46 protein-coding genes and 2 pseudogenes (2 of these 48 running past the window's edge) are annotated in these 57,170 nt (G+C 72.9%); 19 read left to right on the forward strand and 29 right to left on the reverse strand.

The window, feature by feature from the left end; genetic code table 11:
- Nucleotides 1-1,254, forward strand: the 3' portion of a protein-coding gene (locus AV521_RS02195; RefSeq protein WP_076082568.1) for an RICIN domain-containing protein. Its footprint begins 459 nt before the window's first position; 1,254 of the gene's 1,713 nt are visible here — the last part of the coding sequence; the start codon falls outside the window, past its left edge; it ends in the stop codon at nucleotides 1,252-1,254.
- Nucleotides 1,255-1,941: 687 nt separating this feature from the next.
- On the forward strand, nucleotides 1,942-2,376 hold the full coding sequence (locus tag AV521_RS02200; protein ID WP_076082570.1) for a subtilase-type protease inhibitor: 435 nt from the start codon (nucleotides 1,942-1,944) through the stop codon (nucleotides 2,374-2,376).
- Nucleotides 2,377-2,730: 354 nt separating this feature from the next.
- Here AV521_RS02200 and AV521_RS02205 read toward each other — a convergent pair whose 3' ends face one another.
- Together AV521_RS02205 and AV521_RS02210 are read right to left on the reverse strand one after the other, a co-directional pair.
- Nucleotides 2,731-3,228, reverse strand: a complete 498-nt coding sequence (locus tag AV521_RS02205; RefSeq protein WP_076082571.1) for an isoprenylcysteine carboxylmethyltransferase family protein — start codon at nucleotides 3,226-3,228, stop codon at nucleotides 2,731-2,733.
- 73 nt (nucleotides 3,229-3,301) lie between these two features.
- On the reverse strand, nucleotides 3,302-4,807 hold the full coding sequence (locus AV521_RS02210) for an MFS transporter (protein WP_076082572.1): 1,506 nt from the start codon (nucleotides 4,805-4,807) through the stop codon (nucleotides 3,302-3,304).
- A gap of 242 nt (nucleotides 4,808-5,049) precedes the next feature.
- Between AV521_RS02210 and AV521_RS02215 the strand changes: the two genes are divergently transcribed.
- Together AV521_RS02215 and AV521_RS02220 are read left to right on the forward strand one after the other, a co-directional pair.
- Nucleotides 5,050-5,394, forward strand: coding sequence for a helix-turn-helix transcriptional regulator (locus AV521_RS02215; protein ID WP_076082573.1), 345 nt, complete (start codon nucleotides 5,050-5,052; stop codon nucleotides 5,392-5,394).
- Nucleotides 5,395-5,400: 6 nt separating this feature from the next.
- Nucleotides 5,401-5,928 carry an SRPBCC family protein gene (locus tag AV521_RS02220; protein WP_076082574.1) on the forward strand — a complete coding sequence of 176 codons (528 nt, stop codon included), beginning with the start codon at nucleotides 5,401-5,403 and terminating at the stop codon, nucleotides 5,926-5,928.
- 645 nt (nucleotides 5,929-6,573) lie between these two features.
- On the opposite strand, the gene AV521_RS50365 is transcribed toward AV521_RS02220, so the two are convergent.
- Nucleotides 6,574-7,146, reverse strand: coding sequence for an FAD-dependent monooxygenase (locus AV521_RS50365; RefSeq protein ID WP_305965130.1), 573 nt, complete (start codon nucleotides 7,144-7,146; stop codon nucleotides 6,574-6,576).
- On the opposite strand from AV521_RS50365, the gene AV521_RS02230 reads away from it, so the two are divergent.
- Both AV521_RS02230 and AV521_RS02235 read left to right on the forward strand, forming a co-directional pair.
- Complete coding sequence (locus AV521_RS02230) at nucleotides 7,145-7,996, forward strand: SDR family oxidoreductase (protein WP_076082576.1); 852 nt, start codon at nucleotides 7,145-7,147, stop codon at nucleotides 7,994-7,996. The genes AV521_RS50365 and AV521_RS02230 overlap by 2 nt on opposite strands.
- Nucleotides 7,997-8,003: 7 nt before the next feature.
- The gene (locus AV521_RS02235; protein WP_076082577.1) at nucleotides 8,004-8,930 is read left to right on the forward strand and encodes a DMT family transporter; all 927 of its coding nucleotides are present in this window, start codon (nucleotides 8,004-8,006) and stop codon (nucleotides 8,928-8,930) included.
- Nucleotides 8,931-9,135: 205 nt separating this feature from the next.
- Here the strand turns inward: AV521_RS02235 and AV521_RS52515 are convergent.
- Nucleotides 9,136-9,612: pseudogene (locus AV521_RS52515) on the reverse strand (hypothetical protein); the annotation flags it as partial.
- Nucleotides 9,613-9,638: 26 nt separating this feature from the next.
- Nucleotides 9,639-10,676, reverse strand: coding sequence for a galactosyldiacylglycerol synthase (locus tag AV521_RS02245; RefSeq protein WP_179022818.1), 1,038 nt, complete (start codon nucleotides 10,674-10,676; stop codon nucleotides 9,639-9,641).
- A gap of 214 nt (nucleotides 10,677-10,890) precedes the next feature.
- Here AV521_RS02245 and AV521_RS02250 point away from each other — a divergent pair, with 214 nt between their 5' ends.
- Nucleotides 10,891-11,739: a ribonuclease BN gene (locus AV521_RS02250; RefSeq protein WP_371916990.1), complete on the forward strand. Its 849-nt coding sequence runs from the start codon at nucleotides 10,891-10,893 to the stop codon at nucleotides 11,737-11,739.
- 16 nt (nucleotides 11,740-11,755) lie between these two features.
- Here the strand turns inward: AV521_RS02250 and AV521_RS02255 are convergent, their stop codons facing one another.
- The 5 genes from AV521_RS02255 to AV521_RS02275 all read right to left on the reverse strand — a co-directional run bounded on the left by AV521_RS02255 (nucleotide 11,756) and on the right by AV521_RS02275 (nucleotide 18,783).
- Nucleotides 11,756-14,572: an NHLP bacteriocin export ABC transporter permease/ATPase subunit gene (locus AV521_RS02255; protein WP_076082584.1), complete on the reverse strand. Its 2,817-nt coding sequence runs from the start codon at nucleotides 14,570-14,572 to the stop codon at nucleotides 11,756-11,758.
- Between the two features lies 1 nt (nucleotide 14,573).
- Complete coding sequence (locus AV521_RS02260) at nucleotides 14,574-16,793, reverse strand: NHLP family bacteriocin export ABC transporter peptidase/permease/ATPase subunit (protein WP_076082586.1); 2,220 nt, start codon at nucleotides 16,791-16,793, stop codon at nucleotides 14,574-14,576.
- Complete coding sequence (locus tag AV521_RS02265) at nucleotides 16,790-17,596, reverse strand: HlyD family efflux transporter periplasmic adaptor subunit (protein WP_076082588.1); 807 nt, start codon at nucleotides 17,594-17,596, stop codon at nucleotides 16,790-16,792. Before AV521_RS02265 ends, AV521_RS02260 begins: the two co-directional genes overlap by 4 nt.
- A 102-nt stretch (nucleotides 17,597-17,698) precedes the next feature.
- On the reverse strand, nucleotides 17,699-17,914 hold the full coding sequence (locus AV521_RS02270) for a hypothetical protein (RefSeq protein WP_076082590.1): 216 nt from the start codon (nucleotides 17,912-17,914) through the stop codon (nucleotides 17,699-17,701).
- Between the two features lie 455 nt (nucleotides 17,915-18,369).
- Complete coding sequence (locus tag AV521_RS02275) at nucleotides 18,370-18,783, reverse strand: PaaI family thioesterase (RefSeq protein ID WP_076082591.1); 414 nt, start codon at nucleotides 18,781-18,783, stop codon at nucleotides 18,370-18,372.
- Nucleotides 18,784-18,981: 198 nt separating this feature from the next.
- Between AV521_RS02275 and AV521_RS02280 the strand changes: the two genes are divergently transcribed.
- Nucleotides 18,982-20,439 (forward strand): S1 family peptidase, encoded by a 1,458-nt coding sequence (locus AV521_RS02280; RefSeq protein ID WP_076082593.1) that lies wholly within the window; start codon nucleotides 18,982-18,984, stop codon nucleotides 20,437-20,439.
- Between the two features lie 161 nt (nucleotides 20,440-20,600).
- On the opposite strand, the gene AV521_RS02285 is transcribed toward AV521_RS02280, so the two are convergent.
- Nucleotides 20,601-22,748, reverse strand: a complete 2,148-nt coding sequence (locus tag AV521_RS02285; protein WP_371916994.1) for a SpoIIE family protein phosphatase — start codon at nucleotides 22,746-22,748, stop codon at nucleotides 20,601-20,603.
- A 371-nt stretch (nucleotides 22,749-23,119) separates the two neighbouring features.
- On the opposite strand from AV521_RS02285, the gene AV521_RS02290 reads away from it, so the two are divergent.
- Complete coding sequence (locus AV521_RS02290; protein WP_076082595.1) at nucleotides 23,120-23,728, forward strand: response regulator transcription factor; 609 nt, start codon at nucleotides 23,120-23,122, stop codon at nucleotides 23,726-23,728.
- A gap of 24 nt (nucleotides 23,729-23,752) precedes the next feature.
- Here AV521_RS02290 and AV521_RS02295 read toward each other — a convergent pair.
- The 4 genes and pseudogenes from AV521_RS02295 to lanKC form a co-directional block, all read right to left on the reverse strand.
- Nucleotides 23,753-25,501: pseudogene (locus AV521_RS02295) on the reverse strand (ATP-binding cassette domain-containing protein); the annotation flags it as partial.
- A 5-nt stretch (nucleotides 25,502-25,506) separates the two neighbouring features.
- Complete coding sequence (locus AV521_RS02300) at nucleotides 25,507-27,342, reverse strand: ABC transporter ATP-binding protein (protein WP_079249077.1); 1,836 nt, start codon at nucleotides 27,340-27,342, stop codon at nucleotides 25,507-25,509.
- 167 nt (nucleotides 27,343-27,509) lie between these two features.
- On the reverse strand, nucleotides 27,510-27,623 hold the full coding sequence (locus AV521_RS02305) for a SapB/AmfS family lanthipeptide (protein ID WP_076082597.1): 114 nt from the start codon (nucleotides 27,621-27,623) through the stop codon (nucleotides 27,510-27,512).
- A 50-nt stretch (nucleotides 27,624-27,673) separates the two neighbouring features.
- On the reverse strand, nucleotides 27,674-30,349 hold the full coding sequence (lanKC, locus tag AV521_RS02310; protein WP_076082598.1) for a class III lanthionine synthetase LanKC: 2,676 nt from the start codon (nucleotides 30,347-30,349) through the stop codon (nucleotides 27,674-27,676).
- A gap of 196 nt (nucleotides 30,350-30,545) precedes the next feature.
- Between lanKC and AV521_RS02315 the strand changes: the two genes are divergently transcribed.
- The 3 genes from AV521_RS02315 to AV521_RS02325 all read left to right on the forward strand — a co-directional run bounded on the left by AV521_RS02315 (nucleotide 30,546) and on the right by AV521_RS02325 (nucleotide 34,855).
- Nucleotides 30,546-33,008, forward strand: a complete 2,463-nt coding sequence (locus tag AV521_RS02315) for a SpoIIE family protein phosphatase (RefSeq protein WP_076082599.1) — start codon at nucleotides 30,546-30,548, stop codon at nucleotides 33,006-33,008.
- Nucleotides 33,009-33,089: 81 nt separating this feature from the next.
- On the forward strand, nucleotides 33,090-33,365 hold the full coding sequence (locus AV521_RS02320) for a hypothetical protein (protein ID WP_076082600.1): 276 nt from the start codon (nucleotides 33,090-33,092) through the stop codon (nucleotides 33,363-33,365).
- Nucleotides 33,362-34,855, forward strand: coding sequence for a cytochrome bc complex cytochrome b subunit (locus tag AV521_RS02325; RefSeq protein ID WP_079249078.1), 1,494 nt, complete (start codon nucleotides 33,362-33,364; stop codon nucleotides 34,853-34,855). The genes AV521_RS02320 and AV521_RS02325 overlap by 4 nt, the downstream gene beginning before the upstream one ends.
- Here AV521_RS02325 and AV521_RS02330 read toward each other — a convergent pair.
- The 6 genes from AV521_RS02330 to AV521_RS02355 form a co-directional block, all read right to left on the reverse strand.
- Nucleotides 34,791-35,174 (reverse strand): cytochrome c oxidase subunit 4, encoded by a 384-nt coding sequence (locus AV521_RS02330; RefSeq protein WP_076082601.1) that lies wholly within the window; start codon nucleotides 35,172-35,174, stop codon nucleotides 34,791-34,793. The genes AV521_RS02325 and AV521_RS02330 overlap by 65 nt on opposite strands.
- Nucleotides 35,171-36,853, reverse strand: a complete 1,683-nt coding sequence (ctaD, locus tag AV521_RS02335) for a cytochrome c oxidase subunit I (RefSeq protein WP_079249079.1) — start codon at nucleotides 36,851-36,853, stop codon at nucleotides 35,171-35,173. The genes AV521_RS02330 and ctaD overlap by 4 nt, the downstream gene beginning before the upstream one ends.
- Nucleotides 36,854-36,994: 141 nt before the next feature.
- Nucleotides 36,995-37,498, reverse strand: coding sequence for a hypothetical protein (locus tag AV521_RS52520; protein WP_076082602.1), 504 nt, complete (start codon nucleotides 37,496-37,498; stop codon nucleotides 36,995-36,997).
- 72 nt (nucleotides 37,499-37,570) lie between these two features.
- Nucleotides 37,571-38,161, reverse strand: a complete 591-nt coding sequence (locus AV521_RS02345) for an isochorismatase family protein (RefSeq protein WP_076082603.1) — start codon at nucleotides 38,159-38,161, stop codon at nucleotides 37,571-37,573.
- 7 nt (nucleotides 38,162-38,168) lie between these two features.
- Nucleotides 38,169-39,575: an MFS transporter gene (locus AV521_RS02350; RefSeq protein ID WP_076082604.1), complete on the reverse strand. Its 1,407-nt coding sequence runs from the start codon at nucleotides 39,573-39,575 to the stop codon at nucleotides 38,169-38,171.
- Nucleotides 39,572-40,009, reverse strand: coding sequence for a MarR family winged helix-turn-helix transcriptional regulator (locus tag AV521_RS02355; protein ID WP_076082605.1), 438 nt, complete (start codon nucleotides 40,007-40,009; stop codon nucleotides 39,572-39,574). Before AV521_RS02355 ends, AV521_RS02350 begins: the two co-directional genes overlap by 4 nt.
- A 115-nt stretch (nucleotides 40,010-40,124) precedes the next feature.
- On the opposite strand from AV521_RS02355, the gene AV521_RS02360 reads away from it, so the two are divergent.
- Genes AV521_RS02360 through AV521_RS02370 form a run of 3 tightly spaced genes read left to right on the forward strand, consistent with a single transcriptional unit; the run spans nucleotide 40,125 to nucleotide 41,396 of the window.
- Nucleotides 40,125-40,661 carry a metallophosphoesterase gene (locus AV521_RS02360; RefSeq protein ID WP_076083468.1) on the forward strand — a complete coding sequence of 179 codons (537 nt, stop codon included), beginning with the start codon at nucleotides 40,125-40,127 and terminating at the stop codon, nucleotides 40,659-40,661.
- A 46-nt stretch (nucleotides 40,662-40,707) separates the two neighbouring features.
- Entirely contained in the window at nucleotides 40,708-40,929 is a 222-nt protein-coding gene (locus tag AV521_RS02365; RefSeq protein WP_076082606.1) for a hypothetical protein, read from the forward strand.
- Nucleotides 40,878-41,396, forward strand: coding sequence for a hypothetical protein (locus AV521_RS02370; RefSeq protein WP_076082607.1), 519 nt, complete (start codon nucleotides 40,878-40,880; stop codon nucleotides 41,394-41,396). The genes AV521_RS02365 and AV521_RS02370 overlap by 52 nt, the downstream gene beginning before the upstream one ends.
- Nucleotides 41,397-41,472: 76 nt before the next feature.
- Here the strand turns inward: AV521_RS02370 and AV521_RS02375 are convergent, their stop codons facing one another.
- The 7 genes from AV521_RS02375 to AV521_RS02405 all read right to left on the reverse strand — a co-directional run bounded on the left by AV521_RS02375 (nucleotide 41,473) and on the right by AV521_RS02405 (nucleotide 49,681).
- Nucleotides 41,473-42,114: an SRPBCC family protein gene (locus tag AV521_RS02375; protein WP_076082608.1), complete on the reverse strand. Its 642-nt coding sequence runs from the start codon at nucleotides 42,112-42,114 to the stop codon at nucleotides 41,473-41,475.
- Between the two features lie 21 nt (nucleotides 42,115-42,135).
- Nucleotides 42,136-43,239: an XdhC family protein gene (locus tag AV521_RS02380; protein WP_076082610.1), complete on the reverse strand. Its 1,104-nt coding sequence runs from the start codon at nucleotides 43,237-43,239 to the stop codon at nucleotides 42,136-42,138.
- A complete protein-coding gene (locus AV521_RS02385) occupies nucleotides 43,232-44,395 on the reverse strand; it encodes a VWA domain-containing protein (RefSeq protein ID WP_079249080.1) in 1,164 nt (387 codons plus the stop codon). The genes AV521_RS02380 and AV521_RS02385 overlap by 8 nt, the downstream gene beginning before the upstream one ends.
- 674 nt (nucleotides 44,396-45,069) lie before the next feature.
- A complete protein-coding gene (locus AV521_RS02390; protein WP_076082612.1) occupies nucleotides 45,070-45,954 on the reverse strand; it encodes a MoxR family ATPase in 885 nt (294 codons plus the stop codon).
- 15 nt (nucleotides 45,955-45,969) lie between these two features.
- A complete protein-coding gene (locus AV521_RS02395; protein WP_076082614.1) occupies nucleotides 45,970-46,824 on the reverse strand; it encodes a xanthine dehydrogenase family protein subunit M in 855 nt (284 codons plus the stop codon).
- Entirely contained in the window at nucleotides 46,821-49,184 is a 2,364-nt protein-coding gene (locus AV521_RS02400; RefSeq protein ID WP_076082616.1) for a xanthine dehydrogenase family protein molybdopterin-binding subunit, read from the reverse strand. The genes AV521_RS02395 and AV521_RS02400 overlap by 4 nt, the downstream gene beginning before the upstream one ends.
- Entirely contained in the window at nucleotides 49,181-49,681 is a 501-nt protein-coding gene (locus tag AV521_RS02405; RefSeq protein WP_076082618.1) for a (2Fe-2S)-binding protein, read from the reverse strand. Before AV521_RS02405 ends, AV521_RS02400 begins: the two co-directional genes overlap by 4 nt.
- Nucleotides 49,682-49,951: 270 nt before the next feature.
- Between AV521_RS02405 and AV521_RS02410 the strand changes: the two genes are divergently transcribed.
- Together AV521_RS02410 and AV521_RS02415 are read left to right on the forward strand one after the other, a co-directional pair.
- Nucleotides 49,952-52,000, forward strand: a complete 2,049-nt coding sequence (locus tag AV521_RS02410) for a translation factor GTPase family protein (protein WP_076082619.1) — start codon at nucleotides 49,952-49,954, stop codon at nucleotides 51,998-52,000.
- Between the two features lie 74 nt (nucleotides 52,001-52,074).
- Nucleotides 52,075-53,940, forward strand: a complete 1,866-nt coding sequence (locus AV521_RS02415) for a cellulase family glycosylhydrolase (protein WP_076083471.1) — start codon at nucleotides 52,075-52,077, stop codon at nucleotides 53,938-53,940.
- A gap of 56 nt (nucleotides 53,941-53,996) precedes the next feature.
- Here AV521_RS02415 and AV521_RS02420 read toward each other — a convergent pair whose 3' ends face one another.
- Nucleotides 53,997-55,250, reverse strand: a complete 1,254-nt coding sequence (locus tag AV521_RS02420; RefSeq protein ID WP_076082621.1) for a YncE family protein — start codon at nucleotides 55,248-55,250, stop codon at nucleotides 53,997-53,999.
- 140 nt (nucleotides 55,251-55,390) lie between these two features.
- Here AV521_RS02420 and AV521_RS02425 point away from each other — a divergent pair, with 140 nt between their 5' ends.
- Nucleotides 55,391-56,053: a TetR/AcrR family transcriptional regulator gene (locus AV521_RS02425; protein ID WP_076082623.1), complete on the forward strand. Its 663-nt coding sequence runs from the start codon at nucleotides 55,391-55,393 to the stop codon at nucleotides 56,051-56,053.
- A 153-nt stretch (nucleotides 56,054-56,206) separates the two neighbouring features.
- Nucleotides 56,207-57,170: the 5' portion of an alcohol dehydrogenase gene (locus AV521_RS02430; protein ID WP_076082625.1), read on the forward strand. Its footprint extends 62 nt past the window's final position; only the first 964 of its 1,026 coding nucleotides appear in the window; it begins with the start codon at nucleotides 56,207-56,209; its stop codon lies beyond the right edge, outside the window.

Here is a 57,170-nt window from a genome sequence, read left to right on the forward strand (position 1 = left end):
CAGGCGCTGTTGTGGCACATCGAGGTCGAGGCCGAACCGATAACCGTTCCCGCCGGGCTGCTCGGCCTCGACGTCGACAGTGCGGCGACCGCGCTGGAACAGGCCCGCGAGAAATTCCGGGAGGGCCTGGTGCGCGCCCACCGGGAACTCGCGCCCGGCAAGGAATGCCGCTACTACAACCGCCTGCTCGACGTTCCGATCCGCCGCGGCGGCGCCCTGCTGCCCGATGTCCAGGAGCATCTCTCCGCCTGCTCGTACTGCCGGCACGCAGCGGAGCAACTGGGCCACGCGGAAGCCGCGTCGGGTGTGCTGCTCACCGAGGCCGTGCTCGGCTGGGGCGCCCGCCGTTACCTCGAATCCCGTCCCGGCCGCCGCCCCGGCCCTGCCCGCGGCGGCTCCCGGCGCTCCGGCGGACGCAGACGTGGCGGCGGCGACAAGCCCGGACTGTTCGCCCGCGCCGCCCTGGCCGGCGTGCGTCGACGCGGCGACGGCCGGTCCCCGGCACCGGCGTCGCGCGGCCGGCGGCACGGCGGAGGCGAACCCGGACCGCTCGCCCGGATCTCCGGCACCGGCTGGTCCTCCCGGACGCTGCTCACCGGAGTCGGCGTGGCCTCGGCCGGACTGCTCGCGACCGTCCTCGCGATCAGCCTGTGGCCGGAGAGCGGCGAAGGCGCCGACCCGGTCGCCTCCACCGGCGCCTTCCCCGGCACCACCGCCCACCGGTCCCCGCCCCCCTCCGCCGGGGCCTCCGGCACCGCGGGACGGCCCACCGCCGGCCGCCCCAGCCGGCTGCGCAACGCCGCCGCCGACCTGTGCCTGGACATCGAGGGCACCCCGAAGGCCGGGGCGGGCGCGGTGCTCGCCGTCTGCTCCGCGGCGCTCACCCAGCAGTGGACGTACGACGCCGACGGGCTGCTGCGCAGTGCGGCCGACTCAGGGCTGTGCCTGGACTCGCACGCCGACGCGGGCGTGGTGATCCTGGGCAGCTGCGCCGACGCCGGCTCGAAGCGGGGCGACGACGTGCGCTACGACCTCACCCAGCGGGGCGAGTTGCTGCCCCGCTGGGACCCCTCCCTCGCCCTCACCACCGCGGCCGACAGAGTGGGCGCCGACCTCGTCGTCAAGGTCCGGGACGGCTCCGCCGGGCAGCGCTGGGTCACCGACGCGCCCTCGGCGAGCCCCGGTTCCCTGTCCACCGCGGGCACGGACGGCCCCTCCACCCGGCCCGCCCGGCCCCCGGCGAAGGACGCCTGAGCCGCTCGGCCGGCGCCACTGTCCCGGTGTTCCCACGGGAGCACTGGGACAGCTCAGGCGCGCGGCCCAACGGCCGCTTGAGGACGACCGGTTCGAAGAAGGTCGCGCCGGGGCGCGGAGTTCCTTCGGCGACGATCCGCTCGATCCGTGCGGCCGCCTGCCCGACCGGGACGCCCGGACGACTGCGTCCTGACGGCGCACATCCCGGCGGCCACCTCGCCCCACGCCCACGCCCCTCCACGGCCTGGTGCAGGTGATGATCACCCGGCTGCTACGGCGGGCGCGGCCGTGCGACCCGGAGGACGGTTCATCCAGCTTTCGCGCCGCCGATGGAGTAATCGACCACCCGCCGGAGCTCCGAACCGTCCCACCATGGTGATCACTTCATGAACACAAGGAGTCATGAAGGGGCTTGAGGGGGTCGGAGTCGGAATGTTTCAGGACGATTAACGAAGCGCTGATTTTCGGCCATCGGGCCGGGCTCAACGGGCGGAACCCGCGTAGTTGCTGGGTCACGGTGTGTGGATTCCGTGACATCACGCCACTGCTTCAACACGAAAGGTTACCGAAATCCATGTGCCCGATGTGTGTTTCCCCGGCGGACTCGGCAGAGTGGCGCTCGCCGCTCCGGTGCCCGACCGGGCTCGGGCCGGCGCCACGTCTGTATCAAGCGGAAGGATGCACACAATGCGGAACACCGCGCGCTGGGCAGCGGCCCTCGGCCTTGCTGCCGTCGCCGTCTGCGGACCCCTGACCGGGGCCGCCGTCGCTGCACCCAGTGTCGCCCCGTCGTCGCTCTACGCCCCCTCGGCGCTGGTCCTCACCACGGGCCACGGCAGCGACGCGGCCACGGCCACTCCGGAGCGCGCCGCCACCTTGAGCTGCGCTCCTACGGCCTCCGGCACCCACCCGGCCGCGGCCCAGGCCTGCGCCGAACTGAGCGGCATCGGCGGCGACTTCGCCGCCCTGAAGGCCGACCCGGGTGTGTGGTGCACCCAGCTGTACAACCCGGTCGTCGTCACCGTGCAGGGTGTCTGGCAGGGCAAGCGCGTCGCGTACGAGCGAACTTTCGGCAACTCGTGCATGCGGGACGCCACGGGTGAGGGCGTCTTCGCCTTCTAAAGACCGGGATCGCACGGACCCCGCATACGCCGGAAACAGGTCCGCAACCGGGGAGTGCGGCCCCTGGAGCGGGGTACCTGCGATCTCGCACCGGGGCCGACGGGCGGAGTGGGGCCGCCCGCCGGCTCCCGGGCACACAGCCGCTCCCCGGGCGGGCCCGTGGGGGGCCTTCCTGGGGAGCGGCGAGAAACAACCGGTTTCATCCGGTGTCCGCGGCCTTGGGCCGGTGACTCGTGTCGCATCAGGTGGAGCGGCGACGCGACGGACGGGCACGGAGAGCGACACGCACACGGTTCGCGAGGCCCTGACGCCACCCTCCACGATCCACCACGGACACCCGCCGGAGCCGCCAACTCACGTGCCCCGCCAGGGAGTCCACCGCGGCCACCAGCGCGGCACCGCCCGCCGGTAGCGCTCGTAGTCGGCCCCGAAACGGTGCACCAGCCCCGGCTCCTCGTACCAGTGGACGAAGGCCCAGATCACCGCCCAGGCACCGGCGGCATAGACGAACAGCACCGGCCGGGCGAGCAGCAGGCCCTGCCCGGCGAGTACGGCGACGACCGCGACGTAGATCGGATTGCGCACGTACCGGTACGGGCCGCTCACCACCAGCCGCGCGGGCGGCGCGACCGGCGCCGGTGTGCCGAGCCCCTCCAGGGCGAACCGGGCGTAGGCCTCCAGGATCACGGCCGTACCGGCCGTCAGGGGGAGCAGGCCGAGCAGCCGCAGCGGAAGCCACCAGTGGCCGGTCCGCCAGCCGCCGGTCAGCCACCACGGCACCAGCACCGCCGCGCAACCCGCCGCCAGGACCAGGAACAGGGTGCTGCCGAGCACCGCCGTCGCCCTGCGCACACCTCCACCATGACAGGCCGAGGGGCCGCCGTCTCCCTGCTGACGGCGGCCCCTCGGGCTCGGAATCCGGCTGTCACATGTGGACGACCGGAGCGGCCTCCGCGTCCTGCTGCGGCACTCCACGCCGGTAGAGCACGAGGGCGATCAGAGTGCCGGCGGCGAAGAAGCCCGCGGACCACCAGAACGCGGTCGTGTAGCTCTCGATCGTCGCCTGCGCCCGCACCAGCTTGCTGGTGGCGTCGCGGCCGGACAGATAGCCGGTGGCGGCGCTCGCCGCGAGCGTGTTCAGCAGCGCCGTACCGATCGAACCGCCCACCTGCTGCATGGCGTTGACCGTCGCGGACGCCACGCCCGCGTCCTCCGCCGCGACCCCGCCGGTGGCCAGCTGCATGGCCGGCGGCATCACCATGCCGAGGCCCACACCGATCACGATCAGCTGCGGCAGCACCGCGCTCAGGTAGTGCGAGCCGAGGCCGATGCCGGTCAGCCAGGCCATACCGGCCGTGGCGATCGCGAAGCCCAGCGGGATGACCGTCTTCGGGCCGAGCCGGGGCAGCAGCACCGTGGTGCCCACCTGCGCGGTCACCATCAGCGCGCCGACCATCGGCAGGAACGCCACACCCGTCTTCGTCGGGCTGAAGCCGAGGTTGAGCTGGAGGTAGTAGGTCAGGAAGAGGAACACGCCGAACATGCCCGCGCCGGTGATCAGCACCGCGAGGTAGGAGGCCGCGCGGTTGCGGTCGAGCAGGATGCGCAGCGGCAGCAGCGGGTGCGCGGCCCGGGTCTGCCACCAGGCGAAGGCCGCCAGGAGTGCACCGCCCGCGATCAGGAAGCCCCAGGTCAGCGGTGAACCCCAGTCGTGGGTCTCGGCGTTGGAGAAGCCGTAGACCAGGGTGAACAGCCCGGCCGCGACGAGCACCGTGCCCGGCACGTCCAGCTTGGCGTTCGCCGCGTCACGATGGTTGCCGAGCAGGACCCAGCCGCCCGCGAAGGCGACGACCGCGATGGCCACGTTCACGTACAGGGTCCAGCGCCAGTCGAGCGCGTCGGTCAGTACGCCGCCGAGCAGCAGACCCACGGCACCGCCGGCACCGGCGATCGCGCCGTACACGCTGAAGGCGCGCGCCCGTTCCCGGGCGTCCGTGAACGTGGTGTTGAGCAGCGACAGCGCGGCCGGTGCGAGGAGCGCGCCGAAGGCACCCTGCAGAGCACGCGCGACGACCAGCATGGTGAAGCCGTTCGCGGCGCCGCCGAGCGCGGAGGCCGCGGCGAAGCCGACGACACCGACGAGGAAGGCGGGCTTGCGCCCGAAGAGGTCGGCTATGCGTCCGCCGAGCAGCAGCAGGGAGGCGAAGGCCAGGGCGTACGCCGTCACGATCCACTGCCGGTTGCCGTCGGAGAAGCCGAGGTCGGTCTGGGCGGACGGCAGGGCGATGTTCACGATCGTGGCGTCGAGAACGACCATCAGCTGGGCGAGGGCGATGACCGCGAGGATCCACCACCGCTTCGGCGACGCCGCCTTGTGCTCGATCGCCGCGGCCCCCGCTCGGGAGCCTTCGGCAAGGGTCTTCTGGGGCATGGGGAACCACTCCAGGGAAAGTCGTTCGGATGCAGGGAATGTGCCGCTTCATGCCGAAACGGGCGGACAAGAAGAGCCCTTAAACGAAACCGTTTCGTACACATGGAGCGTAGAACACTCTCAGCGAAACGGCAACGTTTCGTTTCGGTGGGCGAGTGTGGGCCGGTGTGGGCGAGTGTGATCAGGTGCGATCGGGCTTGAATTCCTTGACGGGCATATAACTGGCAAGGCATATTCGCTCCATGTCCGACGCAGCGCTGTGGTCCGCCCTCGCCGATCCCCGCCGGCGGGCGATCGTCGCGCTCCTGCGGGAACGCCCGCGGTCCGTCGGGGAGATCGTCGAGGCCTGCGGACTGAGCCAGCCGAGCACGTCCAAGCATCTGAAGGTGCTCCGGGAAGCGGGCCTGGTCCGGGTCCGACAGGACGCGCAGCGCCGTGTCTACGCCCTCGACCCGGCGCCGATCGCCACGCTGGACGCCTGGCTGGAGCCCTATCGCCGGCTGTGGAACAGCAGCCTGGACGCCCTGGGCCGGCGCCTCGATCAGACGCCGGACGACACCGGACACCCCCCACCACCGAAGGACTGAAGCACCATGCCCGTCGACCTCACCGGCACCTATCTGACCCTGGACGACGGCCGTCCCGCCGTCCGGTTCAGCCGCACCTACGACCACCCGGTGGACCGCGTCTGGCGGTTCGTCACCGATCCCGACGAACTGGAGCAGTGGTTCCCCTTCCGCGCCGAGATGGAGCTGCGTCCTGGCGGTACGATCCGCTTCAGCGGCGACCCGGGCATGCCCGACTTCACGGGCCGGATGCTCGCCATCGACCCGCCCCGGCACCTGTCCTTCGAGTGGGGCGGCGACGAACTCCGCTTCGACCTGGAAGCCGTCGGCGAACAGCGCACCCGGTTCACGCTCACCAACGTCCTCGCCGCGCCGAACACCGCCGCCCGCAACGGCGCCGGCTGGGAGGTATGCCTCACCGCCCTCGACGCCAAGGCCCACGGCGAACACTTCGAGGGGCCCCATACCGGGCTGAGCGCGCCCTGGAAGCGGTTCTACGACGCATACACCGACGCCGGAGTGCCCTCGGGCGCTCCTGTTCCGGGCCTGGACTGAGCGGGACGTGGGGTGGCCGTCGGCGTGGAGCGGGAGGCCGAGGGGCCGGTCGCGAGCTGACCGGCTGCGGCCCCGCCGGTCGGCTCGCGAACACCCGGGTCAAAGGCGTGGACAGGGCCGACGGGTACGACGCGCAGGCGGTCAGGTGGCCGTCCGGGCGGATCAGCAACGCGGTGCCGGCCTCGGCCGCGTAGCGGGCGCGGAGCTCGCTGCGGGTGTCTCCGAGGACCGGCAATGACAGACAGCCGGGGTCGATGTCGTCCGGAACACACAGTGGCTGATCAGTCGGCCGTGGGACTGACGAGCCGCCTCCTCCGCGAGTTCCGCGAAGCCCCCGTGTGCCGTCGGCCGAGTCGGCGTGGAGCACGAGGACGTGGCCACGTTCGCGCAGTACCTCGTGCAGGCGGACGGGGAACGCCGCGATCGGGTCGGGCAGGCATCCGCAGTGAGGGGCGCGGTCGCCTGCGGCCGTGGCCGGCCGGGTGCCACGATCGGGCTGTCCGGGTGCGCGATCTACAGCTGGGCCTCGTGCGACATGATCGTCTCGGAGTCGTCGTGGTCGGCCTGCGGACCGTGTGTCGCGTGCCGGAGGGTGCGGCCCACCAACTCCTCGCCGACCGGCCGGTGTTCCGCGTCGTAACTCTCCTACGGCCCGGGCGCCGCGCGCCCCACCACTGTGAGGGCCGGCTTCCGGGCGAGATTGCAGGCGTCCCGGATCCCGGTGTTCATGCCCCTGGCGCGCGTCGGTGGATGGATGTGCGTGGCGTCGCCGGCGACATGAAACACCCGGACCTCGCCACAGCGGTCCACCAGACGGTGGCCCGAGGCTGGACGCCGACGGCCTCGGCGAGCGGCAACCGGGCCGGGAGCAGGTCGGCCGGCGCGCAGTCCACATCCCGTCGGCACAGTTCGAGTGCGGCCGTAGGACCGACCGGGCCCGCACCCGCGACCAGTACCCCGGTGTGCCGCGTGCGCTTCTCCACCCAGGTGTCCCGGCGTACGGTCGGTCGTAAGGCGCCTCCCTCGGTCCCTCGATCTCCATCGTCGTCCCGGATGCACCATGCGGTGACTCGGGCCCCACCGCGCACGTCTCGCGGGCGTTCGGCGGGTTTCCGCCGTGCGCGGTGTTCCAGTGTGTGGCGCCCTGGATACAGCGCGAAGGTTCGGCCCCGGAGCCCGCGAACCCGTGTCACCACGTCGCAGTGAGGTCGTCACCATGTCCCACGCCCCGCCCCCCGCAGGACCGTCGAACCGTAGCGGGCCGGTCGCGACCTCTGCCCCGGCGGGCTCCGTCCGGCCCTCCGCCCAGGGCCCGGCGAGCCGTGGCGGCACCGCCCTCGTGACGGGCGCCTCCTCGGGCATCGGCGCCGCCGTCGCCCGCCGGCTGGCCGCCGAGGAAGGCTGGCGGCTGGTGCTGAACGGACGTGACGTCACACGCCTGGAGCAGGTGGCCGCCCCGCTCGACGCCCTGGCCCTGCCGGCCGACCTGACCCGGCCGGACGCCGGCCGTCTGCTCACCGATCTGGTCCTGGACCGCGCGGGCCGGCTCGACCTGCTGGTGGCCAGCGCCGGCGTGGGCTGGGCCGGTGACTTCACCGGCATGCCACGCGCCCGCATCGACGAGATCGTCGGCGTCGACCTGCTGGCCACCCTGCACCTGGTGCGCGCCCTGCTGCCCCACATGGTCGCGGCCGGGTCGGGCCGCATCGTGCTCATCGGATCCGTCGCGGGCAGCGTCGCCGTGCGCGGTGAGGCCGTGTACTCCGCCGCGAAGGCCGGCCTGGCCGCCTTCGCCGACGCCCTGCGCTACGAGCTGCGCGGTACCGGGGTGGGCGTCAGCCATGTGATCCCCGGCGCCGTCGACACGCCCTTCTTCGCCCGCCGGGGTGCCCCCTACACCCGGGCATGGCCGCGGCCGGTGCCGCCGGAACGGGTGGCGGACGCCGTCTGGACCGCCGTCCGGCAGAGCCAGGACGAGGTGTACGTCCCCGGTTGGCTGCGGTTTCCCGCCCGCGTGCGCGGCGTCGCACCCGGGCTGTACCGGCGGCTCGCCGCACGCTTCGGATGAGCCGGCCATGATCGCCGTCACGGTGCTGCTCGCGCTGCTCGCCGCTCTCACCAACGCGTCCGCGTCCGTGCTCCAGCGCCGGGCCGCCGTACAGGAGCCGTACGAGGAGAGCGTGGCCGGTGGGGCCGGGGCCGCCGTGCGCCGGCTCGGGAGGCTGCTGCGGCGCCCGTACTGGCTGGCGGGGGCCGCGCTGCTGGCGGTCTCCGGGCTGCTGCAGGCCGGGGCACTGGCCGTGGGCAGCCTTTCCCTGGTCCAGCCGCTGCTCGCCACCGAGCTGCTGTTCACCCTGGTCGTGGGCGGTGTGGTCTTCCGGCGCCGCCCGGGCCTGCGCACCTGGCTGGCCTTCGCCGCCCTCGCCGCCGGGCTGGCCGTCTTCCTCCTGGCGGCCGCCCCGGTCGCGGGCCGGCCGACCGCGCCGCCCCGGGCCTGGCTGCTGGGCGGTGGCGGGGCGCTCGGCGCGGTCGTGCTGCTCGTAGCCGCCGCTCGGCCGACGAGGGGTGCGCCCCGCGCCGCGCTGCTCGGTCTGGCCTCCGCCGTGTGCTTCGCCACCACCGCCGCGCTGCTCAAGGAGGCCGTGGGGCGGCTCGGGCAGGGGCCCGCGGCGATGTTCACGCACTGGTCGCCGTACGCCACCGTCGGCGCCGGAACCGTCGCCTTCCTGCTGATGCAGAGCGCGTTCGGTGCCGGTTCGCTCACCGCCTCCCAGCCCGCCCTCACCCTCGGCGACGCGCTCACCAGCGTCGTCCTCGGCTGGGTGCTGTTCGCCGAGACCGTCCATCTGGGGCTGCGGATGCTGCCGGAGGCGGTCGGCGTCGCGCTGATCGGGGCGGGCAGCGTCGGGCTGGCCCGGACACCGGCCGTCGGACTGGAGTGGGACGCGTCCGCGCGGGGTGGCGACGGCAGGGGGAGACGCCTGCACCGGACACACCGGTGAGAAGGCGTGCGGGACAGCAGGTCAGAGACGTCCCCGAGGTCCAGCTGTCCCTGGCGGACGTCGGCCGTCCTGGTACCGGCCGTCGCCGCCGAGCACATCGGACCGGCGGCCATCTGGCCCCCGGGCGTACGGCTGCTGCTGTCCCCCCGAGTGCGTGTCCGCGCCGGGTGGTCTCCCGGACCAGCGCGGGATGGCGCGCCACGTGCTCGCCGAGCGCGAAGAAGGTGGCGCGTACGCCGAGTTCGTCCAGCGCGTCGAGGAAGCGGGGTGTGGACGGTGCCCGGCTGAACCCACGACCGTCCGCGCTGTGCACGGCATCTCGGGCCATCGGCCGCAGTGGTATCGCCCGCCCCTTCGGGGGTCCTCGTCTCCGGACGCTGGCTGGCCGCGCGGTGGGCCGGGCTGTGGCTGGTGTTGTGGTTGGCGTGGGGCAAGGACGGGACGGCCGATGCCAACCGGGCGTCCGTGCGGGTCCTGGTCGCGGCGGCGCCGTCCTGCTGCACGACTCCGACAGGCTCGTGGCCCCCGGCTGCCGCCGTTCGGCGCCCTGCCCGGCGCCTGGTGCGGGACTGCGGCCCCTTGCGGGATCGCGTACCGCTGCGGCGAGGCTGGGCAGCTGCCTGTGGCAGCGTCCGTGAGCCGGCTGAGGGTCCGGCGCGGGATCGCGTCCCGCTGCGGCCATGCTGGGCAGCTGCCTGTGGCAGCGTGTCAGAGCCGGGCCACGTGCGCCATCGGGTCGTCCCGGAACAGCGCGCGCCCCCGGGCCACGCGCTCCGGGCCGTCCTCCGTGAGCCGGCCGAGGGCCGTGAGCAACCCCGGTGCGTCCGGGGCCAGTTCCGAGACGCCGAGACCGGCCATCCGCCGTACCCCGTCCATCCCGTGGCCGGGCAGCGGCCGGTACCCGATCACGGGCAGCCCGACGGCCAGGGCCTGCACGGCGGTCTGGCCGGCCGCGTTGTCCACCAGGGCGTACGCCGCGGACAGCAGCCCGGGCATGTCCTCGACCCAGTCCAGGGCCAGCGCCCCGGGCACCCGGGCCACTCGCTCCCGCAGCCGCGGGTTGCGGCCGCACAGCACCACCGGCAGATAGCCGGCCCCGGTCAGCAGCCGGGCGGTGGCGTCCGGGCGGGACGCGGCACCCCAGGCACCCGCGGACAGCACGACCGGCGGCCGGCCGGGAGCCTGCCCGGCGAAGCGCTCCCGCCACCGGGCCGCCCCGGGCGCCGGCCCGCGGAACCCGGGCGCCACCGCCGGTCCCGTTGTCACGACCGGCGTGCCAAGCGCCGCGCGCACCTCGGCCGCAGCCCCGTCCGTGAGGCACAGGTACCGGTCGTTGCCCGGATGCAGCCACTGCCGGTGCACCGCGAAGTCGACGAGGAAGACGGCGCTCGGCACCCGCAGCCGGCCCCGCGCCCGTAGGTGGCCGGTGAGCTGTGCCGCCAGATGGAAGACGGACACCACCACATCGGCGTCCAGCCGCTCCACGAGGTCTGTCAGCCGGTCACCGGCCAGCCGGGCCAGCGGCACCCCGCTCGGGCGCAGCCCCCTGCCGCCGCGCAGGAACGCGCCGTAGACACCGGCGTACACCCACGGGAAGTGCCGTACCGACGCCTGGTAGGAGCGGCGCAGCCCGCCGCCCAGGCCGTACGGCAGCAGCTGCAGGACGTCGGCCACCTGCGGCTCGTGTCCGTACGCCGCCGCCCGGCGGGCCAGTTCGGCGGCCACGGTGTCATGACCGGCCCCCATGCTCGCGCTGAGGATCAGCGGCCGCCGTCGGCCGCCCGGCGGCGACGGCGGCGGGGAGGGCACCTCGGCAGGAGTACGCACGGGTTCCGATTCTCCGGTGCGCACGGCCCGAAAACCCCCTCACTCCGGCGCCGTGTCGCCCGGACACGGCACCGGTGCGAGTTGCCCCGAGCCCGCCGGGGTGGATGAATCGGCTCAGGAGAGCGTGTGGGCGGTGAGCACGGGAGGAGCCGTGAGGCGGTGGCGGCGCGGCCTGCACCGCGCTTGGGAGTGGCTCAGGGCCGGGGCCCTGCTCGAACACGGCCGTGAGCTGGAACTGATGCACCGGGCCATGGGGTTCGCCACCCTGGCACTGGTGACGCTCGCCCCGCTGCTGATCGTGGTCGCCGCCGCCGATCCGCTGGTGCGGGGCGGTTTCGCCTCCTGGCTCACCGACGGCATGGGGCTGTCCGGGCGGTCCGCGCGCGTGGTCACCGATGTGATCAGCCCGCCGCGCAAGGTCATCGGCACCACCAGCGTCTGGGGTGCCGTCCTGCTGGCCGTCTTCGGCGTGGCCTTCGGCGGCAGCGTGCAGAACGCCTACGAACGGATCTGGGGCCTGGCCTCCGGCCCCTGGCACCGGGTCTGGCGGCAGGCGACCTGGCTGGTGGTGCTCACCGGCTACCTCTACCAGGAGGTGGCGACCAAGGCCGCGCTGCACGGGGGCCAGCGGATCGCGCTGTCCACGGTGAGCGGCATCGTCTTCTTCTGGTGGGGGCAGCGCTTCCTGCTGGGCGGCCAGGTCCGCTGGCGCGCCCTGCTGCCGGGCGCGCTCGCCACCGTCGTCGGCCTGGCCGGCCTGCGCGCCTTCTCCTACCTCGTCTTCACCCCGCTCATCGTCACCAACGCGCTCAGCTACGGCGCGGTCGGCACCGTCCTCGTGGTGGAGTCCTGGCTCATCGGCGTCGGCTTCGTCATCTACGGCGGTGCCCTGTTCGGCCGCTGGTTCACGGAGCACCACTGGATGCCGACCCATCACGACCGAGTCGGCGAGACACAGAAGCAGAGCCGCGGGAAGTACTGAGCGCTCCCGGCGGACGCTACGTCAGCTGGCGGCGCACCAGCTCGTGCAGGCGGCCCGTGGTGTCGGCGAGCAGCTCGGCCGGCGTGCCGTGCTGGACGACCTTGCCGTCCTCCATCACGATCACCCGGTCGGCGTCCAGGACCGTCGACAGGCGGTGCGCGATCACGACGCGGGTGGCGTTCAGCTTGCGGGTGCTCTCGATGACGATGCGCTGGGTGTCGTTGTCCAGGGCACTGGTGGCCTCGTCGAAGAACAGGATGCGCGGGCGCCGGATCAGGGCCTGGGCGATCATCAGGCGCTGCCGCTGACCGCCGGAGATCGCGCCGTTGCCGGCCACGATCGTGTGCAGCCCCATCGGCATCCGCTTGATGTCCTCCGCGAGCCCCGCCATCTCGGCCGCCGCCATCGCCTCCTCCGGCGTGTACGGCTCGGTTCCGCAGATGACGTCCAGAATGGAGCCGGTGAACGGCTGGGCGTGCTGGAGCACGACCCCGCACTGGCGGCGCACGGCCGACTGGTCGAGTGCCGCGAGGTCCTGGCCGTCGTACAGGACGCTGCCCGAGACCGGCTTGTCGAAGCCGATGAGCAACCTGAGCAGCGTGGACTTGCCGCAGCCGCTCGGGCCGACGACCGCCACGAACTCACCGGGCCGTACGGCGAAGGACACGTCGTCCAGGACGAGCGGACCGTCGTCGGCGTACCGGAAGGAGAGCCGGCGGGTCTCCAGCGCACCCGACAGCGGGCCCGGCCGCGTGCTCGCCTCCCGCACCTCGGGCGTCGCCTCGAAGACCGGCTTGATCTCCTCGAACAGCGGCAGCGCGGCCACCGCGGAGACGAAGGAGCCGGTCAGCTGGGTGACCGAGGTCAGCACCATCGTCACCGAGGTGTTGAAGGTGAGGAAGTCCGCCGCCGACATCGCGCCCTTCGCCGGGCCCGCGAGCAGCATGAACATCAGCAGCGTGCACACCGGCAGATAGATTCCGCCGAGCACCGTGGTGAGGTTCTTGATCCGGCCGACCTTCTGCTGCAGCTCACGGCTGCGCGCGAACTCCCGCGCCCAGGCCGCGTAGGCATAGTTCTCGGCCGCCGCCACCCGCAGCTTCGGCAGGCCGCGCAGGGTCTGGAAAGCCTGGTTGTTCAGCTTGTTGCCGAGCACCGTCAGCTTCCGCTGCCAGCGCACCTGCCACAGCCCGAGCCCGAGGAACACGGCCGCGATGACGACGAGCATGCCGACCGCCGCCATGGCCATCGCCGGGCTGTACCAGAACAGAAGCCCCAGGTTCATCGCGCCGACCGTCACGGACTGCGCGACCACCGGGCCGACACCGGCCAGCAGCCGGCGTATCGCGCTGATGCCCATGGCGGCACTGGCCAGCTCACCCGTGGAGCGCTGGGTGAAGAACCGGGTGGGCAGCCTGAGCAGCCGGTCCCACACGGCGGGCTGCAGCGCGGCCTCGATCCGGCCCTCCAGACGCAGGATGGACAGGTTCTCCAGCAGCGTGAACGCCGCCGCCACCACCCCGCTCACCATCACGGCCAGGCACACCTGGACGATCAGGCCCTCCTGCGCCGTCGGCACGTACTCGCCGAGGACCTTGCCCGTCGCGACCGGCACCAGCGCGCCGATCGCCACCGTCACCAGGCCCGCGAGCAGCAGACCGACGAGGTCACCACGGGTGCCCTGGAGGCTGAACCGGAGCAGACCGAGCGGCGAGAGCACCTTGTCGGGCAGCGGCCGGTAGAACATCACCGCGCGCGGCTCGAACTCGTCCGCGTTCGCCTTCTCGATCGGCGTCTCGCGCCCGGTGCCCGGATGGACGGCCACATAGCCGCCGCGCCGCCACAGCAGTGCGACCGGCGCCCCGGACAGCGCCCGGTGCCCGACCAGCGGACCCACGTTCTCCCGCCACCAGCGCCCCTGCAGCCGTACGGCCCGGGTGCGCACCCGGGAGGCGAGCGCCACCCGCTCGACCGGGTCGAGGCGCTCGCTCTCGGTGCCGCTCTGCGCGGGCTCCGCCAGGGTGATCCCGGCCGCCTCGGCGACCAGCTTGCAGGCCGCGTAGCCGGCGTCGGCGTCGGCGGCCGTCGTCCGGCGGGCCGAGCGCTTGCCGATGGAGGCCAGCAGCGTCTGGTCGGCCTGGGCACGCACCGCCTCACCGGCCTTGATCCCGGCGGCCGTGCGGGTCTCGTGGGTGCGCTCCAGCTGCTCGATCCACCGGTCCAGCGCGGTCAGCAGCCGGTACTGCTGGTCGACCATGGACTGCCACAGCGCCGGGTCCATCAGCAGATCGGAAGCGGCCTCGGCGCCGTACAGCGCGCCGTACTGCACGCTGCCCGGCGGCACCTGCATCCAGAACACGTCGTCGTCGGTCGGCGCGGCGGCCCGCTCCTCCGCCATCGGCGCCTGGAACAGGACGGACAGGCCACGGCCGACGCCGAGCGCGACCGCGTACTCCAGCGGGCTGGTGGCGGGCGGCACGTACTGGGGGTTGCCGTACTCGTCGTACGACCAGGTCTGGGTGTTCGCGGGCTGGTACAGCTCGCGCAGGTTGATGCGGTGCACCACGCAGTCCCGGACCGGGCGGGCCACCAGGGTGTGCTGGGGCCCGGCGACCGGGCCGAGCAGCAGCGCGCCCGCCTCCAGCCGGCCCAGGTGGTGCCAGTGGCCCTGCTGGACGGCGTCCACCGCGAACAGGTCCAGCGCGCCGGCCGCGACCAGCCACAGCACCTGCGGGCCTTGCAGATCCAGGCGGTTGAAGCCGGCGCAGTCGATCCGGGTGCCCATGGACCCCAGTGCGCCGAGAACGAGGTCGCCCTCGCTGACGGTCGTCATCTCATCGCTCCCTGACCAGCGCGGCGTACGCGCCGCCGTGCGCCACCAGCTCCTCGTGCCGCCCGCGCTCGACGACCGTGCCGTGCTGGAGCACGACGATCTCGTCGCTGTCGCGGACCGTGCTCAGCCGGTGCGCGATCACCACACAGGCGCAGCCACGCCGGCGCAGGTTGTCCATCACGACCAGCTCGGTCTCCGCGTCCAGGGCGCTGGTCACCTCGTCCAGCACCAGAATGCTCGGCCGGCGCACCAGCGCCCGCGCGATCTCCAGGCGCTGCCGCTGACCGCCGGAGAAGTTGTGCCCGTCCTGCTCGACCTTGCTGTGGATGCCGCCCGGGCGGCGCATCACCACGTCGTACAGGGCCGCGTCCCTCAGCGCCTCCACCACGGCCTCGTCCGGGATCGACGGATCCCACAGCGCCACGTTGTCGCGGACCGAACCCTCGAAGAGGAACACGTCCTGGTCGACGAAGGAGACGGAGGCGGCGAGCGCGCCGCGCGGAATGTCCTCCAGGCGGCGGCCGTCGATGCGGATCACCCCGTCCCACGGCCCGTACAGGCCCGAGATCAGCCGGGACACCGTCGACTTGCCGCTGCCGGAGCCGCCCACCAGCGCCACCTGCTGGCCCGGACCCACGGTCAGGTCGAAGCCGGTCAGCAGCGGCTGGTCCAGCGGGCTGTAGCCGAAGGTGACGTTCTCCAGCTCGACGTGCCCCTGGAGCCGGCGCGTGGAATCGCCCGTGCCGGGACGGGCGTAGAGCGGGTCGGCCTGGAAGTTCTCCACGTCCTTCAGCCGGGCCACGTCGGCCGCGAAGTCCTGGATGCGGCCCGCCACGCCGTTCAGCCGGGTCAGCGGCGCGGTGAAGCGGGTGACCAGCGCCTGGAACGCGACCAGGAGGCCGACGGAGATGTGTCCCTCGACCGCGCGCAGGCCACCGATCCACAGGATCAGCGCGCTGTTGAACGTGGCGAGCGTCGGCGCGACCACCCCGAGCCAGGCGCTCGGCACCCCGAGCCGCTGCTGCTCCTCCAGGGTGGTGGCGTGCTGCCCGGCCCACTTGCGGAAGTAGCCGTCCTCACCGCCGGTCGCCTTCATCGTCTCGATCAGCTGAAGACCGGTGTACGAGGTGTTGGTCAGCCGTGCCGTGTCCGCGCGCAGCTTCGCCGTACGTGTCGCGCGCAGCCGTACGACCAGCCGCATGGCGACCACGTTGAGCAGGGCCACGCCGATGCCGACGAACGTCAGCTGCGGGTCGTAGGTGTAGAGCAGCACGGCGTACAGCACGACGACGATCGCGTCCACGCCCGCCGCCGCGAGGTCACGGGCCAGGGTCTCCGCCACCTGGTCGTTGGACTGCAGCCGCTGCACCAGGTCGGCGGGGGAGCGCTGGGCGAAGAACGTCACCGGCAGCCGCAGCAGATGGCGCAGGAAGCGGGCGCTGGACAGGGTGGAGGAGATGATCCGGCCGTGCAGCAGGTTGGCCTGCTGCAGCCAGGTCAGCACCAGTGTGAGCAGCACACACGTGGCCATCGAGGCGAACAGCACGCCCAGCAGGGAGGTCTGGCCGCCGATGAGGAACTTGTCGATGTAGGTGCGGCTCAGCGCGGGCACCGCGGCGCCGACCGCGACCAGCAGCAGGCTGGCCAGGACGGCGGCGGGCAGGGTGCCGGCGGTGCCGCGCAGCCGGGCCGGCATCGCACCGAGCACGCCGGGCTTGCGGCCGCCCCTGGTGAAGCCGTCGCCCGGCTCCAGCACCAGCACCACACCGGTGAAGCTGCCGTCGAACTCCTCCATCGGCACGAACCGGCGGCCCTTGGCGGGGTCGTTGATGTACACGCCCCGCCGGCCGAGGCGGCGGCCCATGCCGTCGAAGACGACGTAGTGGTTGAACTCCCAGAACAGGATGGCCGGTGCCCGCACCTCGGCGAGGGCGGCCAGGTCCATCTGCATGCCCTTGGCGGTCAGACCGTAACTGCGCGCGGCCTTCAGCAGGTTGGAGGCGCGCGAGCCGTCGCGCGAGACACCGCAGGCGATGCGCAGCTCCTCCAGCGGGATGTGCCGGCCGTAGTGGCCGAGGACCATGGCGAGGGAGGCGGCGCCGCACTCGACGGCCTCCATCTGCAGCACGGTGGGTGTACGGACCGTGCCGCCACGGGGCTTGGGGACCGGCCGCTTGGCCGGGGCGGCGCGTCTGCGGCCGCGTTCCTGCGTGGTGGTCACGGGAGCAGCCAATCGACGGGATGCTGGTCGGCCAGCCTGATCGAACCGGAGGCGAGGGTCATGGAGTCGAGCCGGAACGGCGGCCCGTCCGTGGTGGACCAGCGGTAACCGCTCTTCGTGCCCGTCGACGTGTCGAGCGCGACCAGTACGGCCACCGGGCGGCCCCTGCTGGTGAACTGCTGGCCGAGCTGGCTGTCGCCGAGGAACGCGGAGATCGACTGGGCGGACTGCGCGGTGCGGTCCACCGACTTCACATGGCCGCGCAGCACACCGTACGTCTGCGTCGGCACCGAGGAGACGGTGAGGTCCACGGCGGCGTGCGCCGGAATGTCGGCGGCGTTCCCGGCGGGCACGTACACGGTCGCGTACAGCGGATCGGACGCTTGGGCGACCTTCTCCACGGCGGCGACGTTGGTGCCGGTCTGGATGATCTGCCCGATGGTGGCGGCGAGTGCCGTGACCCGGCCCGCGGCGACCGTACGGACCACCGCATAGCCCTGAGCCGTACGGACCTTGAGCACGGCGGCGTCGGCGGGCAGCTGTTCGCCCTGTTTGGCGAGGACGGCCGTGACCTGGCCGGACACCGGGCTCTGCAGCAGGTAGCTGCCCTGCCCGTGCGTGAGGATGGCCGGTGCGCCCACCGTGGAGGCGACCGAACCGGTCACCGCCCACACGGAGGCCGCCGCCATCACGACGACGGTGACGCCGAGGGCGAGCCAGCCCTGGGGGCGGGCCAGCCGTACCGGGAGATCGAGCTCTTCCGGTGACTGGAGCTTGGCGAGGGCCTGTTGGCGGAACTGCACGGAACTTCCCTCACCTGTGGGAGAGACGCTGGTGTTTCAGGGCATCCGAGAGCCCCGGAGCCGAGGAACGACTCCGGGACTTCCGTATGCGACGTGGCGCGATCAGAGACCGGCGACCAGGCTGGTGACCGGCGCAACGTTCAGGCCGGTGACACCCTCGACGGTGCCGATCGCGGTGTTGGCCAGGCCGGAAACCGGGGCGATGCCGTTGACGGCACCGGTCACGGAGTTGAGGGCGTTCACGGACAGACCGCCGGAGACGTTGTCCAGCTCGGCGTCCGAGATCTCGACGGTCTCAACCTGGGGGGTGGAGTTCATGATGGAACTTCCCTTCCTAATGGATATTTCACAAGGGGGGAGCGGCCCCCCTCTGGGGACAGACGGACGGCCGCGACCGCGGGCGCCGGGCACCCGTCTCCGGGAGCCCGCCGCGACCCCCGCGGTGCGATGGATCAAAGCACGCAGGCGGCGCGGGCTTCCAATCAATCAGGGCTCTCACCAGGGCACTTGAGTCACGCAAGGGTTCATCCGTGCAGGCGTGTGCACGCCATGTCAGCGACTCCTTCACATGCGGCACGACTTCGGTGCGTCCGGTCCCTTGCCTGCGGCGCGGCGAATCCGGCACTCCTCGCCAAAGGAGTGCCGGGGGGCGTGCGAATGTGCAGATCCCTGGCCGTCAGTGACTTGGTTGAGTATTCAATGTGCAGATTCCCTGAAGGAGGGATTCCGCATCTCGCTCGGAACGGACCGTTACTGATCGGTAGCGGAGCGTGTCAGCCCAGAATCGTGTACACCGTGCTCGCCCGAGCCGCGAGCGCCCCCGAGCCGGCGTCGCTCAGCGTGATGTCCGCGAACGCCATCCGTCGGCCCAGCTTCGTCAGGACCGCTTCGATCAGGACATCCGCACCGGACACCGCCCGCTGGAACGACGTCGACTGCTGAACCGTCGTCATCGGTACGAAACCGCCCCGCGCGGCGGACACCGCGATCACCGTCGCCGTGTCGGCGGCCGCCATCAGCGCCTGCCCCGACAACCCGCCGCCCTCCCGGGCCAGCCGCTCCGACCAGGGCAGACGCAGCACGGCCCGGTCCTCGCCCACCGCCTCGACGGTCAGCCCGAGATCGAGCACCCAAGGCGCGAAGTGTGCGATGAGGATCTTGTCGGCTTCCGCGGGGGTCATCGTCATATGGGCGATTGTTCCCGGCCGCTCCGCGCGGCACGCACGACGTGGCCGATTCGCCCTGCCGGCACGGCCGTTGGGAAACGGAATTGAACACACCGCGCGGTGGGTGCGTACCTACGGCCATCCAGGCGCCCCGATACGAGCTGCCCGTCAGTGGCAGACCCCCGTCCCAGGAGGTCGAGAAGTTTGAGTCACAAGCGAATGCCCAAGCGCAAAGCCGCGATAGCGGTGGGCGGTGTCGCGGCGCTCGGAGCGGCGGCCCTCCTGCTGCCGAACGCCAACGCCTCGCAGGACAAGAACGATGCGAACGCGGCGTCGGCGGCAGGCGGCACCGCGAAGACCCTGAAGGCCACCCAGGCGTCCGGCCTGGCCGCCCAGGTCCAGAAGATCCTCGGTGACGCCTTCGCCGGGTCGTACTTCGACAGCGGCAAGCAGCAACTGGTCGTCAACGCGGTCGGCGGCGACAACAACGCGATCGCCCAGGCGAAGAACGCGGGCGCGGTCGTGCGCCAGGTGCAGAACAGCATCAAGGAGCTCAAGGCCGCCGCCGGCACGCTGAAGACCAAGGCGACGATCCCCGGCACCTCGTGGGCCGTGGACCCGCGTACCGACAAGGTCCTCGTCACCGCCGACTCCACCGTCACCGGCGCCAAGTGGAACAGACTGCAGTCGACCGTGCAGGGCCTCGGCTCCGGCATGGCGACGCTGACGAAGTCCGCCGGCGCCTTCAAGACCTTCGTCTCCGGCGGCGACGCCATCTTCTCCCAGACCCAGCAGGGCGGCGTTCGCTGCTCCCTCGGCTTCAACGTCACCGCCTCCGACGGCAGCCCCGCCTTTCTGACGGCCGGTCACTGCGGAGTCGCCGCCAAGGCCTGGTCCGACTCGCAGAACGGACAGCCGGTCGCCACCGTGGACCAGGCCAAGTTCCCCGGCAACGACTTCTCGCTCGTCAAGTACAACGACAAGACCACCCAGGCGCCCAGTGAGGTCAACGCCGGCAACGGCCAGACCGTGCAGATCACCAAGGCCGCCGACGCCACCGTCGGCGAGACCGTGTTCCGCATGGGCTCGACCACCGGGCTGCACAACGGCCAGGTCACCGGCCTCAACGCCACCGTGAACTTCGCGAGCGAGACCGTCCCGGGCGGCACCGACACCGTCAACGGCCTCATCCAGACCAACGTCTGCGCCGAGGCCGGGGACAGCGGCGGCTCCCTGTTCACCCAGGACGGCAGCGCCGTCGGCCTCACCTCCGGCGGCAGCGGAGACTGCAAGAGCGGCGGCGAGACCTTCTTCCAGCCGGTCACCGCCGCCCTGCAGGCCACCGGCGCGACCCTCGGTAACGGCGGTAACGGCGGTAACGGCGGTAACGGGGGCAACGCGGGCAACGGCGGGGGCGACCAGTCGGGCTCGGCCGCCCCGTCGGCCTCGGCCAGCGACCCGTCCGGCGCGGGCGGCGCGCAGATCGGCGGCGCGGGCGACCAGTCGGGTTCCGCCGCCCCGTCCGACTCGGCCACCGACCCGTCCGGCACCGGCACCGGTTCCGGCACGGGCTCCGGTACCGGCTCCGGATCTGGTGACCAGTCCGGCAGTGGGAGCGACCCGTCCGGCGCCGGCTCCGCGAACGACGGGTCGTCGTCTCTGACCGGCACGCGCTGAGCGCCGAGCGCTCCGCTCGGAGTGCGGCGATGGGTGCCGCGATCAGGCCGCCTTTCGTCTGCGGCGCCGTCGCGCCGCCCCCGCCGTCTCTCCGCCGGCCTCACCCGCGGTTCCGGCCGGCGGGGAACGGTCCGGCCCTCCGGCGGGAGGGCCGGACCGCGTCAGGTGCGGTCGGCCGCGCGCAGCAGCAGTACCGCCACGTCGTCCATCCGGTCCCGGGCCGCCGCGCTGTGCTGGACGAGCTCGTCCGCGAGCTTGTCCAGCGGCTGGTCGCCGATCTCCGACAGCAGCCCGCCGAGGCCGACCAGCGAGTCCTCGATGTCGATGCCCGGTGCCTCCACCAGACCGTCGGTGTACAGGACGAGCACCGATCCGGGCGCGAGGGACACCTCGGTCGTCGGATACACCGCGGCCGCGTCGATCCCCAGCAGCGGGCCGCCCGCCAGGTCCAGCACCCGCACCCGTCCGTCCGGCCGTCTCAGCAGCGGCGGCGGATGCCCCGCACGCGCCATGACGGCCTGCCCGCGCGCCGGGTCCAGCCGCAGATACAGACAGCTGGCGAACAGCTCGGTGCCGAGGTCGATGAGCAGCCGGTTGGTGCTGCTCATGACCTCGTGCGGCGCCTGCCCGACCGTGGTGTACGCCCGCACACCGGTGCGGATCTGCCCCATCAGGCCCGCCGCGGTCACGTTGTGCCCCTGGACGTCCCCGATCACGGCCGCCGTGAGCGGCAGGCTCGGCACCAGGTCGTAGAAGTCGCCGCCGATCTCCATGCCATGGGTGGCCGGCAGATAGCGGGCGGCCGCCTCGATGCCGGGCGGCGGGGCCAGCGAGTGCGGCAGCAGGGCCTGCTGGAGGCCGTGAGCGAGCCGGTGTTTGGCGTCGTAGAGCTGGGCCCGCTCCAGAGCCTGCGCGATCAGCCCGCCCAGGGACGTCAGTACGGCCCGCTCGTCGGCCGGGAACACATGCGGCTCCGCATAGGCCAGCACACAGGTGCCGACCGGCCGACCGGACGCGATCAGCGGCAGATACGCCCAGGCCGCGAAGCCGTCCGGGGTCGAGTGCAGCCCCGGATACAGCCGTTCCAGCTCCTCCTGGGAGTCGAAGAACGACGGCACCCCGCTGTTCAGCGCGTGGGTGCCCGGCGTCCGTTCGCTCAGCGGCAGCCCGTGGAACCGCTCCACGGTGTGCGGATCCGGGTACCCGCGATGCCCCAGCACGTGCAGCCGTCCGCCCTGCGTGCCGAGGATCACCAGTGCCTGGCTGCCGACCGCCGCGGCCACCTCGTCCCAGACCAGCTGCACCACGTCCTGCACCCCGGCCGCCTCGGTCAGCGCGGCCGCGAGGCCCAGCACCTGCGAGATCGTCACCAGCCGGGACGGGGACACATCGGCCTGCGGCGCTCCGCGCGCGATCTCCGCCACCGTCCGCGCCCGGGTGATCCGCATGCTCAGCCCGGTCGTGCTCGGATACATCCGGAACGACAGCCACTCGCCCGGCGGGCGCAGCGCCACGAACGACGTCATCTGCTGGCTGAGCAGCGCTCCCCGGTAACGGTCCTCGTACATCGGGTCGTTCAGCCAGGGCACCGACACCCACGGCAGCGTGCCGAGCAGCTCCCCGGCCGGCCGGCCGAGCAGCTCGGCGGCGGCCGCGTTGACGAACGCGATCCGGCCGTGCAGATCCATCGACACCAGCCCATACGGCAGCCGGGACACCATCCGCGCCGCCTCCACCGACCCCAGCGTGTCGGCCACGCCCGCCACTGGCGTCGCCACCACCTCGGCCGTGTCGAGGGCGAGCGGCCGGTCCTCCTGCGCGGCTCGCTCCAGCCGCAGCGCCAGCCGGTCGCAGGCCGCCCACAGCTGGTCGCGTTCCCCGTCGGACAGCTCCGACGGATGCGCGCCGGGCCAGGTCACGAAGACCGCGCCGTACACCTGCCGCTCCGTCGCCACGGGCAGCGCGGCCAGCGCGAACGGGTACGGCAGCACCACCGCGATACGCGGATAGCAGCGGGCCATCGCCTCCTCGCCGCCCACCCACACCAGCCGCCGCTCGCGCACCGCGTCGGCGACCGGGATCGGCGCGCTCAGCCCGACCCGCTCCCACGGCGCCGCGAACGCCCGGGGCATACCCGCGTGCACCGTCATCTCCAGGACCCGCTCCTCGGGCCTGAGCAGATACACCGCGCCGGAGTGCGCCTGCACCTCCTGCATCATCGAGACCAGCGCAAGCGACAGCACCGGCAGGGCGGCGGACGCCCTGTCGGCCGCCGGTGCCGGCCCCGGCCCGTCGGACACGGCGACCACCTCCTCCGCGTCGCGCGTCCTGGGGACAAGATTCCCTCGCGGGGGCGTGCCGCGCACGGCGAGCAGCCGCCCGGCCCGGGCACACGGCCCCTCCTGGCGGGTCGCCTGCCGTACCCCGCCCGCCCGCACCCATGCCCGGGCAACGGAAGCGCGGGCGGCGTACGAGCGCCTCGTGTGCGCCCCCGCGCACCCTGATGGCCGGATCTCCGCGCCCGCAGACGGTATCGGCACCCAAGAATGGGCACGCGTTTTACGCACCGGAGGCGCGGTGCGGATTGTGGCGGGCCGCGAGGGGTGAGAAGGGCGCGGACCGCGACGGCAGGGGTGACGACGAGGAACGGGTGTGGGACGACCATCCGAGGGGGCGGAGCATGATCCGGGTTCTTCTGGTGCACGACGCGTGTCTGGTGCGATCGGTTCTGGCGGAATGGCTGCGGGGGGAGCAGGGACTGGATGTGGACGACACGCCGTGGCGGGGTGCCGCCGCCCGGGTGCGGTCGTTCGGTCCTGACGTGTGCGCGGCGGACCTCGACTGTGCCGACGGCCAAGGCGTGCCGCCGCTCGGCGAGCTGTGTCCGCCCGGGACCGGCGGCAGGCTGCCGGCGCTCGTGGTGCTGGCCCAGGCGAACCGGCCGGGTCTGCTGAAGCAGGCCGCCGAGGCGGGCGCGCTCGGCTTCGTCGACAAGGCCGGCTCGCCGGACCGTCTGGTGCGCGCGATCCGCTCCGTCGCCCGGAGGGAACGTTTCGTCGATGATTCGCTGGGCTTCGGGTTCCTCAAGGCGGCCCAGATGCCGCTCACCAGACGCGAGCTGAGTGTGCTGTCCCTGGCCGCCGCGGGCGCGTCCATCGCGGAGATCGCCGGCAGCCTGCATCTGTCCTACGGCACCGTCCGCAACTACATGGCGTCGATCACCCGCAAGACCGGCGCGCGCAACCGCGTCGACGCGATCCGCATATCGCGGGGCGAGGGATGGGTGTGAAGGGGGTCGTGCCTAGCGGGACAGTGGTGCCGGGCGGGGCGTCCAGCGGCCGGTCAGGTCGCGGTACAGCGCCGAGGCCCGCAGCAGCTCGTCATGGGTGCCGCAGGCGGTGCGCGCGCCGTCCATGACGAGGATCCGGCCGGCGCGGCGGGCGGAACTGATCCGGTGCGCCACGACGATCAGCGTGCCGCCCGGACGCGCCGCGAACGCCCGCTCGGCGCGGGCCTCCGCCTCCGGGTCGAGATGGCAGGTCGCCTCGTCCAGGAGGGCCAGCGGGGCGGCGGAGAGGTAGGCGCGGGTCAGGGCGATCAACTGCCGCTCCCCCGCGGAGAGTTCCGCTGGTGTGACCGGGGCGCCTGGTCCGCCCAGCCTTTTCAGCAGGGGGGTCAGGCCGACCGCGTCGGCGGCCGCCAGCAGCTCGGGCTCCGGTAGGGGCTCGTTGCGGAAGAGGGTCAGGTTCTCGGCCAGGGTGCCGGTGTGGACGTAGGCCTCTTGCGGGATCAGCACGGTTGCCTGCGGCGCCGGGGCGGGGTGGCCGTACACATGGATGCTGCCTTGCTGTGGGGTGAGGAGGCCGGTGATGAGGCTGGTGAGTGTCGACTTGCCGATGCCGCTCGGGCCTACGACGGCCAGGTGGGCGCCTGCTGGGAGGGTGAGGTCGAGGTCGTCCAGGACGGGTTCGCTGGTGGGGCCGTAGGCGAAGGTCAGGGCAGTGACGGCGAGTGCGGTGTGTGCGTCTGGGGAAGGGGGGAGTGCGGTGGTACGGCGGGTGCGGGCTGTGTGTGGCTTGTCGCGGCCACGCGGCGGTAGCCGCATATCAGACACAGCCCCGCGCCCCTTCGGGGGTTGGCCCAGGAGCCGGTTCAGAACCACTGTCAGGCGCGAGCCGCTTGTGCCCAGGCCGTGGATGAGGTTGTTCAGGGCCGGGAGCAGGGACTGGGTGACGTAGGCGAGGGCGCCGACGAGGGCGCCCGGGGTGACGTCGTGGGCCAGCAGCCAGGGAGCGGTGAGCAGGAGCAGGACCGCCGGTAGTTCGCCGCCCACCGCCAGGGCGGCCACGCGGGCCGCGCTCCAGCGGGCCAGGGTGCGGGCGGTCCGTAGTTCCGCGTCGGTGCGTCGGCCGACGCCGTCGGCCGCGCGCTTCTCGGCGCCGGACGCGGTGATGTCCCGCAACCCCGGGAGCACCTCGCCCAGCTCCTGGGCCAGCGCCTCGTCGGCGGTCAGGAACGCCTCCTGCCGGCGGGCCAGCGGTCCGAGCGTCGCGGCGAACAGGGCCACCCCGGCGAGCAGCGGCGGCAGGACGACCGCGAGCAGCAGCGGCGCCAGTGAGCACAGGCCGATCAGGGCGCCGGCGGCGGTGAACAGGAACGAACGGGTCACCATCACCACCCCGGCGAGTGTGTCCCGGGCGATCTCCACCTGCTGGGTCAGCCCGGACAGTGCCCCAGCGTCCGCCTCCCGCACCCCGCGCGCGACCACCGCCGTCACCAGCCGGTCCCGGGCCGGTTCGACCAGCGCGGCGACCACGCCGTACACCCGCCCGGTCCCGTATGCCCCGGCACACACGGAGAGCCCCGCGGCCCCCAGCCACAGCAGTCCGGTCCGCGCGTTCCCGGCCAGGAACCCGGCGTCCAGGGCTCGTGCGAGGGCGTATCCGACGAGGAACGTCTGTCCCGCCTCCAGCACGGACCATGCGCCGAGCCGGACCAGGACCCGCCACCGCGCCCGCAGAAACCGGCAGGCCCGGCGCGCACGGATTCCCGAGCCGCGCACGCCCGTCAACTCCCGCTCCCGGTCCGGTACATGTCTCCCCGTGGCTGTTCGTTCCGGTCGCCGTCCGGCGTTCGTCGTCGCCCGTCACATACGTCCGTCTGCTCCTGACCACCGCCGGCCTCGGCATCACGCGTGCCGTCGCCCCCGAACACCGCCCGGTACTCCGGCTCCCGCCACAGCTCCCGGTGTGTGCCGACGGCCCTGACCCGGCCGGCGTCCAGCCAGGCGACCCGGTCCGCGCGGGCCGCGGTCGTCGCGCGGTGGGCGATCAGCAGGCGGGTGCGGTCCGGGTCGGCGGCCAGCAGGGTCTCGGTGATCCGGTGTTCCGTGACCGTGTCGAGGCTGGACAGGGCGTCGTCGAGGATCAACAGCCTGCCGCCGTGGGCGAAGGCGCGGGCGAGGCCGAGGCGTTGGGCCTCGCCGCCGGAACGGGGCGCGTCGGCGGTTCGGGTGGCGTAGCCGGCGGGGAGGCGCCGTACGAAGTCGTCGGCGTGGGCTCGCCGGGCGGCGGCGCGGACGGCGGCCGGTGTGGTGCCCGGGCGCCCGAAGGCGATGGTGTCCTCGATGGTCGTGCCCGGCAGGACGGGCCGCTCGAAGGCGTAGGCGACGGTGCGGCGCAGTTCGGCGTGGGTGAGGTCGCGCAGCCGGACGCCGTCGAGGAGGACCTCGCCCGCGTCGGGGTCGGCGAGCCGGCCGGCGACCTGTGCGAGCAGTGACTTGCCGGCGCCGGAACGGCCGACGACCGCCAGGGTGGTGCCGCCCGGGACGGTCAGCTCGACCCCGTCCAGGACGGTTCGCCCGCCCCGGCAGGCGGTGACCGCCCGTAGCTCCAGCCGGCCGTTGCCGGGCGGGAGTTGGCCGGTGCCGTGTGCGGGCGCGGGCTCGGCCAGAACCTCGGCGAGCCGGCCGGTCGCCGCGCGGGCCCGGCCGAGCGCGGCGAGCTGTCCGACGAGCGCGCCGACACCCGTGGCGAGCACCGCATACCGCGAGGCGGCCAGCATCTCGCCCACCGACACGCGGTGCCGGGCCAGCAGCAGTCCGGCCACCGCGAGAACGCCCAGGTTCAGCAGCGGTGCCACGGTGACCGCCTGCGCGGCGGCCCGGCCCTGCACCCGCCACATGCGGTGTCCGGCGTGCGACAGTTCGGGCAGCGGCGCCAGGATCCGGGCGGTCTCGCGCTCCTCGGCGCCCGCGGCCCGGATCGTACGGAACCCGCCGACCGCCTCCGCCAGCGCGCCGGCGATCCGGCCCTGCACCCGCTGGTAGTCGGCCACGCATGCCGTGGTGTCCCGGGCGAAGGCACGCAGCAGCAGGGCCAGGACCGGCGCCCCGGCCAGGAACACGGCAGCCAGGCAGGGGTCGATGAGGGCGAGCGCGACCACGCCCCCGACGGGCCCGGCGAACGCGGCGAGCAGCGCGGCCAGCGCGCCCGGCGCCGTCCCGGCCTGCGCGGCGTTGCCGACCAGCCGCGCCACCAGGTCCCCGGCGCCGAACCGGGCGGTGGCCCGCGGGCCCAGCGCCAGGACGTGCCCGGTGAGGCGCCGGCGCAGCCATGCGGTGGCCCGGGCGTCACAGGTGCCGGTGACCACGCTCGCGCAGCCGTCCAGCAGGGCCAGCAGCAGGACGAGGCCGGCACAGCCGCCGATCCAGCGGGCGGCCGGGGCGTGGGCCAGCAGCAGGTCCAGGGTGTGGCCGAGGAGGGCGGGCAGGAGGAGACCGGTCGCCGTGGCGGCCGTACTCACGGCGCACAGCGCGGCACAGCGGGCGCCGCCCTGGCGCAGCACCGCGCGCGACAGGGCACGACCGGCCGCCGAAGTGGCGCTGTCGGGGCGGGAGTTCATCGACGGGGCCTCGCTGGGTCGGACGGCAACGGGAGGGCCAGGGAGGCGAGGGCCGGGAAGGCCGTCCCCTCGCGGACGCACTCTGGCGCCCCTTTCAGCCGGAGGGCTCCGGACGGCCACTCCCACGCGGGAGGGCGCCGTCCGGAGCCGTGGACTCACCGGCTCGGTCAGAGGCAGAGCAGAACGCTCGCCGCGGAGACACAGGAGAGCAGGCTCACCGTGCTCGCGCCGTCGTGGGCGTCCGTCTCGGACTCGAGGGTCTGCAGGTCGAGAAGTGCCATGGTCGTGGTCCTTTCCCTTGATTTGGGGACGGGGTTGTGTCACGACTCCGTCAGGTCGCGGAGCCGCGGGTGCGGGCCGCCGGTGGCGGCGGGAGGAAGGGCAGGTGCGCGGTGCGGGCGCCGTCGCGGGCCGCGGCGAGCGCGAGCAGGCAGCCTGCCGTGCCGGTGGCGAGGTCCATGGAGAGCCGCATCATCTGGTGCCCGGGGAAGGCCAGTTGGCCCTGGTAGTCCATCGCGAACCAGCCGAGCCCCGCGATCTGCTGCTCCAGCCGCTCGGGTGTGGCGCCCGGGGCGGAGCAGCGGGCGAGGTGCAGGATCAGTCCGGCGCGGCCCTGGAAAAGGCCGGGCTGGGCGTAGAAACGGGAGGTGGCGGCGGTCAGGATGCCGGCCCGGGCGCGCTCGAACGCCACGCTGTCCGCATGCGCCGGCGAGCCGCTGTCCCGGTGCGCAGGACAGCTGCTGTCCGGCCGCGCGGGAGAGTCGCTGTCCCGGTGCGCCAGGTAGTCGTCGAGGACGAGCCCGATCCCCGCGCTGCCGTCGCCGAGGTAGGGCAGCGTCCGCCAGCCCTCGTCCACCTCCAGACCGCCGCCCGCTTCCTGGACGACACAGCAGTCAAGGTCGCGGCGGAGCGCCTCGCCCGCCGCCGTCAGGCAGCGTCCGTCGCCGGTCTGCTCGTACCGGCGCAGGAGGAACAGCGCGGGCCCGGTCGCGCCGCGCAGCAGTCCGGCGCGCCGGCGCGGGGTGTCCGGAAGCGGTTCGGCGAGCCGTCGTACGAGGATCTCGGCGGCCTCGGCGGCGTGTTGCCGCAGGGCCGCCTCGCCGGTCGTGTCCGCGAGCCGGTCGAGGACCAGGCCAAGCCCGGCGAGTCCGCCGTGCAGGTCGGAGGCGAGTGCGCGCCAGTTCTCCCGCAGGATGCCGTCGATCAGGTCCAACGCCCGCCGGCGATGGCCGAGTCGGTCGAGGACCAGGGCGACGCCCGCCAGGCCGTCGTACAGGCCGAGCGGGGTGCCGGGCGGTGACGGGGCGGTGCGGTCGAGCAGCCAGCGCTCGCCCTCGTCGTAGCGGCCGGCCCCGGACGCCTGGAGCGCGTACAGCACGCCGGCCGCGCCGTGCGCGAGGCCGAGGCCGCCGCCGTCCGCGAACTGGGCGATGTCACCGGGAAAGAGCCGGTCGTCGCGTTCCGGGGTGGCGGAGGCGAGGATCGCCTTCACCATCGAGTCCCGGCTGTAGGGCCAGTCGCCGGGTACCACCGGCGGGGCCGGCCGGGCGCGTCTCCCACCCGAGGCGTCCCGGGTGATCTCCGCCACCGCCTCGTCCAGGAAGGCGCGCGGTACGTCAGGGAACTGCTCGGCGATCACCTCGGCGAGATGCGCCGCCTTGCCCCGGTCCACCACGAACAGCGTGGTCACCGGCAGGAACAGGGCGAGCCGCAGACAGGCCAGCGCATAGCGGTCGACATCCGCGCCGCGGCGGTCCGGCGGGGCGAAGAAACCGGGGTGGGCGACGGTCTGCCGGGCGTTCTCCGCGGCGGGCGCGGCGGCCTCGAAGTCGATGAGATACACCGACTGTTCGTCCTCCGCCACCATGATGTTGAAGACATGCAGGTCGTTGAAGACCAGCCCGCGCTCGTGCACCGCCGCCACCGCCCGCTCGACCGCCGCGTGGATCCGCAGCGCCCACGCCGTGTACGCGGCGATCCGGGCCGGGTCGGGGTCGGGCGTGAGCAGCGGATGCCGCTGGGCGAAGAAGGAGTTGAGCGGACGGCCCGCCAGCTGGTCCATGACCAGGAACCGGTGCTCGCCGAGCGTGAACCAGTCCCGTACCTCGGGCACCACACCCGTCCCGGCGACCCGTTCCAGCGCCGCCTTCTCCCGCTCCAGCCGGGCCACCGCGTCCGCGCCGTCGGCTGCAAGCCCCGCGTGCGGCCGTGCCTCCTTCAGCACCACCCGGCGTCCGTCCCGGGTGTCGGTGCCGGCATACACCCCGCCGCCGTTGGAGAAGTGCAGCGCCTTCTCGATGCGGTACGGCAGCTCGCCGACCGTCGTGGTGTTGCGGGCCTCCAGATGCGGCCGCAGGAACGCGGGCAGCGTCACCCAGCCGGGCACCTGGAAGGACGGGGTGCGCCGGTCCGGAACGAGCCTGCCCGCGCCGTCGGCGACCGCGAGGACCAGTGAGCCGCGCTCGTCGACGACGTACCGGCGGGCGAAGGCGCCGTAGCGGACATAGAGCGGGCCGTCGTGCCAGCGCAGGTCTGTGAGGATGTACGGACCCTCGAAACCCTCCAGCAGCGCGCCCAGTTCACGCAGCGTCCGCTGCAACTGCTCCTCGTCCGCCGGATACAGCGTGACGAACTTGCCGCTGGTGTCACGGCCCGCGTACTTGGCGTTGCGCAGGTGCAGCAGGTGCGGGCCCGGCACGAACTTGAAGGGGATGCGGCGCGGCACGCAGTAGTCCCACACGATGCCCGCGATCCGTTCCGCGTTCGCGGCGGTCGCCGAGGAGTGGATCTTCCAGCCCTGCGCCGGTGCGTCGAGCGGCGTGCCGGCGGCGTTCACCGGGGTCAGCGTCAGCCAGTCGCCGGAGCGCGCCGCCCGCCAGCCGTCCGGGACGGTGCGACGCGCCGTCGCGAACAGCGGTGCCGGCTCACCCCCCGCCCCCGCGAGCCGGTCGGGCGTGTCGTAGAAGTGCCCGTCGGCGAGCGCGTACACCTCGTACCGCTTGTCCATGCGCCTTATGCCCCTCCCGGTGTGAACGCAGAAGACACTCCCAGGAGCCGGGTGGTCGCGGACAGTCACGTCTGTCACGAGGACACCATGCGGAACTCACGGGTCAAGATGCGTTCGGCGCCTTTCGAACGAAGCGGGCGCGCCGGAGCAGCCGGACCGCCCACAGGGGCTGCGCGGTGCGCCCGTACGCGCTGTAATGGCGAACGTGGTCAGTGAGGGCGCTGCGATCAGCGGAACGCGAACGGCGCCGGAGCGTGCCGAAGCCGCCCTGGACACGCTCACCACGGCATCCGCCACCCCGGACCGGCTCCGCCGGGTCCTCGAACAGGCGCTGGTGTTCGCCGGGGCGGCCTTCGCAGGGGTGTACACGCCCGGCGACGACCCGTCCGAGCTGTGCCTCGCCGAGTCGGCGGGCCTGCCGCGCACCCTGTACGGGCTCCGCGACGGCTATCCGGCGGCCGGCGGGTCCCCGGTCGCCGAGGCGCACCGCACCGGACACCCGCGCTGGCTCGGCCCCGCGGAGCTGGCCGGCGGCCCCGAGGCACGCCGCACCCCGTCCGCGGACTTCTCCGTGGCCGTCCTGCCGCTCGGCGCAGCGGGCGGCGGCTGTCTGCTCGCCGTCACCGAGCACCCCGCAGGCTTCGGCACCGACGACCGCGCCTGCCTGGAGCTGGTCGCCCGCGCGGTCGCCGTACCCGCACCGGCCGGCCCCGCCGGTGACGGCGGCGAGCTGGCGCCGGACGCCTTCAGCCTGGCCATGGACAGCGGCCGGATCGAGGTCGGGGACGACATCCTGCGGCTGTTCGGGCTCGGCCGGGACGGCTTCGACGGCCGGGTCGAGACCCTGCTCGGGCTGTGCGTGCCCGAGGACCTGCCCGCGCTGATGTCCGTCGTCGAGGCCGACCACATGTCCATCGGCGACCGCGAGCTGGAGTTCCGCATCCTGCAGCCCTCAGGACCGCCCAAGTGGCTGCGGCTGCGTGGCCGGCTGCTGCCCGGCGGCGAGGGCCACGCAGCCCGGCTCGTCGGCACCGTCGCCGACGCCTCCACCCTGCGCACCGGCGTCACCGACGTGGCCCGGGTGCAGCGCCTGGCCGCCGCCCTCGCCACCGCGGGCACCGTCAAGGACGTCGGCAAGGCCGTCGTGGCCGCGCTGCGCCGGCCCTTGCGCGCCGACCGGATCGCGCTCGCCGAACTGGAGAACGACCGTCTCGTCGTCACCGTCCTCGACCCGCCCGAACCCGAGGCCTGGCCCGACCTGTGGCGCAGCGAGTGGCGCACCGAATGGCCGGACGCGCCGGTGCGGGCCATGCCCACCCTGGCCGCCGCGCTGCGCGAGGGCCGCGCCCGGATCTGGCCGGCCGGCAGCGCGCTGGAACCCGCCCTCGCCGAGGTCGGCCCCGGCGGCCTCGCCGTGCTGCCGCTGCCCGCCGGCGGCCGGATGGCCGGCGCCTGTCTGATCGGCTGGGACCGCCCGCACGACTTCGGCCCCGACGAACGCGCCCTGCTCACCGCCTGCGCGGGCCTCGCAGGCCAGGCCCTGCTGCGCGCCCACGCCTTCGACGCCGAGCACGAACTCGTCGGCATGCTCCAGCGCACCCTGCTGCCGCGCCGTCTGCCCCGGCTGCCCGGCGCGGTCGCCGTCGCCCGGTACCTGCCGACCACGGCAGGCCTGGAGGTCGGCGGCGACTGGTACGACGTGATCCCGCTCGCCGACAATCACGTGGCCCTCGTCATCGGCGACGTCCAGGGGCACAACGCGGGCGCCGCCACCGTGATGGGCCAGATGCGCACCGCGCTGCGCGCCTACGCCGCCGAGGGCCACCCGCCGGACGTGGTGGTGGCGCACGCCAACCGGCTGCTGCTGGAGATGGAGACCGACCTGTTCGCGACCTGCGCCTACGTCGACGTCGACATGGAGCAGGGCACCGCCTGGTGCGTGCGCGCCGGGCATCTCCAGCCCGTGCTGCGCCACCCGGACGGCACCGCCGAGATCGTCCGCGCCGAGGGCGGACCGCCGCTCGGGGTGCTCGGCCAGACCGAGTTCCCGATGACCCCGCTGCGGCTGCTGCCCGGCACGGTGATCGCGCTGACCACCGACGGCCTGGTGGAGGCGCCGGACACCGACATCGACGCCGGCATGGACCGGCTCGCCGCCCGGCTGGCCGCCGCCGACCCGGCGCACCTCGGGCTGGTCGCCGACGCGCTGCTCACCGGCGCCCACCGCCGCGACGACGTGGCTCTGCTGCTGATGCGCTACGACGGCCTGGCCGTACGCCCGCTGCGCGAGAGCTGGACGGTGTGGCGGGTACCGGAGGCGGTACGGCACGCCCGCCGCTTCACCCGGCGCACCCTGCGTGCCTGGGGCATCTCGCAGGACACCATGGACACGGCCCTGCTGGTGGTCTCCGAACTCGTCACCAACGCCCTCGTGCACACCGACGGCCAGGTCCGCCTCGACATGAGCCTGGTCAACCACCGCCTGCGACTCGCCGTCGCCGACTCCTCCCCGCGCAGCCCCGTCAAACCCACCAGCATCGGCTGGGAGGCCACCGGCGGCCGGGGCATCCTGCTGGTGGAGGCCGTGTCGGCGGCCTGGGGCACACTCCCGGTCAGCGGCGGCAAGCAGGTGTGGGCGGACCTCGTCCCCGACGGCTGACGGCCACACGGGTGCGTTCACGGGGGCGTTCCGGCAGGTTGGAGGGGCATCTGCGGAACGCGGTGCCTAGGGTCGATAGGCGTGGCACACACCTTCCAAGAACTCGTCCAGAAGCAGCGCGCGGCCGACGCGGCCCACGCCACGGTCGAGGAGCTGCGGGACACGTACGGCCCGCCGGCCGAGCGGGGGATGACCGGCGCCCAGTCCGGCACCTACGAGACCGCGCTGCGCGCCTGGCGGGACCTGGCCCGGGACGTGCAGACCGCGGTGAGCGAGTACGCGAAGGAGAGCGGCCGGGCACGCCCCGAGGTCGAGGCCGAGGTGGCCCGGGCGGCGGCGGAGCCCGAGGACGCATGAACCGGGCCGGCCGCCGCGGCGAGCGGCTGGTGGACGCCGTGGACGCCCGGCTGCCCGTACTGGACGGCGGCCCGCTGCTGCGCAAGGCCTTCCCCGACCACTGGTCCTTCCTGCTCGGTGAACTCGCCCTGTACAGCCTGCTGGTGCTGATCCTGACCGGGGTCTGGCTGACCCTGTTCTTCCAGCCGGAGATGCGCGAGGTGGTGTACGCGGGCCCCTACCAGCCGCTGCGTGGAGTGCGCATGTCGGCCGCCTTCGACTCCACCCTGCACATCAGCTTCGACGTGCGCGGCGGACTGCTGATGCGGCAGACCCACCACTGGGCCGCGCTGGTCTTCGTCGCCGCGATCGGCGTGCACATGCTGCGGATCTTCTTCACCGGCGCCTTCCGCCGGCCCCGCGAACTGAACTGGGCCATCGGGCTCACCCTGTTCGTGGTCTCGCTCGCCGAGGGCTTCGCCGGCTACTCCCTCCCCGACGACCTGCTCTCCGGGACCGGGTTGCGCATCGCGCAGGGCATCATGCTGTCGATCCCGGTCGTCGGCACGTACGTGGCCTTCTTCGTGTTCGGCGGCCAGTACCCGGCCCACGACATCGTCACGCGCCTGTACCCGATGCACATCCTGCTGCTCCCCGGTGCCCTCATCGCCCTGGTCGCCGTACATCTGATCCTGGTGGTGCATCTCAAGCACACCCAGTGGCGCGGCCCGGGCCGCACCCAGGGCAACGCCGTCGGCAAGCCGTTCTTCGCGCAGTTCACCGCCTCCTCCGGCGGCCTGGCCGTAGCCGCCACCGGCCTGCTGGTGCTCCTCTCCGGCCTCGCCCAGGTCAACCCCGTCTGGAACTACGGCCCCTACCGCCCCGACCAGGCCTCCACCGGCTCCCAGCCCGACTGGTACGTCGGCTTCCTGGAGGGCGCGCTGCGGCTGGTCCCGCCGTGGGAGACGAACCTCGCGGGCCACACCCTCATGTGGAACGTCCTGCTCCCGGCGATCGTGCTGCCGGGTCTGCTGTTCGCCGTGCTGTACGCCTATCCGTTCGTGGAGCAGCGGCTGACCGGGGAATGGCGAACGGAGCGGCACCTGTGCGACCGTCCCCGCGAGCGGCCCGTACGCACCGGGCTCGGCGTGGCGGGCACCGTGTTCTACGGCGTGCTGCTGCTGGCCGGCGGCAACGACGTCATCGCCCAGACCTTCCGTATCTCCGTCAACGTCCTGACCTGGGTACTGCGCGTCGCCCTGATCGCGGCACCGGTCCTCGCCTTCCTGGTCACCCGCTGGCTGTGCCGGGCTCTCATGGCGGCCGAGACCGAGCGGCTCGCCGAGGGCGTGCCCACCGGCGAGATCCGCCAGAGCCTCACCGGCGGCTACGAGACCGACCACGTGCCCGTCGCGGCGTTCCGGCCCGGTGCCCCGCGCAGACCGCTCACCGGTACGCGTACTGGAACACCATCCCGTACACCCCGCGCACCAGAATCCCCAGACCGATGAGGAACAGCCACAGCCCGAAGACCACCCCCGTCGCCGTCACCGCGAAACCCAGCGCGGTGACGATCGGCCACAGACTCTCGTCGGGGAAGAACGCCACCGGCCCGGCCCCGTCCGCCACTTCCGCGTCGGTGCGATCCTGGGCCCGCGTCCCGCGGCGCCGGTACTGGATCAGACAGAAGAACGCGACCAGCGCGGCCATCCCGCACGCGACGACCAGCGCGACCGTGCCCGTCTCGTCCCCCGACCACACCCCGTACAGCGCCGCCGACCCGCCGAAGAACACCGCGACCCCGCCGAACAGCATCGCCTCCGTCCTCACCGGGTGCCCTCCGCCTCGGCTCTGCGCACGACCTCCGGATGGTGCAGATCGAAGGCGGGCGACTCCGAGCGCACCCGGGGCAGCGCCAGGAAGTTGTGCCGCGGCGGCGGGCAGGACGTCGCCCACTCCAGGCCGCGCCCCCACCCCCACGGGTCGTCCACGGTGACCTGCTCGCCCTTGGCCGCGGTGCGCCACACGTTGTAGAGGAAGGGCAGGGTGGAGACGCCCAGCAGGAACGCGCCCGCCGACGACAGGGTGTTGAGCAGCGTGAAGCCGTCCGCGGGCAGATAGTCCGCGTACCGGCGGGGCATGCCGGCCTCGCCGAGCCAGTGCTGCACCAGGAAGGTCAGCTGGAACGCCGGGAACAGCAGCCAGAAGTGGAGTTTGCCGAGCCGCTCGTCCAGCATCTTCCCGGTGAACTTCGGCCACCAGAAGTAGAACCCGGCGAACATCGCGAACACCACCGTGCCGAACAGCACATAGTGCAGATGCGCCACGATGAAGTAGGTGTCGGTCAGATGGAAGTCCAGCGGCGGCGAGGCGATCAGCACCCCGCTCAGCCCGCCCAGCAGGAAGGACACCAGAAAGCCCAGCGACCACAGCATCGGCGTCTCGAACGACACCGAGCCGTGCACCATCGTGCCGATCCACGCGAAGAACTTGATACCTGTGGGCACCGCGATCAGGAACGACATCAAGGAGAAGAACGGCAGCAGCACCGCACCGGTGGCGAACATGTGGTGCGCCCACACCACCGCCGACAGCATGGTGATCGCGATGGTGGCCCCGACCATCGGCACATAGCCGAAGAGCGGCTTGCGGGAGAACACCGGCAGGATCTCCGAGACGATCCCGAAGAACGGCAGCGCCACGATGTAGACCTCCGGATGCCCGAAGAACCAGAACAGGTGCTGCCACAGCAGTGCGCCCCCGTTCGCCGCGTCGAAGACATGCGCCCCGAACTTCCGGTCCGCCTCCAGCACCAGCAGCGCCGCCGCGAGCACCGGGAACGCGGGCAGGATCAGGATCGAGGTGAACAGCACGTTCCAGGTGAAGATCGGCATCCGGAACATCGTCATGCCCGGCGCGCGCAGGCACAGGATGGTGGCGATGAAGTTCACCGCGGTCAGCGTCGTCGACACACCCGAGACCACCAGCCCCATCGCCCACAGGTCGCCGCCCGCGCCGGGGGAGAAGTAGGCGCTGTTCAGCGGCGCGTAGGCGAACCAGCCGAAGGCCGCCGCCCCACCGGGCACCAGAAAGCCGGAGACCACCATCAGGCCGCCGAACAGGTACATCCAGTACGACAGCGCGTTCAGCCGGGGGAACGCCAGGTCCGGCGAGCCGATCTGCAGCGGCATCACGGCGTTGGCGAACCCGGCGAACATCGGGGTCGCGAACAGCAGCATCATGATCGTGCCGTGGATCGTGAAGAACTGGTTGTAGCCCTGCTGGCTCAGGAACTGCAGGCCCGGCCGGGCGAGTTCCGCGCGCATGCCGAGGGCGAGCAGCCCGGCGAACAGGAAGAAGCAGAACGCCGTGACCATGTAGAGCCGGCCGATCACCTTGTGGTCGGCGGTGGAGAGCCGGCGCAGGAGGGTCCGGCCGGGACGCGGGGCGGGTGCCGTGTACCGTGCGACGACATCCTTGATGTCCGAGATGTCCGATAGTTCCGTCATCGCGAGTGACGCTACCCGGCAAACTTCCGTCGGCATCAGAGCCATGCCGCCCCGACGCCCCAGTCGTACGAACAGGGCCAGATTCAGTCCATCGCATCCGCCAGGAACCTCGGGGACGACCTCGTCGTCGGCGGGATCCGCTCACTGGTGGAGGAGTTCCGCGACCACCGGCCCGCCGCCCAGGTCCTGCTCACACACGTGCCGGACCCGCGCGCCTTCGGGGCCGCCGGACTCGACGCGGTCGCGGGGCGCACCGTCCGCCGGGGGCCCGGGGATATCCGCCGGGATGGTCAACGGGCCGCCCGCGGGGGTGTGCTCGACGGTGAGCCCGATGCGCTGGGTGCCGTCCTGTCGGGCGACTCCGGCCGGGACGGTGTGGGGCCGCACCCCGCCGTCCCACTCGCCGTGGGCGACCCTGGGGCCGAAGCGCTCGACGACGACCGCGTGCATCTCCCGCAGCGGCGCGCGCCGGTGGTCTTCGAACGGCGCCGGCAGCAGGCGTCCGCTCATCCGCTCGGCCGTGTCGGGAGACTCGCACAGGTTCTTGAAGTAGCCGACGGTGTCCGAGCGTTGGAAGCCCGCGCAGGAGCGGACGCCGGAGCATCCTGTGCGGGTGAGGCTGTCGACAAGCGCGCCCTTGCGCACGGGTATGGGACCCCGTGGCAAGGGGCCGGGCCGGGCCGGTCGGGTCAGGCGCCGTGGGCCAGCATGCGTGCGTCAGGCGGTGTGGGTCTTGGCCAGCAGCTCCAGGACCTCGGCCGTCGTGCCGCTCTCGCCGAGCCGCGGGAAGATCCGCTCGATGCTGTTCGCGTGCGCCACGGCGTCGGCGTCGGCCATCGCGTCGGTGGCGAAGGAGACGTGGTAGCCGTGGGCATAGGCGTCGCGGGCGGTGGACTCCACACCGATGCTGGTCGCGACGCCGGTCAGCACGATCTGGGCGATGCCGCGGCGGCGCAGCTGGACGTCCAGGTCGGTGCCATGGAAGGCGCTCCAGTTGTGCTTGGTGACGCGGATGTCGCCGGGGTGGCCGGAGAGCTCGTCGACGATGACGTCCCAGCCCTCGGGGAAGGCGAGGCCCCGGGGGGCCTGGCGCTCGGTGCGGCCGGGCAGGACGTCCCCGCCGTCGGCGGCGAAGGAGACGCGGACCAGGACCACGGGCAGGTTCCGGGCGCGGAAGGCGTCGGCGAGTTCGGCCGTACGCGCCACGACCTCGGGGCCGGTGTACGGCTGGGTCGGCATCGCCGTGATGCCGTTCTGCAGGTCGATCGCGACGAGGGCGGTACGGGGGTCGAGCGTGGTGAGCGACATGAGCCGGTCAGGCCTTTCCGGTGGTGGTGGGGCGTTGAGGGGTGAGCCAGCCGAGGGAACGGTCCGGCAGGGTCGTCGCCAGCAACAGGGCGGAGCCGGCGAGCATGAACAGGGCCAGGCCGTGCAGCCCGGCCGTGTCGGCGCGGTGCGGGTAGAACGCCGCGGTGGCTGCGGACGAGCCGAGCGCGCCGAGGTACGTGAAGGTCCGCAGCAGCCCGGCCGCGGAGGCGATCCGCTCCGGATCGGCCTGCCGGTACAGGGCGTTCTGCGTGGCCAGGCCGATGAGGCCCTGCGGGACGCCGAGCAGCGCGCCGATCGCGAGCACCAGCCACAGCGGACTGCCGGACCGCACCAGGAGCAGCAGCGCACAGCCCGCGATCTGCAGCACGGACCCGATGAGCAGCTTGGCGCGCACCGCCTCCCGGCGTCCGGTGAGCGTGGACACGAGCAGCGCGGTCACGGACAGCGGCAACAGGACGAGGCCGGCGGTGGAGGCGCTGAGGCCGCGTCCCTGCTCCAGCCACTGGGTGTAGCCGTACATGAAGGCGTAGGAGGTGGTGTAGGCGAGGAGTTGACGCAGGTAGGTGGCGAGGAGCGGGCCGTTGCCGCCGAGGACGCGCAGATCGACGAAGGGGTCCTCCGTCCTCAGCTCGCGTACCGCGAAAGCGGCGGCAGCGGCCGCCGACAGCGCCGGCAGATACCAGCGGTCGGCGCGCGGATGCATCAGGAACAGCATCAGCGCGACCAGCGTCAGCGCGAACAGGGCCATGCCGGGCAGATCGACACGGCGCCGCCGGGTCGCGGACCGGGGCAGTCGCAGCGCGCCGAGCACCAGACAGGCCGCCGAGAGCGGCACGTTGACGGTGAAGACGGCGCGCCAGCCGCCCAGGCCGATCAGCAGTCCGCCGAGCGCGGGCCCGACGACGGCCACCGTCTGGTTGGCGACGGCCAGCGCGGCCAGCACCCCGGCAGGGCTGTCCTGCCCGGTGCGTTCGGCCTCGCTGCGGGTCAGCCGCATGGCCGCCGGGTACGCCGCCGACGTCCCGAAGCCCAGCAGGACGCGGGCCGCGATCAGCGCGCCCAGCGAAGGGGCGAGCACGCCGAGCAGACCGGCGACGCCGACCAGCGCCGTACCGGCGAGGTAGAGCCGGCGGGGGCCGTACATGTCCACCAGGCGGCCGATGACGGGCTGCCCGACGGCCGTGGCCAGATAGAGCGCCGAGACCAGCCAGGCCGTCTCGGCGGGCGGGGCTCCGAAGGCGACGCCGATCGGCACCAGGGCCACGGCGATCATCGAGGAGTTGACCGGATTGAGGACCGAGCCGACGAGCATCGGCGGGATCAGCCGGCGGTCGAATCCGGCGGGGGAGGGGCGGGAGGCTTTCCCGGCGCGTGCGGCGAGCCTCGGTATCACGGCTGCGAGAGCCGTTCCATCAGCTCCAGCGCCCTGAGCACGGTCTGCCGCTCCTCCTCGGTGTAGCGGTCCTGGAAGGCGCGGGCCAGCCACTCCTCACGCACCTGCCGGTTGCCCTCCGTCCGGGCCCGCCCGGCGTCGGTCAGCGTGACCAGCTGGCGGCGGCCGTCGTCCGGGTCGGGCGCGCGCCGGATCAGACCGTGCTGGTCCAGGGCGGCCAGCGTGGTGGCCATCGACTGCGGGCGCACGCCCTCGGCGGCGGCGAGTGCGCTGGCCGTGGCGGCGCCGTGCTTGCCGACCAGGGTGAGCGCCGACTCCTGCGACGGGCTGAGGTCGGCGTCCTGAGCGACCTCGCGGATACGACGCCGCAGCCGGCTGAACACCACGCGCAGATCGCGCGCGGCACGGGCGGCGGAGTCGGAGATGTCAGTCATGCGGCCAGCGTAGGACGGACAGCAGAACCTGTCCAGCTCAGGCTGTTCAGTTTTACCTGATTAATTGTTGGGTGCGTGGCGATCGATGGTCGCCCTTCTCGGCTACGTTGGCCCTGTGCGTCTGCTGATGGTCTCCGACACCCACCTGCCGAAGCGCGCCAAGCGGCTCCCGGAGCAGCTGCTGGCCGAACTCCCGCACGCGGACGTGGTGTTCCACGCCGGCGACTGGGTCGACACCGCGACCCTGGACCTGCTGGAGAGCCGCAGCCGGCGACTCATCGGGGTCTACGGCAACAACGACGGCCCGGAGCTGCGGGCCAGGCTCCCCGAGGTGGCGTACGCCGAGCTCGGCGGCCTGCGCTTCGGCGTGGTGCACGAGACCGGCCCCGCCCAGGGCCGCGAGGCCCGCTGCGCCGCCCGCTTCCCCGATCTCGACGTACTGGTCTTCGGCCACAGCCACATCCCGTGGGACACCACCGCCCCGACCGGCCTGCGCCTGCTCAACCCCGGCTCCCCGACCGACCGCCGCCGCCAGCCCCACTGCACCTACCTGACGGCCACCGTCGCCGACGGGGCACTGACCGAGGTCACCCTGCACCGCCTGCCACAACGAGAGAGCCACAGCGGCGGGGGCCGCGCGATCATTCGGTGATGATCACGCTGCTCCGCTGGACATACCGGGGCTGCTTCTCGGCGCGGTGGCTCTCCTCGCGGTGACCTGTGCCTTCACCGAGGGCGGCCGCTCCGGTCCCGGTGCCCCCGAGGTCCTGGTGGCCGCCTGTTTCGGCATCGCCGCCCTGGCGGGGCTCGCCGTGGCCGAGGTCCGGCGCGGAGACACCGCGATGGTCCCGCCGGCTCTGCTGCGCCGATGGCGTTCCTCCAGTCGCTGCGGCACCGGTCGGCGTTCCAGGCAGGCCTGACCATGCTCCCGCTGTTCACCCCGCTCGCGGTGTTCGCGCTGCTCGGCGGCCGGGTCACCAGTCGTATCGGGGCCCGGATCCCGGCTGCCGCGGGGCTGGTGGTGGCCGCGGCCGGGCCCACCAAGCTCGCCCGGGCCACCGCTCACTCCGGCCTCGCGCTGCTGGTCCCCGCGTTCTTGTCGTGGGGAATCGGGGGCGGGTTGCTCACCCCGGCCGTGGTGGCGGCCGCGATCGCCGCCGTGCCGGGTGAGCGTGCCGGCTGGCCTCGGCTGTCAACAGCACGGCGCGGCAGGCCGGGGTGCGATGGGAATCGAGGTCGCGGGGGCGGTGGCTGGGCAGCCGGCGGTGCGGGTCGATTCCTGCGCGCATTCCATGCGGTGGCCCTCGCTCCGGCGTCTCTGTACGGGGTCGCGGCGGTGTTCGCCCTCGTCTCGCTGCCGAGGGCTCTGCCGGGTGGGCGGCGGTGACGCCCACCCGTCTGCCGGGGGCGGTGCGTCGGCGGGTGCGAGTGGTTGGTGGTTGATCGCGCAGTTCCCCGCGCCCCTAGGGAGTTGCCCGTCGCCGATGCGACATGGTTCGCCCCCTCCGGCGCAGCCGTGCCGCCAGCCCCGCCAGTACGGCGATCACCAGTGCCAGCGCCGCCGCACGCTTTGCCACCGGCAGGCCGGCCGTGCGGAGCAAGTCGAGCGGCTGCGGTTCCTCGTCGTCGTAGGCGGCCGGTTCCTCTTCGGTCGGCCCGGGGCGCGTGGCCAGCCGTTCCGCCAGGCAGTTCGCGAACTGGCCCACCAGGCGGTCACCCACCTCCGCCAGCACGCCCCGCCCGAACTGGGCCGGGCGGCCGGTCACCGTCAGGTCGGTCCGTACCGACACCGCCGTAATGCCGTCGCGTTCGCTGAGCGTGCCGGTGACCGTCGCCCTGGCCGTGCCCTGGCCCCGGGTCTCGCGGCCGTTCGCCACGAGGACCATCCGGTGTGCCGCCGTGTCCTGTTCGTCGAAGACCGCCGTGCCCCGGTAGGCGACGGTGACCGGGCCGACCTTGACCTTCACCGAGCCGGTCACGGTCGTACCGTCGTAGTCCTCCACCACCGCACCCGGCAGACAGGGCGCGATCCCTTCGATGTCGAGGAGTGCGTGCCAGGCGTCGTCGACCGGGACGGGCACGGTGAACTCGTGGTGCAGCTCCATGACATGCTCCCTTCGGACGCGTCAGACCGCGGTCGGGTGGATGGCTCCGGCGGTGGTGGTCAGCGGTGCGCCGCTGCCGCCCCAGCGCAGGGCGACGATCTCGGCGGCGACGGAGACGGCCACCTCCTCGGGCGTACGGGCCCCGAGGTCGAGCCCGAGCGGCGAGCTCAGCCGGGACAGTTCGGCCTCGGTCAGACCGGCGTCGAGGAGCCGTGCGCGGCGCTCCTCGTGGGTGAGCCGGCTGCCCATCGCCCCGATGTAGGCGGCCGGACGCCGCAGGGCCTCCTCCAGCAGCGGCACGTCGAACTTCGGGTCGTGGGTGAGGACGCAGATCACCGTGCGGTCGTCGGTCTCCGTACCGGCGAGATAGCGGTGCGGCCAGTCGACCACGACCTCGGCGCCCGCCGGGAAGCGTTTGGGCGTGGCGAAGACCGGGCGGGCGTCGCACACGGTCACCCGGTAGCCGAGGAAGTCACCGATCCGGGCCACCGCGGCCGCGTAGTCGATCGCGCCGAAGACCAGCATGCGCGGCGGCGGTGCGAACGACTGGAGGAACACCGTGACGGTGTCCTCGCGACGCTCGCCGTGCGGACCGTAGTGTCTGAGGGCCGAGGCGCCGAGGGCGAGTTCGCCGCGCGCGTCCGCGGTGACGGCGACGTCGAGGCCCTCCGCGCCGAGTGTGCCCGCCGCCCGGTCCGGCCACACCGCGCGCGTGGCACCGCGCGGCGCGGGCCCGTCCACCACCGTGGCCACGGTCACCGGCTCGCCCGCGGTGACCGACGCGGCGACCGCGCCGAACGCCGGGTCCGACGCGGCGGTCACCGGCCGTACCAGCAGGGTGATCTCGCCACCGCAGGTGAGGCCGACCGCGAACGCGTCCTCGTCGCTGTAGCCGAAGGTTTCCAGGCGTGGCTCGCCGCTCGCCACGACCTCCTGGGCGAGTTCGAACACCGCGCCTTCCACACAGCCCCCTGACACGCTGCCCACGACCTCGTCGTCCGGGCCCACCGCCATCGCGGCACCCGGGCCGCGCGGCGCGCTGCGGCTGACCGCGACGACCGTGGCCATACCGAACGGGACCCCGGCCGCGTGCCAGCGGGCCAGCGCCGGCAGAATCTCACGCACGATCCGCTCCTCTCACCCGGGCCGCACCGGTCAGGCGGTCGACACCGGTCCTGCGGTCGGCACTGGCGTCCGCACCGCGCACCACTGCCGCCAGCCGCTCCAGCGCGGCCAGGCTGTGCCCCTCGACGAAGGCGTCCACGCTGGGCAGTGCCGCCGCCATCCCGGCGGCCAGCGGCGCGTAACCGGGGCGCGCCTTGCGGGGGTTCGCCCAGACCACCTGGTGGGCCAGGGCGTGCAGCCGGCGCATCTGCTGCCCGAGCAGCTCCGGATCGCCCCGCTCCCAGCCGTCCGAGAGCAGCACGACGATCGCCCCGCGGGCCATCCCACGCTGCCCCCAGCGGTTCAGGAACTCGCGCACCAGCTCACCGAGCCGGGTGCCGCCGCGCCAGTCCGGCACGGCCGCCCCGACGGCCGTCATCGCCAAGTCCGGGTCGCGGTGCGAGAGTTCACGGGTGACCCGGGTCAGCCGGGTGCCGATGGTGAACACTTCCGTGCGGCCCGCGCGTACCGCCGCATGCGCGAACCGCAGCAGCGCGTCGGCGTACGGCGCCATCGAACCGCTCACATCGACGAGCAGCACCACCCGGCGGGGCCGCTCGACCCGGGCATGCCGGCGCAGCCGTGCCGGTTCCCCGCCCCGCCGCAGCAACTCCCGTACGGTGCGCCGCGGATCGACCTCGCCGCGCCGGGCGGGCCTGCGCCGCGCCGAACGCCGCGCCTGCCCCCGCAGGGCGAAAGCGGCGAGCAGAGAGTGCAGTTGGGCCCGCTCGGCGGTGTCGAGCCCGGCGAAGTCGCGGTGCCGAAGCACCTCGGCCGAGCTGGCGAGCGCGGCGACGGGCGGTCCGGGCGGCTCGCCCTCGCTGGGCGTGCTCGACCCCACGGGAGCCTCCCGCGCGACGAGCCGGAGCCGGGCCGCGGGAGCGGCACGCACCGGGCGGGCGGTCTCCTCGGGGCAGGACCCGAAGTACGCGGCGAACACCCGCTCGTACCGCTCCAGATCGTCGTGCCCGCCGCACAACGTCGCCCGCCCCGCCCAGTACACGTCCGCTCGCACCCCCGGACGCAGGGCGGCCACGGCACGCAGGAACGCATACAGCCGCTCGGTGCTCGCGTCGACCCCGGCCGCCCGCAGCGCCCGCACAAAACCGATCAGCACGGCGTCGGCCCCGAGCCGTTCGGCGTCCGTCCCCGGCTGTTCGGGGTCGGTGCCGGGTTGTTGGGCGTCCGTCCTGGGTTGTTCGGGGTCGGTCCCGGGTTGTTGGGCGTCCGTCCTGGGTTGTTCGGGGTCGGTCCCGGGTTGTCGGTCGTCCCACCTGGGTTGTTCGGGGTCGGCCCCGAGCCGTTCGGTGTCCGTCCCCGGCTGTTCGGGGTCGGTCCCGGGTTGTCGGTCGTCCCACCTCGGTTGTTCGGGGTCGGTCCCGGGCTGTTCGGCGTCCCTCCCCGGCCGCTCGCGATCCGTCCCGGGCTGTTCGGCGTCGCTCCCGAGCCCTTCGGGATCCGTGCCGGGCTGTTCGGCGTCCCTCCCCGGCCGCTCGCGATCCGTCCCGGGCTGTTCGGCGTCGCTCCCGAGTCGTTCGGCGTCGCTCCCGAGCCCTTCGGGATCCGTGCCGGGCTGTTCGGCGTCGCTCCCGAGCCCTTCGGGATCCGTGCCGAGCCGTCGGGCATCCGCCCCCAGCCCTTCGGCATCCGCCCCGTGCCGTGCGGCATCCGCCCTGTGCCGTGCGGCATCTGCCTTGTGCTGTGCGGCATCTGCCCCGTACCGTGCGGCATCCGCCCCGAGTCGTGCGGCATCCTGTTCCGGCGGAGGGTTTGTCCCGCTCCCGGTCCTGCTCACCGCCCTCGCCCGCCCCGGGCGGCGAGGACCGCGGTGAGATCGAGCCCCCGGGCCCGGTCCGTGTCCTCCCGGTACTTCAGCGCCGAGCCCAGTGTCGCCACCGCCAGCTCCGCGTCCACCTCGCTCGCCCCCAGCGCGTCCAGGGCCTCGGCCCAGTCCAGGGTCTCGGCGACACCGGGCGGTTTGAGCAGGTCGGCGCCGCGCAGCGCCTGCACCAGTGCCGTCACCTGTTCCGCCAGCCGTGCCGACACCCCGGGCAACCGGCGTCGCACGATGGCCAGTTCACGGGCGAAGGAGGGATGGTCGAACCAGTGGTAGAGGCAGCGCCGCTTCAGCGCGTCATGCACCTCCCGGGTCCGGTTCGAGGTCAGGACGACGACCGGCGGGTCTTCGGTGTGCAGCGTGCCCAGCTCCGGGATCGTGACGGAGTACTCGGACAGCAGCTCCAGCAGGAACGCCTCGAACTCGTCGTCGGCCCGGTCGATCTCGTCGACCAGCAGCACCGCCGGCTGCGTCTGCAGGGCCTGCAGCAGCGGGCGGGCGATGAGGAAACGGCGGTCGTACAGCTCGCTCTCCAAACGGTCCGCGTCCGTCACCCCGGCTGCCTCGGCGGCGCGCAGGTGCAGCAGCTGGCGAGGGAAGTCCCAGTCGTACAGGGCCTGTGAGGCGTCGATGCCCTCGTGGCACTGCAGCCGGATCAGCGGCGCGCCGAGTGCGTCGGCGAGGGCGGAAGCGAGCGCGGTCTTGCCCACGCCCGCGTCGCCCTCGCAGAACAGCGGCCGGTGCAGCCTCAGGGCCAGGAAGCAGGTGACGGCCAGCCCCTCGTCGACGAGGTACCCCGTCTCCTCCAGGCGGGCCCGCACCTGCTCCGGGTCGTCCATCGTGATGATCGGCGCTCACCCCATTCCGGTCGCGGCCAGCACCGCCCGCCGGGTCAGGACACGCGCGAGGTGTTCCCGGTACTCCGGCGAGGCGGACACGTCCCTCGTCGGCCGGGTGCCCTCGGCCGCCGTCCCGGCGGCCCGGGCCACGGCGTCCGAGGCACCGACCCCGGCCAGCGCCGCCTCGGCCGCCGAGGCCCGCAGCGGGGTCGCGCCCATGTTGGTCAGCCCGATGCGTGCCTCGGCGATGTGCCCGTCGTCGCGCCGGACCAGCGCCGCGACACCGACGATCGCCCAAGCCTGGGCGACCCGGTGGAACTTCTCGTAGTGGAAGCCCCAGCCGTCCGTCTTCGGTACCCGTACCTCCACGAGGAGTTCGTCGGGCGCGAGCGCCGACTGGAGGTAGTCGACGAAGAAGTCCCGGGCCGGGATCGTGCGCCGGCCGTTCGGTCCGGCGGCGACGAGTTCGGCGTCCAGGGCCAGCGCCACCGCGGGCAAGTCTCCGGCGGGATCGGCGTGCGCCAGCGATCCGCCGAGGGTGCCCCGGTGCCGTACGGCGGGATCGGCGACCGTCGCCGTGGCTTCGGCCAGCAGACCGGCGTGGCGGCGCACCAGCGGGTCGCGGATCACGTCGTGGTGCGTGGTCAGCGCGCCGATGACGAGCGTGTCGCCGTCCTCGCGGACCCCGCGCAGCTCCGGGATCCGGCCCACGTCGACCACCAGCTCCGGGAAGGCCAGTCGCAGCCTGAGCAGCGGCAGCAGGCTCTGCCCGCCGGCCAGCACCTTCGCCTCCTCGCCGGCGTCGGCGAGCACGCGCACCGCGTCGTCCACGCTCTCCGGACGGGCGTACTCGAAGGCCGGGGGAATCATGCCGACGCCTCCTTCACCGCTCGCCACACGCGTTCGGGTGTGCAGGGCATCCGCACGTCGTGCACGCCGAGCGGCCTGAGGGCGTCCACGACGGCGTTGACCACGGCGGGTGTCGACGCGATCGTCCCGGCCTCGCCGACGCCCTTGACACCGAGCGCGTTCGAGGACGCCGGGGTCTCGGTCCGGTCGGTCACGAAGTCCGGCAGGTCGGCCGCCGACGGCACGAGGTAGTCGGCCAGGGTGGCGGTGACGAGGTTGCCGTCGTCGTCGTACACGGCCTCCTCGTACAGCGCCTGGGCGATGCCCTGCGCGAGTCCGCCGTGCACCTGCCCCTCGACGATCATCGGGTTGACGGTCCGGCCGACGTCGTCGACACAGACGTACGACCTGATGCGGGTGCGCCCGGTCTCGGTGTCGACCTCGACCGCGCACAGGTGGGTGCCGTGCGGATAGGAGAAGTTCTCCGGGTCCACGACGTGCTCGGCGTTGATCGTGGGCTCGACGCCGTCGGGCAGGTCGTGGTTGGTGAACGTCTCGAAGGCGATCTCCTGGATGGTCCTGCGGGCCTCCGGGGAGCCCTTCACGGAGAACACGCCGCCGCTGAACTCCAGGTCCTGCTCGCTCGCCTCCAGCAGATGCGCGGCGACCTTCCGGGCCTTGTCGACGACCGTCCGCGCGGCCCGGTACACGGCCTCGCCGCCGACGGCCAGCGACCGCGAGCCGTAGGTGTCCATGCCCTGTGGGGAAGCCTTGGTGTCGCCGTGCACCACCTCGACGTCCTCGAAGGGCACGCCGAGCACGTCCGCCGCGATCTGGCTCCAGCAGGTCTCGTGCCCCTGTCCGTGCGGACTGGTGCCGGTGACGACCTCGACCTTGCCGGTGGGCAGCATGCGGATGCTCGCCGCCTCCCAGCCTCCGGCCGCGTACCGCAGGTCGCGCAGCACCCTGCTCGGTGCGAGCCCGCACATCTCGGTGTACGTCGACACGCCGATGCCGAGCCGTACGGGGTCGCCGCGCCGGTTGCGCTCCCGCTGCTCGGCGCGCAGGCCGTCGTAGCCGAACAGGGCGAGAGCCTTGTCGGTCGCCGCCTCGTAGTTGCCGCTGTCGTAGGTCAGTCCGGCGATCGTGGTGTACGGGAACTCCTCGTGCCGGATCCAGTTGCGGCGCCGCAACTCGACCGGGTCCAGGCCGAGTTCGGCCGCCAGCTCGTCCATGATCCGTTCGATGGCGAAGGTCGCCTCGGGGCGTCCGGCGCCGCGGTAGGCGTCGGTGGGCGTGCGGGTGGTGAAGACGCCGGTGCAATGGAATTCGTAGGCGTCCATCTTGTAGATCGCCGGGTACATGAAGGCGCCCAGGATCGGGATGCCCGGCGTGACGAGCATCAGATAGGCGCCCATGTCGGCGAGGAGGTCGACCTTGAGGCCGAGCAGCCTGCCCTCGCGGGTGGCGGCGATCTCGACGTCCTGGATCATGCCGCGGCCGTGGTGGGTGGCGAGTGCGCCCTCGGAGCGGGACTCGGTCCACTTCACCGGCCGGCCGAGCCTGCGGGCGACCGTGAGGGCGAGGGCCTCCTCGCCGTACACCTGCAGCTTGGAGCCGAAGCCACCGCCCACGTCCGGGGCGATCACGCGCAGCTTGTGCTCGGGGATGCCGGTGACCACCGCGAGCATGACGCGCAGGATGTGCGGGATCTGGGTCGCCGAGTAGACCGTGTACTCACCGGAGGCGGCGAGCGGGGTGACGACGACCGCGCGGGGCTCCATCGCGTTGGGGATCAGCCGCTGCTGGTGGTAGCGGCGCTTCAGTATCACCTCGGCGCGGCCCCGTACCGCCTCGAATCTCTCGCCGGTGGCGAGCGGCCAGGTGTAGCAGCGGTTGGTGCCCTTGCCGGCGTGGACCAGCGGGGCGTCCGGCGCCAGCGCGGTCTCCAGATCGAGGACCGGGGGCAGCGGGTCGTAGTCGACCTCGATCGCTTCCAGGGCGTCGGCGGCCGCGTACCGGTCGCGGGCCACCACGACCGCCACCGGGTCGCCCGCGTAGCGCACCTCGTCCACGGCGACCGGCGGATGGTCGGGCAGCACGATGTCCTCGGTCACCGGCCAGGCGCAGGGCAGCGAACCCAGCTCCTCGGCGAGGTCGGCGCCGCTGAACGCCGCGATGACACCGGGGCGTTCGAGGGCGGGGGAGACGTCGACGCGGGTGATGCGGGCGTGCGCCATCGGGCTGCGCAGGACCGCCAGGTGCAGCAGCCCGGCCACCTGGATGTTGTCGGTCCAGTTGGTCTGGCCGGTGATCAGCCGGGCGTCCTCCTTGCGCAGCCGGCGCCGCCCGACCTCGGGTGCGACGGCCTGATCGGTCATGCCGGGACCTCCTCGCCGACCTGGTGGCCGGAGGTGTCCCGCTGTCCGGACGCGGCGAGCACCGCGCGGACGATGTTCTGGTAGCCGGTGCAGCGGCAGAGGTTGCCCTCCAGGGCCTGCCGGACCTCGTCCGGGCCGGGGTGCGGGTTCTCGCGGAGCAGATCCCGCGCCGCCATGATCATGCCGGGGGTGCAGTAGCCGCACTGCAGACCGTGCTGCTCGTGGAACGCGCGCTGCAGCGCCGTCCACTCGCCGTCCTGCGCGAGCCCCTGGATCGTCGTCACCGCGCACCCGTCCGCCTGGACGGCGAGCACCGAGCAGCTCTTCACGGTCGCCCCGTCCAGGTCGACCGTGCACGCCCCGCAGTTGGAGGTGTCGCAGCCGATCGGGGTGCCGGTGAGGCCGAGGCGGTCGCGGAGGTAGTGGGCCAGGAGGAGGCGGGGTTCCACGTCGTCCTGGTACGTCGTGCCGTCCACGTTCACCGAGATGCGGGTCATATGCCCTCCAGACTGTGCGGGAGAGGGAAGTCAGCCACCAAGGGTGAGGAAACGAGCCATATGGCGTGATGTAGGTCACCCTACGACCGCGCTCTGGTCGCGGCGAGTGCTGTGCGAGGGGTTTTGTTGACCGTTAATCCATTGCCGCTCGCCGCTGCCTTCTGTTGCACTGCGCGGTACCCGTCGTCACACAGAGAGGATCAGCGATGCGCGCTGCGTGCATGTCCGCCCAGGAAGGAATCCACCCCGTGCCGAAGGACATCACGCTCAGTGCATCTGCTCAATCTCGGAATTCTCGCCCATGTCGACGCCGGTAAGACCAGCCTGACCGAAAGACTGCTGCACACCGTCGGAGTGATCGACGAGATCGGCAGCGTCGACGCCGGCAGCACCACCACCGACACGCTCGCGCTGGAGCGGCAGCGCGGCATCACCATCAAGTCCGCCGTCGTGTCGTTCCCGCTCGCCGGTGTCACCGTCAACCTCATCGACACCCCGGGTCACCCCGACTTCATCGCCGAGGTCGAGCGGGTGCTCGGCGTGCTCGACGGCGCCGTGCTGGTCGTCTCGGCCGTCGAGGGCGTCCAGGCGCAGACGCGCGTGCTGATGCGCACCCTGCGCCGGCTGCGCATCCCCACCCTGGTCTTCGTCAACAAGATCGACCGGGGCGGCGCGAACGGCTCCGCCGTGCTGGACCAGATGACCCGCAGGCTGGCCGTACCGCTCGTCCCCATGGGGCACCCCACCGCGCTCGGCACGCGGGCCGCCGGTTTCGTGCCCGGCCTCGCCCCGGCCGCGCTGGACGTGCTCGCCGGCCATGACGACGACCTGATCGCCGCCTACCTCGACGGCGGCGTCGGGGACGCCCGGCTGCATGCCGCCCTGGCCACCCAGACCCGGCGCGCGCTGGTCCACCCCGTGTATTTCGGCTCCGCCATCACCGGAGCGGGCGTGCCCGACCTGATCAGCGGCATCGAACGGCTGCTCCCCACCGCCGGCGGGGACCCGGCCGCCCCGCTGTCGGCCACGGTCTTCAAGGTCGAACGCGGCCCGGCGGGGGAGAAGGTGGCCTACGCGCGGATCTTCTCCGGCACGCTGCGGGTGCGCGACCGGGTGCCGTTCGGAGCGGGCGCCGAGGCCGACGGCCGCGCGGAGGGCCGGGAAGGGGGCGGCCCGGTGGAAGGACGGGGCGCGCTGCGTCGCCCGGAGGGGCGCGTCACCGGGCTCGGAGTTTTCGAGGGCGGCACCGATGTGCGGCGGGACAGTGCCGCGGCCGGGCGGATCGTCAAGGTGTGGGGGCTCGGGGGGATCCGGATCGGGGATGCGCTCGGCCGGCCCGCGCCGGCGTACGGGCATCACTTCGCACCGCCCACTCTGGAGACCGTCGTCGTCCCCGGTCCCGGCACGGACCGGCGCTCGCTGCACCTCGCGCTCACCCAGCTCGCCGAACAGGACCCGCTCATCGGCGTCCGGCACGACGAACTGCGCGGGGAGACCTCGGTGTCCCTCTACGGCGAGGTGCAGAAGGAGGTCGTCCAGGCGACCCTCGCCGGGGAGTACGGCCTGGACGTCGCCTTCCGCGAGACGACGACGCTGTGCATCGAGCGGCCGGTCGGCACCGGTCATGCGGTGGAGTTCAACAAGAAGGAGCCGAACCCGTTCCTGGCCACCGTCGGCCTGCGCGTCGAACCCGCACCGCCCGGCTCGGGCGTGGAGTTCCGGCTGGAGGTGGAGCTGGGCTCGATGCCGTACGCCTTCTTCAAGGCCGTGGAGGGCACCGTCCGCGAGACGCTCGGTCAGGGACTGCACGGCTGGCAGGTCCCCGACTGCACGGTCACCCTGACCCACTCCGGCTACTCGCCCCGGCAGAGCCACGCGCATCAGGGCTTCGACAAGAGCATGTCGAGCACCGGTTACGACTTCCGGGGCCTGACCCCGCTGGTCCTGACCGAGGCGCTCCGCCGGGCCGGCACCCTGGTGCACGAGCCCCTGCACGGCTTCCGCCTCCAGGCTCCGGCGGACACCCTCGGCGCGCTGCTCCCGGTGCTCGCCCGGTTGGGCGCCGTACCGGAGACCACCGGCGCACTCGGCGCGGTCTGTGTGCTGCACGGCGCGGTGCCGGCCGCGCGGGTGCACGAGCTGGAGCAGCGGCTGCCCGGGCTCACCCGGGGCGAGGGGGAGCTGGAGACCGCCTTCGACCACTACGCGCCGGTCGCACACGGCACGATCCCCGAGCGGCCGCGCACCGACCACAACCCGCTGAACCGGAAGGAGTACCTGCTGAATGTGATGCGCCGGGTGGGAGAGCGGACCAGCTGAGCTGACTGTGAGTCAACTTACCTGTGAGTCAGGTGGTATTGACGCTGCCCTGAGCCCGCCGGATTGTGGTGGGCATGCCGAATTTCCGGGTGCGTGTGCTGGTTGTTCTGGTCGTCCTCAGCGGATTCCTGACGGTGGCGGGCCTCCCGCCCGCCGCCGCCACCCCCGCCTCGCCTGCCGATTCCCTCTGGTTCGACGGCGCCCCGCTCACCGTGCAGGGCGGCCGCTTCACCGACGGCCAGGGGCGCGAGATCGTCCTGCGCGGCTACAACGTCTCCGGCGAGAGCAAGCTGGAGGAGAACGGCGGGCTGCCCTTCGCCTCGGTCGCCGACGCCGAGAAGTCGGCGACCGCGCTGCGCGCCCTCGGCGGCGCGAACACGGTCCGCTTCCTGCTCTCCTGGGCGCACGCCGAACCCGTGCGCGGACAGGTGGACAGCGGCTATCTGGCCGCCGTCACCGAGCAGATGCGCGTCTTCCTGGACGCGGGCATCCGTGTCTTCCCCGACTTCCACCAGGACCTCTACTCCCGCTACCTCTTCAACAGCGGCAGCTGGTACACGGGCGACGGCGCCCCCAAGTGGGCAGTCGATGCCGGTAGTTACCCGGCCGAGTCGTGTGGTATCTGCCTCTTCTGGGGTCAGAACATCACCCAGAACGCGGCCGTGCAAAAAGCCCAGTACGACTTCTGGCACAACACCCACGGTCTCCAGGACGCCTTCCTCGGTACCGCCCAGGCGGCCATGACCTACCTCCAACAGCACCTGAACGGGGAGGAGTTCGCAGAGATCGCCGGTTTCGACCCGTACAACGAGCCCTACGCGGGCAGTTACGACTCCGGGCAGACCTCCCGCACCTGGGAGAAGGACCTGCTCTGGCCGTTCTACGAGAAGTTCCGCGCCCGCATGGACGCCGCCGGCTGGCAGGACAAGCCCGCCTTCGTGGAACCCAACCTCTTCTGGAACGCCAACATCTCCACTCAGAAACAGGAGGGCGGCCTGCTGGATGCGGGCACCCTGGGCCCCCGCTATGTCTTCAACACCCACTTCTACGACCAGAAGGCCATCTCCGGCATCCTGATGTGGGGCAAGGCCGCCGACGGCCAGTACGCCGCCGACTTCGCCGCCGTCCGCGACCGCGCCGCCTCGGCCGGCACCGCCGCCGTGGTCAGCGAGTTCGGCCACCCGCTGTCCGGCACGGTCTCCGACAAGGCCCCGACGGTCCTCAAGGCCATGTACCAGGCCCTGGACTCCCGTCTGCCGGGTGCCAGTTGGTGGTCGAACCCGTCCGCATCGGGACCGGTGCTCTCCGGCACCCAGTGGCAGTGGGACCTCTACAACGGCCGGCACCACGAGCTGATGAACGGCAACCCCGGCAAGGTGCTCACCTCCGGCGACGCCTGGAACGACGAGGACCTCTCCGCCGTGGACCTGGACGGCTCGGGGAACATCACCCTGCGCCAGGACGCCCGGCTGCTCGACCGCCTCTACCCGAGCGCCACCGCCGGTACGGCCCTCGCCTTCACCTACGAGGACCGCTCCCGCGACGGCTCCACGACCCTCACCTGGAACCCGGTGCCGAGTTCCCTGCCCGACGTGGCGCAGCTCGTGGGCTCCGGCCGGTACGGGCTGCTGGTGTGGCGCTCCGGCGAGGGCACCGCCCCGACGGAACTGCATCTGCCGGCGTCCTTCCGCACCGCGTCGACCACCGTCGTCTCCGACCTGGGCACGGTGTACGGGCCACCCGCCTACACCGGCGCTGCCACCCCCGTCGCCGTCGCTCCCGAGCCCGGCGGCACCGGCAGCCGCCGGCTGCTGCTCACCGACACCGACTCCGGCGCCCTGCACTACGCGCTGGTGACCGACGGGGCCACTGCACCCTCGGCGGACCTGCTGACCGCGGCCAGGTCAGAGCTGTCCGCTTGGGCGACGGCGCACTTCTGAGCCCGAAGCCGTACGACCCCCGGGGAGAGTGGGGTCCCCCCGGAGGCCGTCGGCGCTCAACTGCCGCTCGGGCCGGTCCAGTCGGCCTGGACATGCCCCAGCCGGACGCGCTGCGGATGGTCGCCGACCGGCACGGACAGCACCTTCTGGCCGGTGGCGAAGTCGATGGCCGTGATCTGGTCGGCGCCGGCCTCGGAGATGATGCAGTCCTTGCCGTCGCCGCTCACGGTCGCCCAGTACGGCGTCGACGCGGTGACGAGCGGGCCGACGTCGAATGAGGCCCGGTCGACGACGGTCGCGTAGTTGTCCATCGTCCCGGCGACACACAGCTTGGTGCCCTCGGGGTTCATCGAGATGCCGTGGTGGCGCGAGTCCAGCAGCCAGGTGGTGCGGTCCGGGTTGGTCGCCGGGTTCTCCGGCAGCGTCTTCACCCGGGTGATCCTGTCAGTGGCCACGTCGTACTCCAGGAAGCCGTTGAAGAACGACACCTGGAAGTAGAGCTTGGACCAGTCGGGCGTGAAAGCGGCGGGCCGGACCGCGCTGGAGAAGTCCTTCAGCCCGATCGCGTCCAGCCGCTGCCGCATGTCGATGGTCCTGACCTGCTTGAACGTGTCCGCGTCGACGATCGTGATGTGCCGGTCGCCCTTGGTCCAGTCCCAGGCGGGGTCGTCGAGGGAGGTGGTCACCTCGCCGATGGACATGTTCCAGATGTACTTGCCGCCGTTGGTGAAGAAGTTCTCGTGCGGCTTGTCGCCGGTGTCGAACTCACCCAGTTCTCTTCCGGTGCCGATGTCCAGCACCTGCACTTTGTTCGCCGTCGAGGCCGAGACCGCGACCCGGCTGCCGTCGGGCGAGACCGCCATGTGGTCGGCCCGGTAACCGGCCACCGGGAAGCGCCAGTTGACCTTGTCGGTGGCCAGGTCGATGGAGACGACATCGGCGAAGCTGGGCCGGGAGACGACCACGGACTTCCCGTCGGGCGTGGAGTACATGTCGTCCACGTACTGGTCGTGTCCCTGGCCGACCTCGTTGCGGATGGACGTGTAGTAGATCCACTTGACCGGGTCGGCGTTGATCTCCGCGAGCCGCTGCGCCTTGTCGGGGACGATGTTGATCCGGCCGACCTTCGCGAAGTCGCCGGAGGATTTGACGACATCGGCGGTGCCGTCCCAGTTGTTGCCGACGAACAGCACCTCGCGCAGCCCGCCGGAGGCGCCGCTCGCGGCGGAGGCGGCGGTCGCCGGGCCGGCGACGGTCAGGGCGAGGGCGGCGGCCACGGAGCAAAGGTGCCTGGTTCTGGAGGCAGGCATGACTGCTCTCTTTCCTCGGGGGAATCTGAACACGGGCGCATTCACAGTGAACTTACTGAAAAGTAAGGACGGGATGGGCTACTCGACAAGATGTGTGCACGACAAGAATGGGAGTCGGTGGGGCGACGGAGGGGGAAAGTGTGGCGGGCAGGCTCAAGGCGCCGACGGGCCGCTACGGCGGCCGTACGGCCGAGGACCGGCAGGCCGAGCGGCGCCGGCGCTTCCTGGACGCGGCCCTGGGCCTGTTCGGCGGCATGCCCGGCTACCGCGGCACGACCGTCGCCGCGCTGAGCCAGGCCGCCGGCCTGTCCACCCGCCAGTTCTACGAGGAGTTCCGCACCCTGGAGGACGTCCTCGCCGCGCTGCACCTGGAGGTCAACGGCTGGGCGGAGCAGGCGGTGCTGGACGCCCTGGCCACGGCGGACGGTCTGCCGCTGGCCGAGCGCGCCGCCGTGCTCTTCCGCGCCTACGCCCGCGACGTGACCTGCGATCCGCGTCGTATCCGCATCACCTTCGTGGAGATCGTCGGCGTCAGCCCCCGCCTGGAGGAGCAGCGCCTGGCCCGCCGGGCCCGCTGGATCGACCTCATCCGGGCCGAGGCGGACACGGCCGTGGCGCGCGGGGAGGCGGCGCCCCGTGACTACCGGCTCGCGGCGACGGCCTTCGTCGGCAGCGTCAACGGCCTGCTGCACGACTGGAGCGCGGGCTGGGTGGACGCCACGCTCGACGAGGTGGTGGACGAGCTGGTGCGGCTGCTGCTGGGGATGCTCCGGCCGGCGGGCTGGCGGCCCGCCACCGAGTGACAGGGCGCGCACGGCGAAGCCCGTCTGCGCAGGTCAGCGTGATGGTGTGCGGCTCGGCGCGCGGGATCGGCCCGGAGCTGGTCTGCTGGTGCGGGGGCGTCGTACCCGTGCTCCGGAGTCCTGGAGACACACCGGCAGACGCAGGAGGGCCACATGAGTACGTATCGAGTCGCGCAGGTGACCGCCCCGAACGGCGCGTTCGAGCTGGTCGATCGGGAGGTGCCGCAGCCCGGGCCCGGCGAGGTGCGGATCGCCGTGGAGGCGTGCGGGATCTGCCACAGCGACGCCCTCTTCGTGAGCGGAGCACTGCCGGGCGTGACGTTCCCCGAGGTGCCCGGGCACGAGATGGCCGGGCACATCGAGGAGCTGGGCCATGACGTGTGGTCACGGGGCTGGAAGGTCGGTGACCGGGTGGCGGTCGGCTGGTTCGGCGGCAGCTGCGGACACTGCAAGCCGTGCCGGCAGGGCGACTTCATCGTGTGCGCGAATCTGAAGGTCCCGGGGTGGGCCTACGACGGGGGCTTCGGCGAGAAGGTGATCGCGCCCGCCGACGCGCTGGCCCGGATCCCGGACGGCCTGTCGGCCGCCGACGCGGGACCGATGGCCTGTGCGGGCGTCACCACGTTCAACGGGCTGCGGCGCAGTTCGGCCCGGCCGGGGGACCTGGTCGCCGTGCTCGGTCTCGGCGGTCTGGGGCATCTCGGCGTGCAGTACGCCGTCGCGATGGGCTTCGAGACCGTGGGGATCGCCCGAGGCGCGGAGAAGGCCGATTTCGCCAAGCAACTGGGCGCTCACCACTACGTCGACAGCACCTCCGGCACCCCGGTCGCCGAGGCACTGCAGTCCCTCGGCGGCGCCAAGGCCGTCCTGGCCACCGCCGGGAACTCCGAGGCCATCACGGCCACCGTCGACGGGCTGGCGCCCCGGGGCGAGCTGGTGGTCATCGGAGCCGACACCGCACCGATGGGCATCAATCCGGCCCAGCTGCTCATGGCCGCCCGCGTCGTCCGCGGCCACCCCTCCGGCACCTCCCAGGACGTGGAGGACACCATGGCCTTCAGCGCCCTGCACGGCATCCGGCCGATGACCGAGACCGTGCCGCTGGACCGTGCGGACG

The sequence above is a fragment of the Streptomyces sp. IMTB 2501 genome, from assembly GCF_001953885.1.
GTDB lineage: Bacteria > Actinomycetota > Actinomycetes > Streptomycetales > Streptomycetaceae > Streptomyces.

Bases quoted from the DNA above. Each gene is read 5' to 3' on its own strand.
- AV521_RS02200 (WP_076082570.1), top strand. From the start codon at position 1,942: ATGCGGAACACCGCGCGCTGGGCAGCGGCCCTCGGCCTTGCTGCCGTC.
- AV521_RS02210 (WP_076082572.1), bottom strand. From the start codon at position 4,807: ATGCCCCAGAAGACCCTTGCCGAAGGCTCCCGAGCGGGGGCCGCGGCG.
- AV521_RS02215 (WP_076082573.1), top strand. From the start codon at position 5,050: ATGTCCGACGCAGCGCTGTGGTCCGCCCTCGCCGATCCCCGCCGGCGG.
- AV521_RS02220 (WP_076082574.1), top strand. From the start codon at position 5,401: ATGCCCGTCGACCTCACCGGCACCTATCTGACCCTGGACGACGGCCGT.
- AV521_RS02230 (WP_076082576.1), top strand. From the start codon at position 7,145: ATGTCCCACGCCCCGCCCCCCGCAGGACCGTCGAACCGTAGCGGGCCG.
- AV521_RS50365 (WP_305965130.1), bottom strand. From the start codon at position 7,146: ATGGTGACGACCTCACTGCGACGTGGTGACACGGGTTCGCGGGCTCCG.
- AV521_RS02235 (WP_076082577.1), top strand. From the start codon at position 8,004: ATGATCGCCGTCACGGTGCTGCTCGCGCTGCTCGCCGCTCTCACCAAC.
- AV521_RS02245 (WP_179022818.1), bottom strand. From the start codon at position 10,676: ATGGGGGCCGGTCATGACACCGTGGCCGCCGAACTGGCCCGCCGGGCG.
- AV521_RS02255 (WP_076082584.1), bottom strand. From the start codon at position 14,572: ATGACGACCGTCAGCGAGGGCGACCTCGTTCTCGGCGCACTGGGGTCC.
- AV521_RS02270 (WP_076082590.1), bottom strand. From the start codon at position 17,914: ATGAACTCCACCCCCCAGGTTGAGACCGTCGAGATCTCGGACGCCGAG.
- AV521_RS02275 (WP_076082591.1), bottom strand. From the start codon at position 18,783: ATGACGATGACCCCCGCGGAAGCCGACAAGATCCTCATCGCACACTTC.
- AV521_RS02280 (WP_076082593.1), top strand. From the start codon at position 18,982: ATGCCCAAGCGCAAAGCCGCGATAGCGGTGGGCGGTGTCGCGGCGCTC.
- AV521_RS02290 (WP_076082595.1), top strand. From the start codon at position 23,120: ATGATCCGGGTTCTTCTGGTGCACGACGCGTGTCTGGTGCGATCGGTT.
- AV521_RS02300 (WP_079249077.1), bottom strand. From the start codon at position 27,342: ATGAACTCCCGCCCCGACAGCGCCACTTCGGCGGCCGGTCGTGCCCTG.
- AV521_RS02305 (WP_076082597.1), bottom strand. From the start codon at position 27,623: ATGGCACTTCTCGACCTGCAGACCCTCGAGTCCGAGACGGACGCCCAC.
- lanKC (WP_076082598.1), bottom strand. From the start codon at position 30,349: ATGGACAAGCGGTACGAGGTGTACGCGCTCGCCGACGGGCACTTCTAC.
- AV521_RS02315 (WP_076082599.1), top strand. From the start codon at position 30,546: ATGGCGAACGTGGTCAGTGAGGGCGCTGCGATCAGCGGAACGCGAACG.
- AV521_RS02325 (WP_079249078.1), top strand. From the start codon at position 33,362: ATGAACCGGGCCGGCCGCCGCGGCGAGCGGCTGGTGGACGCCGTGGAC.
- ctaD (WP_079249079.1), bottom strand. From the start codon at position 36,853: ATGACGGAACTATCGGACATCTCGGACATCAAGGATGTCGTCGCACGG.
- AV521_RS02345 (WP_076082603.1), bottom strand. From the start codon at position 38,161: ATGTCGCTCACCACGCTCGACCCCCGTACCGCCCTCGTCGCGATCGAC.
- AV521_RS02355 (WP_076082605.1), bottom strand. From the start codon at position 40,009: ATGACTGACATCTCCGACTCCGCCGCCCGTGCCGCGCGCGATCTGCGC.
- AV521_RS02370 (WP_076082607.1), top strand. From the start codon at position 40,878: ATGGCGTTCCTCCAGTCGCTGCGGCACCGGTCGGCGTTCCAGGCAGGC.
- AV521_RS02375 (WP_076082608.1), bottom strand. From the start codon at position 42,114: ATGGAGCTGCACCACGAGTTCACCGTGCCCGTCCCGGTCGACGACGCC.
- AV521_RS02390 (WP_076082612.1), bottom strand. From the start codon at position 45,954: ATGGACGACCCGGAGCAGGTGCGGGCCCGCCTGGAGGAGACGGGGTAC.
- AV521_RS02395 (WP_076082614.1), bottom strand. From the start codon at position 46,824: ATGATTCCCCCGGCCTTCGAGTACGCCCGTCCGGAGAGCGTGGACGAC.
- AV521_RS02400 (WP_076082616.1), bottom strand. From the start codon at position 49,184: ATGACCGATCAGGCCGTCGCACCCGAGGTCGGGCGGCGCCGGCTGCGC.
- AV521_RS02405 (WP_076082618.1), bottom strand. From the start codon at position 49,681: ATGACCCGCATCTCGGTGAACGTGGACGGCACGACGTACCAGGACGAC.
- AV521_RS02415 (WP_076083471.1), top strand. From the start codon at position 52,075: ATGCCGAATTTCCGGGTGCGTGTGCTGGTTGTTCTGGTCGTCCTCAGC.
- AV521_RS02420 (WP_076082621.1), bottom strand. From the start codon at position 55,250: ATGCCTGCCTCCAGAACCAGGCACCTTTGCTCCGTGGCCGCCGCCCTC.